Annotated in this window: 55 protein-coding genes, 1 rRNA gene and 1 riboswitch; of the genes, 45 read left to right on the top strand and 11 right to left on the bottom strand. The window is 29.3% G+C overall.

Going from position 1 to position 57,671, the window contains the following annotated elements:
• The first annotated feature begins 168 nt into the window (after positions 1-168).
• From L1S46_RS08685 to L1S46_RS08665, 5 genes are all read left to right on the top strand, one after another.
• Entirely contained in the window at positions 169-1,341 is a 1,173-nt protein-coding gene (locus L1S46_RS08685) for a malic enzyme-like NAD(P)-binding protein (protein WP_065418681.1), read from the top strand.
• 200 nt (positions 1,342-1,541) lie between these two features.
• Positions 1,542-2,516, top strand: a complete 975-nt coding sequence (locus L1S46_RS08680) for a 2-keto-3-deoxygluconate permease (protein WP_012060164.1) — start codon at positions 1,542-1,544, stop codon at positions 2,514-2,516.
• A gap of 185 nt (positions 2,517-2,701) precedes the next feature.
• The gene (buk, locus tag L1S46_RS08675; RefSeq protein ID WP_065418680.1) at positions 2,702-3,772 is read left to right on the top strand and encodes a butyrate kinase; all 1,071 of its coding nucleotides are present in this window, start codon (positions 2,702-2,704) and stop codon (positions 3,770-3,772) included.
• Positions 3,773-4,035: 263 nt separating this feature from the next.
• The gene (locus tag L1S46_RS08670; protein ID WP_023973029.1) at positions 4,036-5,610 is read left to right on the top strand and encodes a sensor histidine kinase; all 1,575 of its coding nucleotides are present in this window, start codon (positions 4,036-4,038) and stop codon (positions 5,608-5,610) included.
• 4 nt (positions 5,611-5,614) lie between these two features.
• A complete protein-coding gene (locus tag L1S46_RS08665) occupies positions 5,615-6,310 on the top strand; it encodes a response regulator (RefSeq protein WP_012060161.1) in 696 nt (231 codons plus the stop codon).
• 92 nt (positions 6,311-6,402) lie between these two features.
• Here L1S46_RS08665 and L1S46_RS08660 read toward each other — a convergent pair whose 3' ends face one another.
• The 3 genes from L1S46_RS08660 to L1S46_RS08650 all read right to left on the bottom strand — a co-directional run bounded on the left by L1S46_RS08660 (position 6,403) and on the right by L1S46_RS08650 (position 8,309).
• Positions 6,403-7,170: a 3'-5' exonuclease gene (locus L1S46_RS08660; protein ID WP_238899767.1), complete on the bottom strand. Its 768-nt coding sequence runs from the start codon at positions 7,168-7,170 to the stop codon at positions 6,403-6,405.
• 140 nt (positions 7,171-7,310) lie between these two features.
• Entirely contained in the window at positions 7,311-7,889 is a 579-nt protein-coding gene (gene clpP / locus L1S46_RS08655; protein WP_077854604.1) for an ATP-dependent Clp endopeptidase proteolytic subunit ClpP, read from the bottom strand.
• Positions 7,890-7,925: 36 nt separating this feature from the next.
• Positions 7,926-8,309 (bottom strand): AraC family transcriptional regulator, encoded by a 384-nt coding sequence (locus L1S46_RS08650; protein ID WP_238861270.1) that lies wholly within the window; start codon positions 8,307-8,309, stop codon positions 7,926-7,928.
• Positions 8,310-8,550: 241 nt separating this feature from the next.
• On the opposite strand from L1S46_RS08650, the gene L1S46_RS08645 reads away from it, so the two are divergent.
• The 10 genes from L1S46_RS08645 to lepB all read left to right on the top strand — a co-directional run bounded on the left by L1S46_RS08645 (position 8,551) and on the right by lepB (position 17,879).
• On the top strand, positions 8,551-10,131 hold the full coding sequence (locus tag L1S46_RS08645) for a [Fe-Fe] hydrogenase large subunit C-terminal domain-containing protein (protein WP_238899766.1): 1,581 nt from the start codon (positions 8,551-8,553) through the stop codon (positions 10,129-10,131).
• A 467-nt stretch (positions 10,132-10,598) separates the two neighbouring features.
• The gene (locus L1S46_RS08640; RefSeq protein ID WP_238899765.1) at positions 10,599-11,384 is read left to right on the top strand and encodes a YdcF family protein; all 786 of its coding nucleotides are present in this window, start codon (positions 10,599-10,601) and stop codon (positions 11,382-11,384) included.
• A gap of 52 nt (positions 11,385-11,436) precedes the next feature.
• Positions 11,437-12,297: a putative RNA methyltransferase gene (locus L1S46_RS08635; protein ID WP_238899764.1), complete on the top strand. Its 861-nt coding sequence runs from the start codon at positions 11,437-11,439 to the stop codon at positions 12,295-12,297.
• A gap of 242 nt (positions 12,298-12,539) precedes the next feature.
• Positions 12,540-13,106 carry a DUF5317 family protein gene (locus L1S46_RS08630; RefSeq protein ID WP_238899763.1) on the top strand — a complete coding sequence of 189 codons (567 nt, stop codon included), beginning with the start codon at positions 12,540-12,542 and terminating at the stop codon, positions 13,104-13,106.
• Entirely contained in the window at positions 13,084-13,542 is a 459-nt protein-coding gene (locus L1S46_RS08625; protein WP_039772024.1) for a hypothetical protein, read from the top strand. Before L1S46_RS08630 ends, L1S46_RS08625 begins: the two co-directional genes overlap by 23 nt.
• A complete protein-coding gene (locus tag L1S46_RS08620; RefSeq protein ID WP_238899762.1) occupies positions 13,535-14,146 on the top strand; it encodes an accessory gene regulator B family protein in 612 nt (203 codons plus the stop codon). Before L1S46_RS08625 ends, L1S46_RS08620 begins: the two co-directional genes overlap by 8 nt.
• Before the next feature lie 48 nt (positions 14,147-14,194).
• Positions 14,195-14,320, top strand: a complete 126-nt coding sequence (locus L1S46_RS08615) for a cyclic lactone autoinducer peptide (RefSeq protein ID WP_039772020.1) — start codon at positions 14,195-14,197, stop codon at positions 14,318-14,320.
• Between the two features lie 58 nt (positions 14,321-14,378).
• Positions 14,379-16,103: a diguanylate cyclase gene (locus L1S46_RS08610; protein ID WP_238861284.1), complete on the top strand. Its 1,725-nt coding sequence runs from the start codon at positions 14,379-14,381 to the stop codon at positions 16,101-16,103.
• A gap of 136 nt (positions 16,104-16,239) precedes the next feature.
• On the top strand, positions 16,240-17,055 hold the full coding sequence (locus L1S46_RS08605) for an alpha/beta hydrolase (RefSeq protein ID WP_077854599.1): 816 nt from the start codon (positions 16,240-16,242) through the stop codon (positions 17,053-17,055).
• Between the two features lie 281 nt (positions 17,056-17,336).
• The gene (lepB, locus tag L1S46_RS08600; protein WP_012060153.1) at positions 17,337-17,879 is read left to right on the top strand and encodes a signal peptidase I; all 543 of its coding nucleotides are present in this window, start codon (positions 17,337-17,339) and stop codon (positions 17,877-17,879) included.
• Between the two features lie 28 nt (positions 17,880-17,907).
• Here the strand turns inward: lepB and L1S46_RS08595 are convergent, their stop codons facing one another.
• Positions 17,908-18,234, bottom strand: a complete 327-nt coding sequence (locus L1S46_RS08595; RefSeq protein WP_012060152.1) for a hypothetical protein — start codon at positions 18,232-18,234, stop codon at positions 17,908-17,910.
• 480 nt (positions 18,235-18,714) lie between these two features.
• On the opposite strand from L1S46_RS08595, the gene L1S46_RS08590 reads away from it, so the two are divergent.
• Positions 18,715-19,176 carry a hypothetical protein gene (locus L1S46_RS08590; RefSeq protein WP_238861288.1) on the top strand — a complete coding sequence of 154 codons (462 nt, stop codon included), beginning with the start codon at positions 18,715-18,717 and terminating at the stop codon, positions 19,174-19,176.
• 82 nt (positions 19,177-19,258) lie between these two features.
• Here L1S46_RS08590 and L1S46_RS08585 read toward each other — a convergent pair whose 3' ends face one another.
• Together L1S46_RS08585 and L1S46_RS08580 are read right to left on the bottom strand one after the other, a co-directional pair.
• Positions 19,259-20,305: a substrate-binding domain-containing protein gene (locus L1S46_RS08585; protein WP_238861289.1), complete on the bottom strand. Its 1,047-nt coding sequence runs from the start codon at positions 20,303-20,305 to the stop codon at positions 19,259-19,261.
• 134 nt (positions 20,306-20,439) lie between these two features.
• Positions 20,440-20,655 (bottom strand): helix-turn-helix transcriptional regulator, encoded by a 216-nt coding sequence (locus tag L1S46_RS08580; protein WP_023973012.1) that lies wholly within the window; start codon positions 20,653-20,655, stop codon positions 20,440-20,442.
• A gap of 135 nt (positions 20,656-20,790) precedes the next feature.
• Here L1S46_RS08580 and L1S46_RS08575 point away from each other — a divergent pair, with 135 nt between their 5' ends.
• From L1S46_RS08575 to L1S46_RS08560, 4 genes are all read left to right on the top strand, one after another.
• Positions 20,791-20,949: an aspartyl-phosphate phosphatase Spo0E family protein gene (locus L1S46_RS08575; protein WP_017208982.1), complete on the top strand. Its 159-nt coding sequence runs from the start codon at positions 20,791-20,793 to the stop codon at positions 20,947-20,949.
• 247 nt (positions 20,950-21,196) lie between these two features.
• Positions 21,197-22,489, top strand: a complete 1,293-nt coding sequence (locus tag L1S46_RS08570; RefSeq protein ID WP_077829378.1) for a hemolysin family protein — start codon at positions 21,197-21,199, stop codon at positions 22,487-22,489.
• A 203-nt stretch (positions 22,490-22,692) separates the two neighbouring features.
• Entirely contained in the window at positions 22,693-22,923 is a 231-nt protein-coding gene (locus L1S46_RS08565; RefSeq protein ID WP_077829377.1) for a hypothetical protein, read from the top strand.
• A gap of 124 nt (positions 22,924-23,047) precedes the next feature.
• Positions 23,048-23,311: a hypothetical protein gene (locus L1S46_RS08560; RefSeq protein ID WP_238899761.1), complete on the top strand. Its 264-nt coding sequence runs from the start codon at positions 23,048-23,050 to the stop codon at positions 23,309-23,311.
• 477 nt (positions 23,312-23,788) lie between these two features.
• Here the strand turns inward: L1S46_RS08560 and L1S46_RS08555 are convergent, their stop codons facing one another.
• Positions 23,789-24,682, bottom strand: a complete 894-nt coding sequence (locus tag L1S46_RS08555; RefSeq protein ID WP_012060147.1) for an AraC family transcriptional regulator — start codon at positions 24,680-24,682, stop codon at positions 23,789-23,791.
• 302 nt (positions 24,683-24,984) lie between these two features.
• Between L1S46_RS08555 and fabF the strand changes: the two genes are divergently transcribed.
• A complete protein-coding gene (fabF, locus tag L1S46_RS08550; protein WP_238899760.1) occupies positions 24,985-26,220 on the top strand; it encodes a beta-ketoacyl-ACP synthase II in 1,236 nt (411 codons plus the stop codon).
• A gap of 386 nt (positions 26,221-26,606) precedes the next feature.
• Here fabF and L1S46_RS08545 read toward each other — a convergent pair whose 3' ends face one another.
• Positions 26,607-27,410, bottom strand: a complete 804-nt coding sequence (locus tag L1S46_RS08545) for a type II CAAX endopeptidase family protein (protein WP_012060145.1) — start codon at positions 27,408-27,410, stop codon at positions 26,607-26,609.
• A gap of 366 nt (positions 27,411-27,776) precedes the next feature.
• On the opposite strand from L1S46_RS08545, the gene L1S46_RS08540 reads away from it, so the two are divergent.
• From L1S46_RS08540 to L1S46_RS08470, 15 genes are all read left to right on the top strand, one after another.
• Positions 27,777-28,277 carry an AAA family ATPase gene (locus L1S46_RS08540; RefSeq protein WP_012060144.1) on the top strand — a complete coding sequence of 167 codons (501 nt, stop codon included), beginning with the start codon at positions 27,777-27,779 and terminating at the stop codon, positions 28,275-28,277.
• A 527-nt stretch (positions 28,278-28,804) separates the two neighbouring features.
• On the top strand, positions 28,805-29,839 hold the full coding sequence (locus L1S46_RS08535; protein ID WP_077829375.1) for a CAP domain-containing protein: 1,035 nt from the start codon (positions 28,805-28,807) through the stop codon (positions 29,837-29,839).
• A gap of 569 nt (positions 29,840-30,408) precedes the next feature.
• On the top strand, positions 30,409-31,842 hold the full coding sequence (locus L1S46_RS08530) for a 6-phospho-beta-glucosidase (protein WP_238899759.1): 1,434 nt from the start codon (positions 30,409-30,411) through the stop codon (positions 31,840-31,842).
• Positions 31,843-32,226: 384 nt separating this feature from the next.
• The gene (locus L1S46_RS08525) at positions 32,227-34,578 is read left to right on the top strand and encodes a PAS domain-containing sensor histidine kinase (protein WP_238899758.1); all 2,352 of its coding nucleotides are present in this window, start codon (positions 32,227-32,229) and stop codon (positions 34,576-34,578) included.
• Positions 34,579-34,618: 40 nt separating this feature from the next.
• Positions 34,619-35,047 carry an EamA family transporter gene (locus L1S46_RS08520; protein WP_012060140.1) on the top strand — a complete coding sequence of 143 codons (429 nt, stop codon included), beginning with the start codon at positions 34,619-34,621 and terminating at the stop codon, positions 35,045-35,047.
• A gap of 324 nt (positions 35,048-35,371) precedes the next feature.
• Positions 35,372-37,048 carry a peptide-binding protein gene (locus tag L1S46_RS08515; RefSeq protein ID WP_238861296.1) on the top strand — a complete coding sequence of 559 codons (1,677 nt, stop codon included), beginning with the start codon at positions 35,372-35,374 and terminating at the stop codon, positions 37,046-37,048.
• 103 nt (positions 37,049-37,151) lie between these two features.
• On the top strand, positions 37,152-38,123 hold the full coding sequence (locus L1S46_RS08510) for an ABC transporter permease (RefSeq protein ID WP_077308815.1): 972 nt from the start codon (positions 37,152-37,154) through the stop codon (positions 38,121-38,123).
• 12 nt (positions 38,124-38,135) lie between these two features.
• Positions 38,136-38,978, top strand: a complete 843-nt coding sequence (opp4C, locus tag L1S46_RS08505; RefSeq protein WP_077308813.1) for an oligopeptide ABC transporter permease — start codon at positions 38,136-38,138, stop codon at positions 38,976-38,978.
• A 13-nt stretch (positions 38,979-38,991) separates the two neighbouring features.
• Positions 38,992-39,981 carry an ABC transporter ATP-binding protein gene (locus tag L1S46_RS08500; protein WP_238899757.1) on the top strand — a complete coding sequence of 330 codons (990 nt, stop codon included), beginning with the start codon at positions 38,992-38,994 and terminating at the stop codon, positions 39,979-39,981.
• Positions 39,974-40,960, top strand: a complete 987-nt coding sequence (locus tag L1S46_RS08495) for an ABC transporter ATP-binding protein (RefSeq protein WP_238899756.1) — start codon at positions 39,974-39,976, stop codon at positions 40,958-40,960. The genes L1S46_RS08500 and L1S46_RS08495 overlap by 8 nt, the downstream gene beginning before the upstream one ends.
• Positions 40,961-41,242: 282 nt before the next feature.
• A complete protein-coding gene (locus L1S46_RS08490) occupies positions 41,243-41,596 on the top strand; it encodes a hypothetical protein (protein WP_012060134.1) in 354 nt (117 codons plus the stop codon).
• A gap of 361 nt (positions 41,597-41,957) precedes the next feature.
• Positions 41,958-42,908: a transglutaminase domain-containing protein gene (locus L1S46_RS08485; RefSeq protein WP_238899755.1), complete on the top strand. Its 951-nt coding sequence runs from the start codon at positions 41,958-41,960 to the stop codon at positions 42,906-42,908.
• Positions 42,909-43,093: 185 nt separating this feature from the next.
• A complete protein-coding gene (gene mgrA, locus L1S46_RS08480) occupies positions 43,094-44,089 on the top strand; it encodes an L-glyceraldehyde 3-phosphate reductase (RefSeq protein ID WP_238899754.1) in 996 nt (331 codons plus the stop codon).
• 113 nt (positions 44,090-44,202) lie between these two features.
• A complete protein-coding gene (locus tag L1S46_RS08475; protein WP_077829368.1) occupies positions 44,203-44,628 on the top strand; it encodes a MerR family transcriptional regulator in 426 nt (141 codons plus the stop codon).
• Between the two features lie 601 nt (positions 44,629-45,229).
• Positions 45,230-45,317, top strand: a riboswitch (glycine riboswitch).
• Between the two features lie 141 nt (positions 45,318-45,458).
• On the top strand, positions 45,459-46,853 hold the full coding sequence (locus L1S46_RS08470; RefSeq protein WP_238899753.1) for an amino acid permease: 1,395 nt from the start codon (positions 45,459-45,461) through the stop codon (positions 46,851-46,853).
• Positions 46,854-47,045: 192 nt separating this feature from the next.
• Here L1S46_RS08470 and L1S46_RS08465 read toward each other — a convergent pair whose 3' ends face one another.
• The gene (locus L1S46_RS08465) at positions 47,046-47,222 is read right to left on the bottom strand and encodes a hypothetical protein (RefSeq protein ID WP_023972996.1); all 177 of its coding nucleotides are present in this window, start codon (positions 47,220-47,222) and stop codon (positions 47,046-47,048) included.
• 330 nt (positions 47,223-47,552) lie between these two features.
• On the opposite strand from L1S46_RS08465, the gene L1S46_RS08460 reads away from it, so the two are divergent.
• Positions 47,553-48,473 (top strand): DUF2167 domain-containing protein, encoded by a 921-nt coding sequence (locus L1S46_RS08460; RefSeq protein ID WP_238899752.1) that lies wholly within the window; start codon positions 47,553-47,555, stop codon positions 48,471-48,473.
• 835 nt (positions 48,474-49,308) lie between these two features.
• Here the strand turns inward: L1S46_RS08460 and L1S46_RS08455 are convergent.
• The gene (locus tag L1S46_RS08455; protein ID WP_238899751.1) at positions 49,309-49,497 is read right to left on the bottom strand and encodes an H-type small acid-soluble spore protein; all 189 of its coding nucleotides are present in this window, start codon (positions 49,495-49,497) and stop codon (positions 49,309-49,311) included.
• A 238-nt stretch (positions 49,498-49,735) separates the two neighbouring features.
• On the opposite strand from L1S46_RS08455, the gene L1S46_RS08450 reads away from it, so the two are divergent.
• The 4 genes from L1S46_RS08450 (at position 49,736) to L1S46_RS08435 (ending at position 54,911) form a co-directional block, all read left to right on the top strand.
• The gene (locus L1S46_RS08450) at positions 49,736-51,109 is read left to right on the top strand and encodes an FAD-binding oxidoreductase (RefSeq protein ID WP_238899820.1); all 1,374 of its coding nucleotides are present in this window, start codon (positions 49,736-49,738) and stop codon (positions 51,107-51,109) included.
• A 327-nt stretch (positions 51,110-51,436) separates the two neighbouring features.
• The gene (locus L1S46_RS08445) at positions 51,437-52,582 is read left to right on the top strand and encodes a tetratricopeptide repeat protein (RefSeq protein WP_238899750.1); all 1,146 of its coding nucleotides are present in this window, start codon (positions 51,437-51,439) and stop codon (positions 52,580-52,582) included.
• 326 nt (positions 52,583-52,908) lie between these two features.
• A complete protein-coding gene (locus tag L1S46_RS08440) occupies positions 52,909-53,676 on the top strand; it encodes a LytTR family DNA-binding domain-containing protein (RefSeq protein ID WP_081300660.1) in 768 nt (255 codons plus the stop codon).
• Positions 53,670-54,911: a GHKL domain-containing protein gene (locus L1S46_RS08435; RefSeq protein WP_238899749.1), complete on the top strand. Its 1,242-nt coding sequence runs from the start codon at positions 53,670-53,672 to the stop codon at positions 54,909-54,911. Before L1S46_RS08440 ends, L1S46_RS08435 begins: the two co-directional genes overlap by 7 nt.
• A gap of 60 nt (positions 54,912-54,971) precedes the next feature.
• On the opposite strand, the gene L1S46_RS08430 is transcribed toward L1S46_RS08435, so the two are convergent.
• Positions 54,972-55,574, bottom strand: coding sequence for an accessory gene regulator B family protein (locus L1S46_RS08430; RefSeq protein ID WP_238899748.1), 603 nt, complete (start codon positions 55,572-55,574; stop codon positions 54,972-54,974).
• Between the two features lie 320 nt (positions 55,575-55,894).
• Between L1S46_RS08430 and L1S46_RS08425 the strand changes: the two genes are divergently transcribed.
• The 4 genes from L1S46_RS08425 to L1S46_RS08410 all read left to right on the top strand — a co-directional run.
• Positions 55,895-56,164, top strand: coding sequence for a hypothetical protein (locus L1S46_RS08425; protein WP_238899747.1), 270 nt, complete (start codon positions 55,895-55,897; stop codon positions 56,162-56,164).
• Entirely contained in the window at positions 56,065-56,805 is a 741-nt protein-coding gene (locus L1S46_RS08420; protein WP_343217246.1) for a CHAP domain-containing protein, read from the top strand. Before L1S46_RS08425 ends, L1S46_RS08420 begins: the two co-directional genes overlap by 100 nt.
• Positions 56,806-57,243: 438 nt before the next feature.
• The gene (locus L1S46_RS08415; RefSeq protein WP_238899745.1) at positions 57,244-57,411 is read left to right on the top strand and encodes a hypothetical protein; all 168 of its coding nucleotides are present in this window, start codon (positions 57,244-57,246) and stop codon (positions 57,409-57,411) included.
• A 100-nt stretch (positions 57,412-57,511) separates the two neighbouring features.
• A 16S ribosomal RNA gene (locus L1S46_RS08410) occupies positions 57,512-57,671 on the top strand; the annotation flags it as partial.

Raw genomic sequence — 57,671 nt, 5'->3', positions numbered from 1 at the left:
AAAATACTCGTTAAAAAAAACACAAAGTATTCTTAATTTACTAAACATAAATTAAACTTACTTAATATTTTAAATTTTCAGACAAAATGATATTATCTAGTTACACCAAACAACAGCAAAATATTAAATATCAAATGTAAATGTTTAAATATAGAGGGGATGTTTTAAATGAATTATTTTGAAGAAAGTTTAAAATTACATGAAGAAAAACAAGGAAAGATTTCAATCACATCTAAGGTTAAGGTTGAAACAAGAGATGATTTAAGTCTTGCATACACACCAGGAGTTGCAGAACCATGCAGAAAAATTCATGAGAATCAGGAAAACGTCTACAAATATACATCGAAAGGAAATCTGGTAGCAGTAGTAACAGATGGAAGTGCAGTGTTAGGACTAGGAGATATAGGGCCAATGGCAGGAATGCCTGTAATGGAAGGAAAGTCAATTTTATTTAAAGAATTTGCAGATGTTGATGCTTTCCCTATATTAGTAGATTCTAACGATGTTGATGAGATAGTTAATACAGTTAGATTGATAGCGCCAACATTTGGTGGAATAAACTTAGAAGATATTGGAGCACCAAGGTGCTTTGAAGTTGAAGAAAAATTAAAGAAAGTAGTTGATATACCTGTATTTCATGACGATCAACACGGAACAGCAATAGTTGTTCTTGCTGGTGTTATAAATGCACTTAAAGTAGTAGATAAGAAGCTTGAAGATATAAAAGTAGTAGTAAATGGGGCAGGGGCTGCAGGAACTGCAATAGCTAAGCTTTTATTATCATCAGGAGTAAAAAACTTAGTTGCTTGCGATAAAGTAGGTATTTTATATAGAGGCATGGAAAAAATTGATGATGCTAAAGATGCTTTAGCAGAAATAACAAATCCAGATAATATAAAAGGAAGCCTTGCAGATGCTTTAATTGGTGCTGACGTATTTGTTGGCGTGTCTGCTCCAGGAATATTGAAGCCTGAAATGGTTAAAGCAATGAATAAAGATGCAATAATTTTTGCAATGGCAAATCCAACACCGGAAATTATGCCAGATGAAGCAAAAGCGGCTGGAGCAAGAGTTATAGGAACAGGACGTTCAGATTTTCCAAATCAAGTGAACAATGTTCTAGCTTTCCCAGGTATTTTTAGAGGTGCCTTGGATGTTAGAGCAAAAGAAATAAATGAGGAAATGAAACTTGCTGCAGCATATGCCATAGCTGGATACATTAAAGATGAAGAGTTAAATGAAAATAATGTAATTCCAAGTGCTTTAGATAAAAATGTTGCTACAAAGGTAGCAGAAGCAATTGCAAATGCTGCAAGAGAAAGTGGGGTTGCGAGAAAATAGCTGGATTCGATTTGTACATGTTATTAGAAAGTAAGAAATTAGAATTACTATATTTGTGACATGTACAAATTCTAAATAAAATACGATTATAACTAATTATATCCAACAAAATTATAAATTAGGATTGTTTAAGTAGAAGTTTATCATGAGACATATGTAAAGGTTTAAAGATAAAAAACAAGATTTTAGGAGGTATATATATGCAAATCCCAATTAAGAAAACACTTGATAAAATACCGGGTGGTATGATGCTTGTTCCACTTTTTTTAGGAGTACTAGTTAACACTTTTTGTCCGCAATTTCTTAAAATTGGTGGATATACAACAGCACTATTTAGTTCGACGGCATCATCAACAATTCTGGCTTGCTTTATGTTTTTAATTGGCTCACAAATTAATTTCAAATTAGCACCTAAAGCACTAAAAAAAGGTGCACTATTAATATCTGGAAAATTCATAGTGGGTGCTGGTATCGGTATAATTGTAGGAAAAGTTTTTGGACCAGCTGGTGTATTAGGTTTATCACCACTAGCGATTCTTTCAGCGCTAACAAATTGCAACGGTGGGTTATATGCATCTTTAGCTTCACAATATGGTGATGAAACAGATGTAGGTGCTTATGCTCTATTATCGTTAAAAGATGGTCCATTTTTCACTTTGGTTGCATTAGGTGCATCAGGGCTTGCTCAAATTCCATTTATGTCACTTGTTGCAGTTTTAATTCCAATAGGGATAGGAATGATTTTAGGAAACGCCGACCCTGATATGAGAAAGTTTCTTGGAAGCAGTAAGTTGTTATTAATTCCATTCTTCTCATTCCCATTAGGTGCAGGAATGAATCTTGATACAATTGTAAAAGCTGGAGGTCCTGGTATATTATTAGGAGTGATAGCTGCCTTTACTGGAATAGGGGCATATATACTTTTAAAATTATTTAGAGAAGAACCTATAATTGGACTTGCAACAGGATCAACAGCAGGAAATGCCGTAGCCACACCAGCAGCTGTTGCAGCGGCAGATCCAACATTGGCTGCAATAGCAACAATAGCAACAGCACAAGTTGCAGCGGCATGCGTAGTATCTGCTATTGTTTGTCCATTCATTGTTTCTTATGTGTTTAAAATGCTTAGAGCAAATAAAGAAAAGAAATTGAGCAGAGAAGCAGTAGTGCAATAAATAATTATTAGTATTGGGTTAAGAGCTATAGTATGAATTAATAAAATTAATTTTAATATTGAAAAATACTTGCTAAAGCTGATACCTACAGAGTATAATTTAAAAACAGGTTTTGTATCTGTGTTGATAATAATAACAATAGATGCAAATACTATAATTAAATATAACGTAGGGGAGGAAAATGTGTGAGTCATAAATTATTAATTATAAATCCAGGTTCCACATCAACTAAAATAGCAGTATATGAAGGTGAAAAGGAAATTTTTGAGGAAACACTTAGACATTCATCAGAAGAGATAGGAAAGTTTAAGTACGTAGTCGATCAACAAAGCTTTAGAACAGATGTTATATTAAAAATACTAGAAGACAATAAAATAAATATAACTGAAATGGATGCAATAGTTGGAAGAGGTGGACTTTTAAAGCCTATAGTTAGTGGTACCTACAGTGTAAACGATAATATGTTAAAAGATTTAAAAGAAAATGTTCAAGGAGAGCATGCATCTAATCTTGGTGCTATAATTGCCAATGAAATTGCGAGGTCTATTAATAAACCTGCTTTTATAGTAGATCCAGTAGTTGTAGATGAAATGGAAGATATAGCAAGATTTTCAGGAGTGCCAGAACTTCCAAGAAAAAGTATATTTCATGCATTAAATCAAAAGGCAGTGGCTAAGAGGTATGCGCAAGAAAATATGAAGAACTATGAAGATATAAATGTTATAGTTGCTCATATGGGAGGCGGTGTTTCGGTAGGCGCACATAAAAATGGGAGAATAATTGATGTAAATAATGCTCTTGATGGAGAAGGCGCATTTTCACCAGAAAGAAGTGGTGGTATACCATCTGGTGATTTAGCTAGAATGTGTTTTAGCGGAAAATATACTTTAGAAGAAATATTGAAGAAGATAACTGGAAAAGGCGGATTTGTAGCATATCTTGATACAAACGATGGGAGAATAGTTAGACAACTTGCATCAGAAGGAGACATGAAGGCAAAGTTAGTTTATGAAGCTATGGGATATCAAGTAGCAAAAGATATAGGTGCAGCAGCTGCGGTTTTATGTGGAAAAGTAGATGCGATAATTTTAACTGGAGGCATTGCCTACGAAAAAATGATGGTAGACATCATAAAAGAAAAAGTGGAATTTATTGCTCCAATAACTGTTTATCCAGGTGAAGATGAAATGCTTGCTTTAGCTCAAGGTGCACTAAGAGTTTTAAACGGGCAAGAAGAAGTTAAAGAATATAAATAGACTTCTGTATATACTAAAGATTAGAAAGTAGTTGAAAAGATAGCATTAGTATTACTATAATTATTGAGTATTAGTTTATTGGCTTTAATAAATCATGAATTAAGAGCGGATTCCTAGGGATACGCTCTTAACTTTTTGTGGGAAATTGCTTTGATAAATAGCAAGTAAACGTATTACTAAGGAAGTTGTACTATTTTGTAATAAGGAATTATTTATATATAATGTAAGTGAACTAAAATTTAGAATTAGATAGAGGAGATAAAATGAAGCTAAAAGGTAAAATAATATCTCTTGTAATAGCTATCCTTGTAATTTCAATTGGAAGTATAACAATACTTTCTTTTATTGAAATGAAAAAGTTATTAAGAGATCAAATAGATAAAAATATGTTGAATATAGCGGATTCATTTGCATCAACCTATGAAGTTAAAGAATATTTGAAAGGAAATAAGGCAATTCCGATTGATCTGTTAAATAGTGAGATAGAGAAGGCCCGTATAAAGACAAATGTAGAGTTTATCGTAATTATGGATATGAATGGCATAAGATATTCTCACCCAGATAAAAGTAAAATAGGGGAAAGATTTGCTGGTGGAGATGAAGATAGGGTATTAAGCACAGGAGAGCAATATATATCAACAGGAAGTGGTACACTTGGTATTTCTGTAAGAGCATTTGCACCTATTTATGATGATAGTAATAAGCAGATAGGTGCAGTTGCTGTTGGTATGTTGTATAATAAATTTGATAACGAAGTCTATACGAAAATGTATAAATTTATTCCTATAATATTAATGGGATTAATATTGGGTATATCGGGAGCTATAGCTCTATCTTATAATATAAAGAAGTCAATATTTGGACTTGAACCAGAAGAAATAGCCTTGGCTTTAAAGCAAAAAGAAACTGTAATTGAAAATATAAAGGAAGGTATAATAGCTTTAGATAATAATGGATGCATAACGCTATTTAACGGGCAAGCTAGTAAAGTTTTACATTTGAAAGAAAATGATATAGGGAAGCCGATTACTGATTTTACCTACGAAAGTATGGCTCTAAAAGTTTTAAACAGTGGGAAATCTATGACTAATATTGAGATAAAAGTTCGTCCTGGAGTAAACGTTATGTGTAAATACAGTATTATAAGAGGATTTAAAAAACAAATTCTTGGATTAGTTGTAACATTTGAAGATTTAAGTGAAGTTAGAAAAATGGCTGAGGAGTTAACTGGTATAAAGAAAATGGCATGGTCACTTAGAGCACAAAATCATGAATTTATGAACAAACTTCACACAATCTCAGGACTTATACAACTCGAAGAATATGATGAAGTAATTAAGTTTGTTAATGTAATAGTGGAAAGTAAAAAGAATATAACTACTATAATATCTGATAAAATAAAAAATGTATCTTTGGCAGCGTTAATACTATCTAAATATAGTAAGTGTGAAGAAGCTAGAATCAATTTGATAATAGATGATGACTCAAGAGTAATTAAATTACCACAATATATGACATCAGAAGAGTTAGGATCTGTTGTAGGAAATCTAATAGAAAATTCTATTGATGCAGTTAAAAATGATGGGACTGGTGAAATATATATGAAAATTTTTGAGGAAGATGATCAAATGAAAATTATGGTAAAGGATAATGGCTGTGGGATACCAGAGAATATCAGAAATTCTATTTACAACATTGGAATCACAAGTAAAGAAGGGGAACGAGGATTTGGGATGTATATAGTGAAAAAGATCATTGATGAAGCTAAAGGAGCTATTAAATTTAAAGTTGATGATGGTACTGAATGGGAGATATCTATACCTATGAGGAGGAGTTAAATATATGATTAAAACTATGATTGTTGAAGATGATCCGATGGTAAGACAAATTAATTCTAAGTTTTTGAAAAAAATAGAGGGATTTTCACTGGAAAAAGCAGTTGCAAACCTTTCTGAAGCAAAAGAATTTTTGATGCAGAAGCAGGTAGATTTAATTTTATTAGATATTTTTCTTCCTAATGAAAATGGCATAGATTTGCTAAAGTGGTTAAGGCAAAATGAAATATTATCTGATGTTATATTAATTACTGCTGATAAGAGTGTAGAGAGAGTAAAGGATGCTTTTAGATATGGAGTTGTAGACTATTTGATAAAACCCTTTACATTTGAAAGGTTTAACGAATCTCTCAATATTTTTAGAGAAAGATTAAATAGCTTTGAAAATAGCCAGACTATGGAACAAAGCGATCTAGATAAGTTTATTTTGAGTAATAAAAATAAGAAAACAAACAATAGTGAAACAAAACCAAATCTAGAAAAGGGCTTGAACAAGTATACTTATAATTCAATTGCTAATGAGCTTAATAATACTAAAGAAGAGTATTTTACTACTGAGGACTTATCAGAAAAGTTAGGCATTGCAAAAGTTACTGTAAGGAAATACCTTGACTATATGAGCAAACAAGGCGAACTGGAGAAAATCATAGAGTATGGAAAAATTGGAAGGCCATTGTATAAATATAAAATAAAAGGTCTATAATGTTACGGTTTATGAATTCACGGATACTCTAAAAATTAGTAATAGAGTATCCTTTTTATATTGAACTAAAAAAAGTTTTCTACTAGCTGCATTTATTTCAGAAATTGTTTCGTTTTTCCCATCATGTATGCAACTTTAATCATTGACTTTTCATCTTTAGTCAGTTCTCTATTATACATTTTTTCAAATTGCTTTAATAAAGCTTCATTATCAATTACTTCTTTGGGTTCTGTAGTTCTTTTTGCTGGTGAAGGAACGTAAGTTTCAGGCTTCATGTATTTGTTATAAATACGCTTAAAAATTTCAGAAGTATAGTAAGCATCATTAAGTGCATCATGAAATTCACTATAAATTGGTATATTTAAAATCTCAACAGCATTTCTTAAACCAATTCTAGAATTTTTGGGTGCTTTAAGGTATTTTGAAGCATACTTCTGAATGTCAATATATTTTGAAATATATGAAGTAGATAGATTATAAAATCCCAAGTTTCTGTAGAGTTCCTTAATATCGCCAACGCCCCATACACACAGTAGTACGTCATCATCTCCAATGAACTCTAAAAAGGCTTTATGTACATTAGTAAAGTTTTTGCAAGAAGAAACTTTATCGTATGTTATTTTAGTTAAATTCTCAACATATGGATGAATGGTTTTATATAGAGTTGGTTTGACTAAGGAATTGAATTTAGACACTTCTTGAAAATTATTATCTAGTTTTATAGCACCAATTTGAATTATTTCAAAAGGAATAAGTGGTATGTTAGTATCATCATTAAATTTTGAAAAATTAATGTTATTGCAATCTTCAGAGGCATTACTTCTTTGGTTAAATTCTAAATCATATATTACATAATACATACTTTCACCTGCTTTTTGGTTAAGAATAAGAATACTATTTATATTATAGCCAATGAAGATGTGAATAATATAAACATAATAAAAAAGATTCAAAAATTTTTGAACCTTTTCAATATATTTATAATAGGAATTTATATTTATCAAAGAATTTTATCTATTATTCCATAAGATAAAGCCTCTTGAGCAGACATAAAATAATCTCGTTCCATATCTCTTTCAATTTCCTCTATTGGCTTTTTGGTTTTTTCACTATATATTTTATTTATTTTATTTTTTGTCTTTAGCAGCCATTCAGTATGAATCCTAATATCTGTAGCTTGACCTTGAAAACCTCCATGTACAGATGGCTGATGGATTAGAATCTCACTATTTGGAAGAGCATATCTTTTTCCAGGTGCGCCTGCTGCAAGTAAAAACGATCCCATACTTGCAGCTAATCCTAAACATATTGTTGATACGTCAGGCTTTATATATTGCATTGTATCATATATTGCCATTCCTGCTGTAATAGAACCACCGGGGCTATTTATATAAAAGTGAATATCACCATCTGGATTTTCTGATTCAAGAAATAGTAATTGTGAAGTAATTATACTTGCGGTAGAATCGCTTACTTGATCGCTTAGCATAATTATTCTTTCTTTTAGCAATCTAGAATAGATATCATAAGAACGTTCTCCTCGACTTGTTTGTTCAATAACCATTGGTACATAGCTCATAAAGATTCACTCCTTAAAAAATATTTTTGATGAATTCTAAACAGCCATAGAAAGGTAAGTTGTAGAATTCTTTCTTGAATGTATTGTTGTTAAATTTATTTTGTTTTTCCTAAATTCCTTAGGGGGGATTCCATAAAGCCTTTTGAAAGCCTTAGTAAATGATTCCTGATTACTAAATTGATATTTTAGCGCTATATCTATAATCTTATTTTCTGTAGTTAATAGTTCATTTGCAGCTTCCTCTAATCTTTTTTTACGAATATATTCAGCAACAGGTTCTCCAACCACTGAATGAAAAACCCTATGAAAGTGGTATTTGGATAAAAAGGCCTTATCTGCAAGTTCCTTTAGTTGTATTTTCTTATTTAGATTATTTTCTATATATTCAATGGACTTTTTTATACAAGCTTCATAATTCATGTAAGGCGCTCACCTCATTTAATCTTTTCCTATATTATATAGCAACATTTTATTTAAATCCTGTCTTTTTTTGCTCATTAAATATTTAAGAAACGATCAGAGTCAAGAGTTTATGTTCATTTTTAAATGATAGTTTTCAGTTGCTATGAAAAATTTAAATAATTAATAAACTAGATATAGTAATAATAAAAGAAGATAAAAAGTAATTATAACTATAGAAATGAATAACATGGAGAAATTTATGGGAAAGTCAAAGAAAGCCAATAGAATTGAAGAGGATAATATAATACAAATAAACAAGAAAAAATGTATTGGATGTACTGCATGCGCTTTTACGTGTGCTCAAGAAACTAAGATGGCGATATTAAAGGAAGTAGATTCAGGAAGGAAAACTGTGGATACTAAAAGTGGAGGATTTGGGGCTTCTGGATGTCTATATTGTGGACAATGTACACTTGCCTGTCCAACAGAAGCGATTGATGTAAGAAATGACGTAGATTTAGTTAAAGAAGCCTTAAGTAGTGGGAAATATTTAGTTTTAACGGCCTCTCCAGCAGTCAAAGCAACACTAGGAGAAGAATTTAATCTTCCAATAGGTACTTATGTTGGAGGAAAAATAGCTCCATCCGCGAAGAAATTAGGTTTTCAAAAAGTATTTAATACTGAATTTGGGAATGATATGACAGTTGTAGAGGAAAGTAGTGAATTCATTAAAAGAATTGCTAATAAAGAAAAACTTCCTATGTTTACGTCTTTCTGTCCTTCTTTCATACGTTACGCTGAAATATATCATCCAGAAATACTGGATAATATATCTACAGCGAAATCTCCTCAGCAGATGATGGGAGCAGGAATAAAAACATATTTTGCAGATGTTTATAATATTTTGCCTACCAATATAGTTGTTGTATCTGTACAACCATGTAGTGCTAAAAAATATGAGGCTGATAAAGAGGATATGGGGAGAGATAGTTACAAAGATATCGATATTGTTCTAACTGTAAAAGAATATGCAAATCTCTTAAAAGAGAAAGGCATAGATATAACTGCTATACCAGACGAAAAACCAGATGATTTTATGGGGGAATATACTGGGGCAGCAGCTCTTTTTGGTATGAGTCAAGGAGCAATGCAAGCAATTTTTAGAACCGTGATGAGTTATTTAAAGAACGATATATCTGAGGCTGAAAATATGATATTAAAACCAGTAGAAGGATATAAGGAAATAGAAGAAGTATCGGTTATTTTAGGTAATAAGAATTGTAAAGTAGCAGTGGTAAATGGTCTAAAAGAAATCGAAAAATTTTTAGTCAGTAACAAATGGAAGGAATATTATTTCATTGAAGTAGTGGCATGTAACGGAGGGTGCATAAATGGAGGAGGGACTCCTAGAATAGGTGCAAAGTCTCAAATTAATGAAAATCTATGCATATCGTGTGGTACTTGTATACAAAATTGCCCTGTTAATGCGATACAATATAATGTTAGAGGAAGGGCAGAGGTTAAAGAAGAAGAGTGTGTTGGCTGTAAATTATGTAATAACGTCTGCAGAGCTAAAGCTGTACAGGTAAAATGTTATAATAAATCCTCAAATGAGTTGTTAGGAAAAGATTATAAAATATTGAGAGCAGATATTCTAAGGAATATTGATAAAAAATCAATAAAAAGAGTGTCAGACGAAAATGAAAATCTTGAAAATATGTATAAGAGCTATATAGGAGATCCTAATAGCACAAGGGCAGAATCTTTGTTTCATACCAGCTATATTGATAAATCCAATGAATTTAGAAATAATAATACAAAAAAGAGACGAAGGCATTAACTGGATAAAGGAGAATGGATGACGAAAAACAAATAAGAAATATATTAAAATATATGGCATTTATTGTTGAAATATGTTAATATATAGTTATACAAAAGATATAAACCCTCTCCCATTTATACCCACAGATAAGATAGACTATTCATAAAAGGCTAGTCTATCTTATTTTTTTTGATATTTTACTTTATAGCTAAATTTTTATTATAGAATTCTTAATGAATTTATAAGTGTGCTTTTTTATTAAAATTTAATTTAATAATATATATTTATGTTGTTATAGCGTTTATCAAATCAATGATTATTATATTAGGGTTTACTAACGATGATATAAATAACATAAAGATAATATTATGGTAAAATAAATATGCAAAGTTAGTGAAAAAATATATTATAGTTTATGTTATAATTTATTAATTCATATCAGTAGTGATTTTGTTATTATATGCTTTTAGTGGAAGGAAATAACAATGAGTAGTGAAGAAATCCAATATTGTATTAATAAAATATCTGAATTTTTAGCAGTTAGAGATATTAGCACGTTAAATCCTAAGGAACTAGAAAGAAAATTTGGATTAAAAAAAGTTGATGTATTAGTCTTATTAGGGAATTCTATACCTTATACAGTACAGTGTGCTGTGAATGCATGGAAGAATAATATATGTGATAAGATTTTGATTAGTGGGGGGATTGGACATTCTACCCAAATACTAAGAGATGAAATAAGGAGAAGTTCAGAGTTTAATTCGATTGAAGTAGATGGTAGGCCGGAAGCTGATATATTTTTTGATATAATGACTAAAATTTATGGTGTTAACTCAGATAAAATTATTATAGAAAATAAATCTACGAATTGTGGAGATAATGCTAAAAAGACAATAGAATTATTATGGAAATTAAATATAGAATATGAATCTTTAATTTTGATTCAAGATCCTACTATGCAGCTTAGAACTTTTGCTTCATTTTCTAAGTATACATATAATAATGTTAAGTTAATAAACTATGCTCCATTTATTCCTAAGATTGATATAAATCTAAAATTAAGTAATATTGGAATTAATGGAATCTGGGAAGATAAAAGGTATTTGGAACTTTTGATGGGAGAGATACCAAGATTAAGAGATAATGAAAATGGATATGGACCTAATGGAAAGGGATTTATAGTCCGTGTTGATATACCAAGAGAAATAGAAGAAGCATACAATAGTCTAAAGACACCGATTAATAATGAAGATTTTTACCGTAGATGTTGATTTTAGCAATTAAAATAAAATACATAATATATGGAAAGAGAGTTGTAAGTTTATGAATGATATTTTAAATGAGACCATGCTGCTTTGCCCAGTTTGTAAGGAAAAATTAGTTAAGGATATTTCAAATAAGATGTACAGGTGCAGTAACAAACATACATATGATATAGCAAAAGAAGGGTATGTAAATTTGTTAATAAGCAATCAGAAAAGAAGTAAGAATCCTGGTGATTCAAAAGAAATGGTTTTATCAAGAATAGATTTTTTATCTAGAGGATATTATAAAGCACTGTCTGATAAAATAAATGAAATAATAGTTGATGGGATGTCAGATAAAATTATCAACAAATTGAATATTGTAGATCTAGGATGTGGCGAAGGGTATTACTTAACAAACCTAAAAGATTATATGAATAAGAAAAATATTGAAGCTAATTATTATGGCTTGGATGTTTCTAAAGAAGCTGTAAAATACGCAAGTAAACTAAACAAAGATTGTGTTTGGGCGGTTGGAAACAATTTTAACATACCACTTGGGGATAAAACAGTGGATTGTATTATTTCAGTATTTAGTCCTATAGATATTGATGAGTGTAATAGAGTTTTAAAGGATGATGGAATATTTGTTAGAGTTTTACCTAGAACTAATCATTTAATACAACTTAGGAATATTATTTACTCTGAGGTTCATTTAAATGATAAAGTTTATAAAGCAAATGCAGAAGAAAATGATTATATAGAAGAAGCTAATGTAACATTTGATATAACATTGAATAAAGAAGAATTATTGAGCTTATTAAAGATGACACCTCATTATTGGAAGTCTACACCAGAGAATAAAGAAAAGTTAGAAGATTATGAATCCTTAGTTATAACTATAGATATGAGAATAGGTATATTTAAAAAGAAAATTTAATTGAGTAAAACTTAATCTAAATTTAATGTAAGCTTATATAGGCAGTGTTTGTCTTAGGAGTTTTATAACTAATATATTAAATTGATCCTTTTGTAGGCAAAGATATAGAAACTGTACAAAATAGGTATTATAATATATATTAATATGCATAATAATTTACTTATAATTCATAATTATTAGTTTTATTATGATGCAAATTATTATTTGAAAATTAAAAAAGTAAATTTGATCACGGAGGAAACATGCCAGAAACAGTATTACTTACATTTTTTTTAGCAAAAATTAGAGGATACAAAATATGTCCGTTATTTAGATCATGGGCTATTTATCCCCTAATTGTATTTGAAATATTCACGTTTGTTGGACAAGTTGCTACTTTTTCTGGCAATTATGTGATTATAAGAACCATAGGGAGATTGACACCTATTTATTTAATTACATATTTGTTTTTAATATTAAAATATGAATTATACATAAGTTCGATAATTGGATCGCTTTTTATGATTTTAGGCGGCGCATTAAACGATATTGCAATAAAAACTAATTGTGGATTTATGCCAGTTTACCAATCATTATCACGCCTTACAGGACGTTCATTAGAGAATTTTCAAGGAATGAATGATATTCATATATTAGGAGATTCACAAACTAAATTAAAGATATTAACTGACTTTATAGACTTAGGATACACTATTCTTAGCGTAGGTGATATATTTATAAGAGTATTTGTGTTTTTAGTAATTTATAGTGCTTTAAAGAAAATTAATAATCAAGGGAGAAAAGAAGATGTTGAGATTAACAGTATTTGAATTTATATTTAGGTTAGTTCCAGAAGCATTTGTATTAATACTAGCAATGATAGCGTTATCTAATGTAAAACTTAATTCAAAAAGATATATAATTTCGAGTTTATTATTAGCAGTATGCGAATATGGAATACGACTTCTGCCTATAAATTATGGAGTGCCAACCATACTTGATATATTTGTAATGATTATTATTATGTGGAGTATAAATAAAGCAGATGTGGTTTTGTCTATAAAGTCATCATTAATAACAACTATAGTTTTATTTATGTGTGAAGGATTAAATATGCTACTATTAAACATTGCGTTTAGAAATAGTTTGGATGTTATAATGCTAAATCCAGTATTAAAAGAAATATATGGGTTACCATCTCTAGTATGTTTTGCAATTATAACATTAATTTATTATTTAAAAAAAGGAATGCTTAGAGATGTTTAAAATTGAGAATATATGCAAAAAATTTTCTGGTTATATTGCACGTGAATTAAATCTTAATGATGATAGAAGATCAGTAATAAACTATGGAATATTTGCTTTTGCCCAAATTATGATTTGCATAGCATTAGTTATGATATTTGGAATTGTTTTCAATGCAATGATTGAAGCACTTATCGTATCATTTACAACAAGTATGCTAAGGAAAAGCTCAGGGGGAGCTCATGCAAGTTCACCTGAAAAATGTGCGATTATAGGAACTGTTGTTAGTGTAGGAATGGGAATAATAGCGAAATATGCACATTTTGATTTGATTTTGATTATAGTGGTAGGAAGCATAATATTTGCATGGTCGTATTATATTATATATAAATTAGCTCCTGTTGATAGTGTGGCAAAACCAATTAAAAGTTATAAAATGAAAAAAAGGCTAAAAAAAGTGTCTATCATAACGTTGAGCGTTTACTTAACTATTGTATTAATTTTAATTTTGTCATATTTGCTAACAAAGAATCTTACTTTATTAACATATTCTTTGTGTATTTATATAGGCTTGTCGTGGCAGATTTTTTCTTTAACTAAAACTGGACATTTAGCATTGAGGTAGTTCGGACATTAAAAAACTAGGTTACTTAATTTAAAGGAGGTGAAGTTAATGAAACGAAAAATTTTAATGGTAGTAGCAACAGCAGCAACACTTATCGCATCAATTGTTTCTACTTCTGCATGTATATGGGGACATTATCAGCCAGAAGAGCCTAAGTGCTTAAGAGAAGAATAATTTACAAAGTGAGACCAGCATATTGGGTCTCACTGTAACTATTTATGAGGGATATGATATGAAGCGTGTAAAAGATGACAAAAAAAAACAAGTTAATGATATAATATCTGTAGTAAAATTATCTTCACTTTTATTCGTGGGTATAATTTTATGTAGAGAGTTTATTAAAAATACTAACTCGCAAGTATGGGAAATTAGTTACTATTATCAATATGTATTTCTTTGTGCTCCATTAATGATAATAACTTTAGTTTACTGCGCATGGACATTTTCAATAAAAAATAAGATTAGATGGAGGCATGGAACTATATTCAATAAAATCGAAATAGCAGTATTTATAATAGTGTTTTCGATAATTATATTTATATGTGGAGTAAATGAAAGCCAATATAAATTTTTGTATTTGTTTATAATAATAACAACAACAATTCAATATGGAATGAAACAAGGTATTATAGTTTCCTGTATTTCATCTCTAATTATTTTAGCTATGGATATATTTATGGAACCTAATGTAATAGTAAATACATATTTTGAAAATGATTTAATCTTAGCAGGAGTATTTATTTTGACTGCATGGCCCTTGGGATTCTATGTAAAGATAGAAGCAGAACATATTAAAAAGTTAGAGGAGTTAATAAATATTGATGGACTTACTGAACTTTATAATCATAGATACTTCTGTGACTCGTTAGCAGAGAAAGTTAAGAATGGAGATAGGAATAGCAAACCTGTATCCATGATTTTTATAGATATAGATTATTTTAAGCAATATAACGATACTCATGGCCATCAAAAAGGTGATTACGTTCTTAGAAGAATTGGTGAAATTATTAAAAGTAACATAGGAGAGGAAGATATTGCAGCAAGATATGGGGGGGAAGAATTCTCAATAATACTGCCTGATGCAAATGAGGAAGAAGCAATTCAGGTGGCAGAAAATTTAAGAAAAAAAATAGAGTGTACACGTTTTTATGGTGAAGAAAGTCAGCCTAAAGGGAAAGTTACAGTTTCAATAGGTGTATCAGTTTATCCATATAAAGCGAGAAATGATATAGAATTAATAAAAAGCGCAGATGATGCACTATACAGAGCAAAATTTTTCAATAAGAATAGGGTCGAAGCATATACATCAATTCTAGATGAAATCAAAAAAAATATAGATGAAAAAGATATTGAACTTGTCGCTTCGATAAAAACCTTGATTAGTGTTATTAATGCTAAAGATAGATATACTTATGGTCATGTAGAAAGAGTTGTAGTGTATAGTAGAATGATTGCTGATAAACTCAAATTAAGCAAAAGAGAAAAAGAAATTTTAATTTATGGCGCTTACATGCATGATATTGGCAAGATTAACATCAATAAAGAAGTGTTAATGAAAAAAATGAGATTAACAGATGAAGAATGGGAATTATTAAAGCAACATCCTGCTAATGGAGTTGAAATTATAAAATCTGTAGATTCACTTAAAGATATCATACCTTTAATCATAAGCCATCATGAAAGGTATGATGGAAACGGATATCCTAATAAACTAAAGGGCAAAGAAATACCTTATCTAGCAAGAATTCTGACAGTTGTGGATAGTTTTGATGCAATGACATCAAATAGACCATATAATACTAGAAAAACTTATGAGGAAGCTGCAGAGGAACTTGAAAAATGCAGCGGGACACAATTTGATCCTGAAATTTCGGCAGCTTTCATTGAAATAGTTAGAAAGAATGAGGGAGAGGCTTTTATAGAAGGCGTAAGCGATATAGGAGAAATACACATATAAATAAATCATAAATATCTATTTTAATCAAATTGCATGTTAATATTAGTTTTAGAAACTTAATAGTAGTAATTCACCTATTTGCTGTAAAAGAATAAGCTGTTTTTAGAAAGAAAGTTTATTAATGGAGGCAATTTGCATGGGTTACTATATTAAAGTAGAACCAGACGTTAAAGTTTATGTAGAAGATCTTAATGAAGAAGGAAGAAATACAATTGTATTTTTACATGGTTGGCCAGGAAGTCATAAATTATTTGAATACCAGTTTAATATCCTTCCTAAAATGGGATATAGGTGTATTGGGATAGATCAAAGAGGGTTTGGCGAATCAGATAAACCATACAGGGGGTATGACTACGATAGATTAGCAGATGATGTTAGAAGAGTTGTGGAAGTGCTTAATTTAAAAAACTTTACATTGTTAGGTCATTCTACAGGTGGAGCAATCGCTATTAGATATATGTCAAGATATGATAATGACAAAGTTTCTAAGTTAGTTCTTTGTGCAGCAGCAGCACCAAGCCTTGTTCAAAGATCTTATTTTCCTCATGGGTTACAGAAACAAGCCGTTATTGATATAATCAAAGGAACATATAATGATCGGCCTAAAATGCTTCAAGATTTTGGAGATATTTTTTTCTATAAGCATATTACAGAGAGTTTTTCAAATTGGTTCTTTCAGCTTGGATTGCAGGCAGCAGGTTGGGCTACAGCAGAAGTTGCTAATACTTGGTTAGGTGAAGAAAGTTTGTTTTCGGATCTTGGAAAAATTAATGTTCCGACATTGATTCTTCATGGTATTCATGACCAAGTTTGTTTATTTGCTTTGGCTAAAGCTCAAAAGCAAATCATTAAGAATTCCAGAATTATACCATTCACTGATAGTGGACATGGATTATTCTACGATGAAAAAGAAAAATTCAATGAAGAGCTAACAAAATTCATTGAACAGTAATATTCATGAGAGGTAAGTGACTGTAATTAAGTGATATTTTGATTTTAAGTTGAAGATAGGAATATGATATAGAAATTATATTTTTTATAAGGTTACAAATTCTAAAGAATATATATTGTTTAGAATAGTACCTTATATTTTCTTTTATGATGATTAATATAATGTAAGTAAACTTGACTAATTCTTATTTTATTGGTAAGTTAAATAAATGGTTACTAAATTAATCTGTATATATAGTAAAAGCAGAAATATTAATTATAATCTGGGAAGGATGATATGCTTTGGAAGAAAGTACTAAAATAGAAGAAAAAGGTAAGAAGAAAAGTAATTTTATTAAAGATTGGATAATACCAATATTTTGTGCTTTAGTAATAGCGTTTTTACTAAGACAGTTTGTATTTTTTAATGTATATGTGCCAACAGGATCAATGATTCCAACTATAAATTTAAATGATAAAATTTTAGTAACAAGAATACATAACTTTGATAATCTAAAAAGAGGAAACGTAATTGTATTTTATTCAGATGAACTTAAAGAAACTTTAGTAAAGAGATTAATAGGTTTGCCAGGAGATAAGATAGATATAAAAAATGGGGTAGTATTTGTAAATGGAGAAAAGTTGGAAGAAGATTATGTGAAAAATAAGGATGATTATAATGGATCATTCGAAGTACCACAAGGAAAGTATTTTTTCTTAGGAGATAACAGACCTGTATCATTAGATGCAAGGTATTGGAAAGAACACTATATAGATAGCTCTAAAATAGAAGGAAAGGCTCAGTTTATATTTTATCCTTTTAAAGATTTTGGAATGCTAAAATAATTTAAGAAAACCACTCGAGAGAGTGGTTTTAACTTATACTTATAAAATTAGCAGCTATTTCTCCATTACCGATTATTGATACTATATCACCTTTAACCATAGGACCTAAGTTAATCGTTTCGTTGACTGTATCGAATCTCTTAAAAAATTTTATATCTCCATCAGGGTCTATAACAATTAAACTTGTAATGTTATTAGGAGTTATAAGTTTTGCAGTATAATTTTCTTTGCTGCTTTCAGAAATTTTATATATACCTTGCTTGTAAGTATTTGCTATTGGAATCGTTGCATTAGCATTGCTTATAGTAAAGATAAAAAATATTAAGAGAGTTGCTAAGAAGTTTTTTATTTTCATTATTTATACCTCGCTTTAATGCAGTTATAATTTTTTAAACGCAGCCAATAAAATACTGGCTGCGTCTTTACTTAAGTTAATTAGAGGAATAGAGATTAATGCATTAAATATATTCTGCAAAAACGTTATCTATTATACTTAAATATTAAATTTATAAAAATATAATAAAAACAATAGAATATTTTGTCGGATTATGTTAATATATAAGTGTACAAAAGAGTATGTCTCAAATTATATAAAACCTTAATAATCTCATAATCTCTTATAAATATGGATGCGGCTAAGTTGGGCCGCATCTTTTTTTTGTACCTTCTTAATAAATACTAATGTCAAGGTATAGTTTATAAGAAATTTTAATTTAACACTCATTAAAAATTATTTATAGGCAAATTATTTATATTATATTATCACAAGAAAAGTGGATTTTAAGGTCGGTATTTCATAATATGTGTTATAAAATAATATTGAAGGAAGTATATAATGTTAAAAGCAATTTTAAAGCCAGTGGAGAAGATTCTTACTAACAGATTTAATAAACCTGGATTGAAGGAGGAATTATCAAAACATCCAGATTATATTTCAAAAGCACGAGAAATTTGGGATATGATTGATGAGGATTTTGGAATTTCAAGTACAATTGAGAATGTACTAAAATTAAAAATAGACAAGTTTGATAATACTTTAATATCTAAATTTCCAGAATTAAAAAAAGAGGATATTGAGGAATTAAAACAAAATATACTTGAGAATTTAAATCTAGGCAAAGATTTTACATTTGGTAATGCAAAAGTAATTAAGGAATTGAATGATATTAATTCTAAGTTGCAAGAGGAAAATGAGAAACTAAAAAGTCAATTAAGGAAATTTGAATCACTACTTACTTCGAGTAGTAATTCGAATTTAAATGAAGCAGAAACAGTTGCTAATAAAGATGAAAAATAATAAGTTTATAACTTAATTAAGAGTAGCCATTTGGCTACTCTTAATATCATATGAATGAGTGTATTAATAATTTCAAATTTATTCATTCTTTATATTCTCTGTAAGGCATTTCTACTACAAAGCCGGTTTCGTTGAACTTATAGTTCGTATTACTAAGAGGTGGTCTATTATAAATTAAATTCATTCCAACTTTATAAAGAGCTTCTGCCATCTCAGATGGATCTTGGATAACAGTACCGAGCATAGAACCTTTTTTAATTAATTCTCTAGCCTCTGGTATTGCATCAGCGCCAACAACTGGTATTGATTTATTACCTATATTATAACCATATTTTTGCAAGGCATTAATGGCTCCTATAGCTAAAGTATCATTATTTGCAATTATAGCTTCAATTTTATCACCATACTTTAGAAACGTAGACTCCATAATCATTTGAGCAGCTTCTTTAGTTCCTTCCGAAGATATTCTGGAAAGTTCCTCTGTTTTTATTCCAGCTTTATTAATTGTTGATATAGAATACCTTGTTCTTGCAGTAGTTAGTGTGTTATTGTTTTTATCTGTTAACATAATATATTGAAGAATATTATCTTTATTTTTATCCATAGCTGCTTTGTTAGTGTTCCATGCATTAACAATTAAATTTCCTTGTAAAATTCCAGATTGTTCAGCTGATGTAGCTATTACAAGAGCTTTGGGATAGGATTTTATTGAAGTTGTTACAAATGGAACTATATTAAATAAAAGTACAGGAATATTTTTTGACTTTACTTTGTTAATAAATGAGTCTATATTATTTGCATCTAAATTAACTAAGTTAGCTAATAAAAGATCAAAATCTGTTGAAAGTGTTGAAGTTATAAGTTCGTTTTGTATGTCTGTATTATTCTTCCCATCAAGAAATATAAATTCTAGATTGTTAGCGTTTTCTTTTTGGATTCTTTCTAAGTTATCTTTAATCAAAGAAATATAAGCATCATTAAATGAAGAGAGAAGTACTACTATTTTTATAGTTTTTTCTGATTTAATTTGTGCGTTTGCATATATATTATTTTTTACTATATTTAATGATGTAACGATAAATAATGTTAATATAGTAGTAAAAATTATTATTTTTTTTAATACCTTCATTTGAAGCCTCCGGGTTCTTAATATAATTAATAGTTTTAGGTTGTGTTTTAGTAAAAAAAATATACTCTATTTTGTTAATGCAATTTATTAGATATGATCTGTAAGAAATGTATATGATAATAGTTATATAATTTTTATTTAATAAAAGAATTTTTGCTTTCTATAAAATATAAAAAAATTTCTGTAGGATCTAGGTTTAATTCTTTCGATAATTTTAAAATAAAATTAATATTAGGATTGCAAAGGGAGGGATGTTTTTCTAACTTAGATAAATAACTTTTGCTGATTCCTAATTTTTTTGCCAATTTCGACTGAGTTAAATTTAATTCTCTTCTTTTTCTCTTTAACATACTTATCACCTCATTTTATAGCTTTCGAAAAAAGTCGAAAGTTTCCTGGTAGTAAACAATATTTGTTATATAATGTAATTACTAATGGCTTTAAATACAATATATAGCTAAAAAGTATTTTATTGGAGGTACAGTATGGACAAAAAGAAAGAAATTGAAGAATTAAGGGATGAATTAAATAAAATAATTAGTGAAAGGCTGGACTATAATAAAATTTTAAAGTTGAGTCAGAAGTTGGATATTTATATAGTTGAAGCTATGAAAACAGATGTTGAAGGTATAGATAAAGAGTAGATAAAAATGAACTTAAATGGACAAACTCGATAAAAAGTCATTCCTCATAAGTGTATACAGATTTTGTTTTAGTAAGAAAAATAGTAGGGTTTAATTAATTGGAGAATGGAGAATATAAAATAAAATGAATTATTAATTGTTTATACTCTAACTTATTAAACAATATATGTTATAATGTTAATTAGTATTTAAAATAGTATTATATAGTAGTATACATACAATAACTTGGGAGGGAAACTATCAATATATGATTATAATATTAAACGTTATTATTGTAATTTTGCTTGTATTTATGAATGGTTTTTTTGTAGCAACAGAATTTGCAATGGTAAAGGTAAGAAAATCAAGGATAGAAACATTAGCAATGGAAGGAAACAGAAATGCAAAGCATACATTAAAAGTTGTTACGGATCTGAATTCGTATTTATCTGCATGTCAATTAGGAATAACCTTAGCGTCATTAGGACTTGGTTGGGTTGGAGAGCCTGCATTTGCAGAGATGTTAAGACCTTTAATAAATCTATTTAATTTGCCGGAAATAACATTGCATTCAATTTCAGTGGTTTTAGGATTTTCAATTATAACTGGTCTTCATATTGTACTTGGCGAATTGGCGCCTAAATCATTGGCAATTATAAACACGGAAAACATAGCAATGTATACAGCTTTGCCACTTATAGCTTTTTATAGATTGACTTATCCCATAATGTGGACTTTTAACCATAGTACTAATTTAGTTTTAAAGATATTTGGAATTTCACAAATTAATGAGCAAGAAGCAGCTCATACGGATGAGGAAATAAAGCTTTTAGTTGAAGATAGCTATAAACATGGATTAATAGACCAAACGGAATTAACTTTTGTAGATAACATATTTGACTTTTCGGAAAAAACAGTAAGGGATATTATGATACCGCGTACTGATATGGCATGTATTTTTATTGAAGATACTTTTGATGAAATTATAAATTATGCTTTAGAGGAACAACTGACTAGATATCCTGTATGTAGAGATAGTAAAGATAATGTAATTGGATTCATACATATTAAGGACTTATATAAACTTAAATTTGAAGGCAGTGATAACATAGAAGGAATTATTAGAGAAATTAAATTTGTTCCCGAATCATTATCAATTAGTGAATTGTTTAAAACTTTCAAAAAGGAAAAAGCTCAAATGGCAATAATTATAGATGAGTTTGGTGGTACAGCAGGGCTTGTGACTACCGAAGATATCTTAGAAGAAATTGTTGGCGAAATTCAAGATGAATTTGATGATGACGGAGAAGAGGAAATAAGAGAGACTGATAATGGTAGCTATGTAGTTGATGGTAAAGTTTTAATCGGAGATATCAACGAACTTTTAGATACTAATATTGAAGCTGAAAATATTGATACTATTGGTGGATGGATTTACTCTCAATTGAAGTCATATCCAAAACCTAAAGAAAAGATAAATTATGACAAGTATGAATTTATAATTTTAAAATGCGATAGAAAAAGAATAAATCAAGTATTAATTAAAAATTTAAGTGAATAATTTAAAACAGTGCTTTTAGATATTTCTGCATATCTGAGTGCTGTTTTTTTATTTGTTTGCTAAATTTTTCTTACATACGTTCAATAAGGCATAAGTATAAAAATATTCGTAACCAGAGCTGCATATCATCTTGTTTTCAAAGAATTAAAGCCATAAATTTATTTAAGGTTAAATTAAGAATTCAAGATGATTTTTATTCAGCAGTGAATAGGAAATGGTTAAATAATGAAAAAAATCACGCAGAGAATAGTGATGAAAAGAAGATAATTAATTTATACAAAAATACTTTAAATATTGATGCAAGGAATAAGCAAGGAATTGGACCGATAAAAGGAATGTTGGAAGAATTGAGAAATATTAAAACAATAGATGATCTTTCCGAGTTGACGCTTGAATCAAAAGTTGAAAGTCCTTTAATAGAATTTTCTTTGTGAAAGAGTTTCAAGAAATAAATTGAATAAATTGAATAAATATAATGTGTTCGAATCGTTTGGATATATTGAATGAAAGATAAAGACACCGCTAATGGTGCTTTATCTTTTATTGAATTATATTTTTGTGGATGATTTAAGAAAATCGGAATGCAATCGTTTTATATGGCTTAAAAAGTATATATATGCAGTATCAAATATAAAACAGAAAATTCCTAAAGTAATGATTAATCCACTATGCAAAATAATGCTAGATGAGATTGTAGCTGCTAAGGTACCAATACATTTATTAATAGCTATAGTTAAACTTTGTCCCTTTATATCGGGTCTACCGACAAGCATTATTATGAATGATATGGACATTATGAGGTTTTGGATAAAAGCGGAATAGAATTTAGCTAAATCACCAAATTCTATGATAAAGAAATATTGGATAACAAAAGACATTATAAATATAATCAAAGTCCATGGCCAGAAGTATTCTTTATTTGTATGTTTTGGGAAATAGCGCTTCCCATATAATAGGTAAGTTAAGATGACTAAAATGTCTAAGCATAGCCAAATTAAAGTGATATAAGTTGTAATATTTAATATATTATCTTTTAAATCGAAATAAGAATTGACACTTTCCCAAGCAAAATTAAGAGCTAATGCAATAAATGGAATTCCGCAAGCTTTATATCTAAAACCTAAATGAATTAATTTTACATAAACAATCGACCAACAAAATCCACAAACTAATAACAAAAATAATACCATAAAATTGCTCCCTTATAATTATAAAAGTTAATTACATTGTTAATATATGATATTCAGAAGCTAAGAAAACTAGACTCGTATTTATTAATTTAAATTAGTAAATACGAGTCTAGTTTTCTCTTTTTAGATCTTCTATTGGCTGATATACATATAGCTCACAGTAATTGTCTTTGGACCTTGAATTGTCTATATATTCAAACCTGAAGGTGGCAGCAAATTTATAGCCAGACTTAAAAATCCATTTTCTATATAACTGGACTAATAAACGGCCTAAATGTCTTCCGTTAAGATCGTCAGGGCGAAAGAAACCAACAAAACGGAACACTACATATTTATGAGCTGGTATAGAAATACTAATCATTCCTTCAGGTATAGTATTTATATCAGAAACTTGGACACTTGGAATGTAATATATGAAGTCATCACTACCCCAATCTGTAAAACCAAAGTATTCATGTGGGTTTATCAAATTATTAATTTTATGCTTATGATTATAGAAGAAATCTCGACCATATGAATTTGCGCTTTTATCACCAGATTTACTTAATATCTTATGCTTTATCCCAATCAAATTGAATTTTTGTTTAAAGACAAATTGAGGATTATATGTAATAGAATTACCTATGGATAAGATATCGTTGCAATTAATCTTTTCTTTAAGTATTAAACTTAAAGAAATCTTATCGGATCTAATTTTAAGAGGCGTATGTCCAAAACATTTTTTAAATGCTCTAATATATGATTGTTCATAATCAAAACCGTACTCAAGAGCAATATCTATAATTCGCATAGTTGTATTAATTAATTCGTTAAGGCTAGATGTTAATTTTCGACCTTGAACATATTCCATAATAGATTCGCCGGTTAAAGATTTAAAGATTCTGTGTAGATAATATTTTGATATTCCTGTATGTAGTGAGATGTCAGCCAAAGAAATCTTATTATAGAGGTTATCTTCAATATAAGCTACAGTTTCAATAATAGTTTCTTTTAAGTCTTTCATATTTTAAACACCTTTTCTAAAAATAGTTATTGAGATAAATGAAAAATAATAAGGCAATAATTTTATGTAATATATTTGATGCTGAACAAAATTAAATATATTAATTTATTCATTTTGGAAATATATCGGACATTAAAAAAGCAATATCTGTTCATTTTAATTAACAATTTACATATAAAATCATATTGAAAGATGATTTTAAATTGTTTAGATTTATTATATCGATTAAAAGTTATAAAGTAAATACTTTGTAAATTAGAAAGAATTATACTGTATTGGTTACGGAAAGTAGGAGGTTTAGTATGAGTAGAAGAGTAGTTATTACAGGGATTGGAGCAGTTACATCACTTGGAATTGGAGCAGATAAGCTTTGGGAGTCAATAAAGGATGGAAGGTCTGGAATTAGTATGATTGAGGGAATAGATGTTTCTGATTTATCTACCAAAGTTGCATCTCAGGTAAAAGATTTTGATCCAAGTAGCTTTATTGATAAAAAAGAAGTTAAAAGAATGGATAGATTTGCACAATTTGCTCTAGCATCAGCTCAAATGGCTATGGAAGATTCGGCACTTAATTTGGAAAAAATAAATAAAGAACGTATGGGAGTAATAATTGGTAGCGGCATAGGAGGAATTGGGACTTTAGAAAGTCAGTATGATGAATTGAAAGAAAGAGGTCCTAGAAGAGTAAGTCCGTTTTTAGTACCAATGATGATAGCTAATATGGCTTCAGGGCTTGTTGCTATAAAATTTGGAGCTAAAGGTTATAATGAATGTACTGTTACAGCGTGTGCAACTTCAACAAATGCAGTTGGGAACGCATTTAAAGTAATTCAAAGAAATGATGCAGATATAATGATTGCTGGTGGAGCAGAGGCTTGTGTAACGAAACTAACTTTAGCGGGTTTTTGTGCAATTAAAGCTATGACAACAAATCATGATCCGGCTACTGCATCTAGGCCGTTTGATTCAGAAAGAAATGGATTTGTACTTGGAGAAGGTTCGGGTGTTCTTATACTTGAAGAATATGAGCATGCTTTAAATAGAGGAGCTAATATAATTGCCGAAATAGTTGGATATGGGTGCACTAATGATGCGTTCCATATAACTGCTCCGGCTGAAGAAGGGGAGGGGGCTGCAAGATGTATGAAAATTGCGCTTGAAGACGCAAAGATTACACCTTCCGATATAGGATATATAAACGCTCATGGAACATCAACAAAAGCAAATGACAAAAATGAAACTATGGCTGTAAAATCTGTTTTTGGGAAACATGCGTATGAACTTGCTATAAGCTCAACAAAATCAATGACGGGTCATCTGTTAGGAGCTTCAGGTGCTATAGAGGCGATTATAACGGCATGTGCTCTAAGAGAAGGATTTATCCCTCCAACAATAAATTACAAAAATCAAGATCCTGATTGTGATTTAAACTATGTACCTAATGAAGGAAAGAATCTGGAATTTACTTATGCTTTGAGTAATTCCTTCGGTTTTGGGGGACACAATGCAACTTTAGTTTTAAAGGCATTTAATTAGTTTAAGTGATATAACGGGTTAAGTTAGCTTGTCTTGTTTAAAGAATCTCTAGTAGCGACTTTTACATTAAAATTGTTGATAGTTCATTATTTTTGTGAGATTTTACAAATGCATAAGAAAATATGGATTATTTTGTTATAATATGATAATGTAGACATAAGCAAAACAATTCAAACATAATAATCTGAAAAACAGAATTAAAGATAGGTAGAGCGTTGCTCGGCCTATCTTTAATTCTTTAAGAAAACTAGATTTAAGACTAGAGATATTAGGTCAGAGTTTTAAAAAACACAACCATATATGCTATAGTCTATAATGATATTATAGACTATGGAGTTATACTGCTTTTTTGAGTGACATGCTATGATTAAGCTAATTTTAGATAGCTATATATTTAAACTCGGATGATTGGAAAATTTTCTGTGAGCGTAAATTGCAAATATGCTTAAAAAAATTAACCCTAATAATCCTTCCCCATTAATAATTTTTACATTACCAATAATAAATCCATAAGAAACATTATTATAAGAGTAGCCAAGTGTGGCTATGTTTATATTATTCCATAATATGTGCATTATACTTGGTAAAATTACATTTGGCGACATTGTATAAAGATAAGTAAAGCAATAGTTCAACGCAAAAATAGCTGCACATTGCAAAACTACATATGTAACTGCTTTAGGTAAACCAAAATGCATATTTAGAATAAAGAATGCTGGAACATAGTATAATGACCAAATGATACCCATTATAAAATTTGTTCTTTTAATACTATATCTTTTTAAAAGACGAGGTAAAAGGTAACCTCTCCAACCATACTCTTCAAATAATCCAGCTATAAAAAGTGTTAAAGAGATCAAAGTAATCTTTATAGAATCGAGAAATATGTACGATATATTTTCTGATAATACACCTTGTTTAGTTAAATATGCAGATGACCCGCATAGAAAGATCACAATTAATGGAAATGCAATAGCGAAAATTAAGCCCTTCAATGTGATTTTGTAAGTAAAGGGATTTAGTAATACTTTTAATGACCTTGATTCCATCAATATCGAAATTATAGCAGCGAAAGCTGGAATAACCATTATAATAGTTAAGGCTCCAATAAAACCTTTCGGTAAAAGTATTATACTTATAAAATAAGTTAATAAAAAAGTGATTGATAGGAATATTTTTTCGTATTTCATTTTTAAGCTCCTTTTAAAAACATAATTGTTTTAGTTCTTCGATATAATTATATTTTGTTTCGTAAAATAAATAACTTTGATTAATTATTATATCATATAGTTTAGAATATTATGTGGCAATGTTGGAATATTATATGAAAAACATGAAATGTTGCATTAGAAACTATATTTTTTGAGTTCTATTATTAAGAAGCAAAAATTTTTTATAGTCAATGCACTAATCGTTATTGAATATATATAATAAAAAGGGTATATTTAACAATTAAGTGGATAGTGTTATTATAAATATGGGATTATAAAAGAAGTCATTCTAAAGATGTACCATATTAGTTCGTGTGAATTGGACATTATAAAAAGGAGAGAGCTATGAAGAAAAAAGTGATAATAATAAATGGAACTATGGGGGTTGGAAAAAGTGCAACCTGTAGAGAGTTAAATAAAAAGTTGAAAAATTCAGTATGGCTTGATGGGGATTGGTGCTGGATGATAAATCCTTTCGTAGTTAATGAGGAAAATAAGAAAATGGTTATAAATAATATAAATTATTTACTGAGAAGCTTTCTTACTAATTCATCATTAGAATATATTATTTTTAATTGGGTTATACATATGGAAGAAATTTTTGATGATATATTAGAACCGTTAAATGATTTGAATTTTGAGATTATCAAGATAACTTTAATTTGTGATGAAGATGCTCTAAAGAAGAGAATTTTAGGAGATGTAAAGTTAAAGTTAAGGGATGAAGAGTGCGTAAGTAGAAGTGTTGAACGTCTTGATTTATATAAAGAAATGTCAACTAAAAAGATTGATACAAGCAACATTTCTGTATTGGAAACTGTAGATAAAATAATGAAAATTATTTAAAAATAAATCTTATTTATTTTTAATGACATGGAATATATTTAGGGAAAAAAATGTATACTGTGTAGATACCCCATTAACTAATACTTAACTTTCTTATATTAATATTTTATAGGTGGATTATCCACCTATATTTTTTTGTAAAACTATAAAATTTAAATATAGATAAATAATGTTAAAATTATTATAACAATTATGAATAAAATGTAAAAAACAAGGTTTTTGATTAGAGATATTTTTAATAATACTATGGTATTTCGAAAAAATATATAGGGGGTAGTCCTTTGCAGAGTCAAGGTTTAGAGCATATAAGGGCGGACGATAGAGTAAAAATAAGTAAAACAGAGGAAGCTACAGCTATTTTCTTTTTAAAGAGAATCTCTAAGGAAAAACATGTTGAATAATGTCGAAAAGATGATAGTATTAAGGCATGGACTTCGTTGAAAGAGTAAACAAGTAAAGCAATTAATAAAGAAAATGTTTACTTTAAAAATTCAGAAGACAAATAAAAAAACAAAGGAGAAAAACTAATGAAGAAAGCTTTTTTAAGAAAGATAGTGACGGCTGTTATTGCTGCTACAACAATGACTAGTATTGCACCATTAGGAGTATCTGCAGCGACTACTAATTCAATGTTTAACAATTATTACAATGTATTCTCTAATGGAGGATTACAAACTGGTTGGGTTAATAACAATGGTCAATGGTCATACTTTGATAATAGTGGAGCAATGCAAACTGGTGTTATTAAAGTTAATGGTGAGACTTATTGCCTAAATCAGAATGGTATAATGGAGATTGGAAAGGTTTTAGTAAACAATAGAATATATACAACTTCTCAAAGTGGACAAGTTATAGGGACTAAAGCTCCATCAAGTGATAAGGTATTCGATTCTGGAAATAACGTAGTACAAGATAATAATAAAACATCTACAGTAAAACCTTCAAATACGACAAGTACAACAGGAGGTACAACTGGAACTGTAACAACAACTAAACCCGCAACAGGAAGTACGACTGGTACTGTAACTACAAAACCTACAACAGGAAATACAAATAGTACTGGCACAACAACAACTGGAAATACAACAAATTCAGGAAGTACAACAAATACTTCTACAAGTACAAGCTCGCTAGATGTTCAGGGGTTACCTAAGTTACCAGCTAATTATTCTGTAACTGTACAAGCTGCTGCTGAACAAAAGATTCTTGAATTAATGAATGCAAAAAGAACAGAAGCGGGTTTAAAACCGTTAACATTAGATAATACTTTATTACAAGTGGCTAGATATAAGAGTAATGATATGATCCAAAATAATTTCTTCGACCATACAAATCCAGATGGAACAAAGTGGACAAATTGGTTGCAAGCAGTAGGCTATAGATACACTACAACAGGTGAAAATATAGCATACAACACATATGATGCTGTTGAATTATTTACTCAATGGTGGAACTCACCAGGTCATAGAGCAAACATGATGAATTCTTCATATACTAAAGTTGGTGTAGGAGTTCTTTATGGAAATGGTAAATACATGGGAACACAAGAATTCTCAAACTAGTAAGCCGTAATAATTACATGTGGCTTATCGAAATAAAGGACAATTATTTTTATGAAAGTCCTTTATTTCTAGTTTTTGATATTTGGTTTAATCATAGAACTTAATTTAATTATACATAATCAATGGAATTGAAATGAGGAGAATATACCCTAAAAGGTAATGTCTAAAAGACTGTGCCGTTTAGGGTATATTTTTTATCTTAATTAGTACATATGTATATAATTTTAGGTTATCCTTATTATAGGATGTGATTATAATATCTAGTAAAAAGTGCGATGTTTATAGCTAATTTCGAAAGAATTTTAGCATAATATTTTAATGAATTTTTGTAATTAAATATGGAATTTATTTGGGATTTTTCGAGAAATTAAAATATGTATTATATAAGAAGTATTGTTAAGCTTTTTATAATCATTAATTTTATTTCTCGTATAGGTATTGTAATAATAAATCTATATTTAGAATTGAAGTAAACTAAATATTAAAATAAAATTAGAGTGTAGAAATTTGATTACGCTATGGTTATATAAAAAAATATTTTTATATTGTAAATGTAAGGAGGAAGTTTTATGGCTTTTAGTAAAGATTTTTTATGGGGCGGTGCTGTTGCAGCTCATCAAGTTGAAGGTGGTTGGAATAGGGGGGGGAAAGGTCCCAGTGTTGCAGATGTAATGACCGCAGGAGCTCATGGAGTACCAAGAAGGATAACAGATGGAGTGATTAAGGGAGAAAATTATCCTAACCATGAAGCTATTGATTTTTATGGACATTATAAAGAAGATATTGCACTCTTTGCAGAAATCGGTTTTAAATGCTTTAGAACAAGTATTGCGTGGACGAGGATTTTCCCTAAAGGTGATGAATTTGAGCCTAATGAAGAAGGTTTGAAATTTTATGACAATATGTTTGATGAATTATTGAAGTATGGAATCCAACCAGTTATTACGTTAAGTCACTTTGAAATGCCTTATCATTTGGTCAAGAAATATGGAGGGTGGAGTAATCGAGAAGTTATTGGATTTTTTGTACGTTATGCAACTACTGTAATGGAGCGCTATAAGAACAAAGTTAAGTATTGGATGACTTTTAATGAAATTAATAATCAGAAAAATACTATAAATTCTATATTTGCATGGACTTGTTCAGGGATCCAGTTTAAAGAAGGTGAAAATAGAGAAGAGGTAATGTATCAGGCTGTTCATCATGAATTAGTTGCTAGTGCATTAGTAGTTAAGAAAGGGCACGAAATAAATCCTGACTTTCAAATTGGATGTATGTGTTCATTTGTTCCTATATATCCTTTCTCCTGCAATCCAGATGATATGATGCTTCAAGTTGAATCGATGCATGATCGTTATTTGTTTGCTGATGTACATTGCAGAGGTCATTATCCTTCTTATGCATTAAAAGAATGGAGCAGAAAAGGGTATGATATCAAGATGGAACTAGAAGATGCTAAAATTTTAGCTGAGGGGACTGTAGATTATTTAGGGTTTAGTTATTATATGTCTGATGTAGTTAAATCAGGAGTTAATGAAGTTGATAAGGATTCGGTAAATGGAGGGTCAAGTGCAAGTGTTAGGAATCCACACGTAAAAGCTTCGGATTGGGGATGGCAAATTGATCCTGTTGGGTTGAGATATTCTTTAAATTTATTATATGAAAGATATGAACTTCCATTATTTATAGTAGAAAATGGATTTGGTGCTATTGATGTTAAGGGTGCAGATGGTTCATGTAATGATAATTATAGAATAGATTATTTAAGGGCGCATATAAAAGAAATGAAAAAAGCAATTGAATTAGATGGTGTTGATTTGCTGGGATATACTCCGTGGGGATGTATTGATTGTATTTCATTCACTACAGGAGAAATGAAAAAACGTTATGGATTTATATATGTGGATAAAGATAATGAAGGAAATGGAACGTTAGAGAGATCTAAGAAGAAATCATTTGATTGGTATAAGAAAGTAATTTCATCTAATGGCGAAGAAGTTTAAATAATAGGCATAATTAGGAATGATGAAGTTTAAAATTCTGAGTATATATTAATAGGTGGAATTAGAGTGGTAGTTGTAACTACATCTATTATTTAACAGAAGCAAAATATTTTTATTGTATATATTAATAATTCATATAGAATATCCTTTATAAATTTCCTATATTAAGACGCTCACAAAATATAAATCAATTAGGAAGATTTTATTTGTTGTGAATGCAAACTTATTCCTAGAATGAAATAGAACTAAAGAATGAAGCCTAAAAATTCAAAATAATTTAAGTTAAGTAAATTTAGGAGTAGAAATACACAAAATACTGTGGTAAAATATTACTTATTTTGTTGCATATGCTAATGATAACGGATAACTTAGGAGGATACTATTATGGAAGATAGAAGGCACCTTGAGTGCATAGAAGAGACTTCTTATATATTATTAAAAAATCATAAAGTTTTTAAGGTGAGTCAACAGTTTGCAGAAATTACGGAATATACAACTGCTGACTTGCTTGGAAAAAGTATCAAAGAGATATTTAAAATTCTAAGAGTCGGCCCAAGCGTTGATGTAAAAAACATCGCTAAAAAGGCCGACTATTTTTTATTTACTAAATCTCTTGAATTTAGATCAATTTCAATGGAAATAATTAATGGAAAAGATACTCAATTATTTATTATAAGAGAAAATCCAAATTCAAGACTTGAAGTTAAACATGCATACTTATCAGAATTATGTAAATCAAACTTTGTGGGAGTAGCAGTTTATAGTGTTCCTGACATGATACTTATTAAAGCAAATCAGGAATATTTAGATTTCTTAGAACCTCCATTTGACCAATCATATTATAGTATAGGGCAAAGCATAGAGAAGATTATATTAGGATGGAGCGGAAGCAAAGTAGAAAAATTTTGGAAGGAAGCTATATTTACAAGAAAAGCAGTTCAAGTAAAAGAATATGAACATATTGGATATGAAAGGGGAATTACATATTGGGATTCCATAATTATTCCAGTTACAGAAGGTGGAAGTATCAAATATGTGGTAAGTAATACATCTGAAGTTACAGAAAAGGTACTTAATAGAAAGAAAGTTGAAGAACAAATGGATGCCATTAACATTCAAAACAAAGAAATGGAGGCTATATTTGAAAGTATTCCAAATGGAGTATTCGTTAGATCAAAAGAAGGAGATATACTTCAGCAAAATGAGATATCGAGAAAATTGATTGAATACCCTAATGAGGAAAAGACTTCACATGGAAAAAATAGTGAAGCTAAATACTTTAATGAATCAGGAAAAGAAATTGACATTGAAGATATGCCATCATTTCGCGCTTTGAAAGGTGAGAAAATTAAAAATCAACGTATTACAGTTATAGATAAATGTAAAGAAAGTGTTTTAGATATGAGTTCTTCACCTATTTATGATAAAGAAAATACTGTGTTAATGTCAGTTACTGCATTTGATGATATTACAGAACTTGTAAGTAATGAGAAAAAAATTAGAAATAATAGAGAGCAATTAAAAGCGATTATAGATAACATGTCTGATGGAGTTGTAGCTATAGGAAAATGTGGCAATCTGGTTATGCTTAATAAAGCAGCAGAGAAACATTTTAATGTTATAAAAATAATTGAAGGAAGAAATAAAAACGATGGTGAAATAAAATATTTTGATATTAATATGAAGGAATTGAAGGAGGGGAGCCTTCCGTCAGATAGAATTTTAAGAGGAGAAATAATTACTGAATATAGAATAATTATAAAGAGATATAGCGAAAATATATATATGTGTATAAGTGGTAATCCTGTATATGATGATAGTGGTAATTTCTTATTTGGAATGATGTGTATGAAAGATATAACGGAAAAAGTTAAACAGGAAAGAATCATAAAATCTCAACATGATTCAGTTTTGCAGGCGGAATTTGAAAGGAATGAAGCATTAGAAAAAACAATAGCTATGAAGGATGAATTTCTTTCTATAATATCGCATGAATTCAGAACACCACTAAATGTAATTAATTCAGCAGTACAAGCTATGGAGTATATTTGCTTTAATGAGTTATCAAATAATACTAAAAAATATTTGGGGATGATAAAACTTAATGCATTTAGGCAATTAAGGCTAGTAAACAATATTCTTGATATAACCAGTTCAAATTTGAAGAGTACCAAAATAAATAGAAAGAACATAGATATTGTGTTTTTTATAGACGTGATTGTTGAAGCTGTAAGATCATATGCTAGTAAAAAAGAAATTGGTTTAATATTAGAAACATCATATAAAGAATTTATGGTCGCTATTGATAATGAAAAATTCGAAAGGATACTTTTAAATCTGCTATCTAATGCTATTAAATTTACTTCTGATAATAAGAAAATAACTGTACGATTTAATGCTTTAAAAGAAAATATATTTATAGAAGTAAGTGATGAAGGTATAGGTATTTCAAGTGCTAAAATAGATACAATTTTTGAGCAGTTTGGGCAGGTAGATAGTTCTTTATCTCGTCAAGTGGAGGGGACAGGATTAGGATTATCATTAGTTAAGAAATTTGTTGAGGAACTAGGTGGGAGAATTTTTGTAAATAGTAAAGTTGGTAAAGGAAGTGCTTTTATAGTAATGCTGCCAAATGAAAAGGTTACCGAAACGTATGATTACAGATCATCAAAAGAGTTTTTTTACAATCACATTTTAGAATCAACTAAGGTGGAATTTTCTGATATTTATCTATGATCATAAAAGAATTGCAGTAAAATTAATGGAGGAGATTTTTATGTTTATGTATGCATTTTCTATTATAATTGTTGTTGTATCAAATATGATTTATCATATTTGCTCAAAATCAGTTCCGGAGAAGGCTAACCCTTTCTCTTCTTTATTCATTACTTATTTAACTGGAGTAATTGTAGCCGCTATAGCATTTAAATTTTATAAATCAGATAAAGGATTTTTTGAATCCTTTGATGATCTGAATTGGGCGAGTATATTACTAGGGTTTGCTATTGTTGGTCTTGAGTTTGGATATATAATGGTATATAGATCAGGCTGGGATATAAGTATAGGATCTCTAGTATCTAATATTCTTCTTGCACTTATACTTATTCCAGTAGGTATAATTTTTTATAAGGAAGGCTTTAATATAAATAAATTAATAGGAATAATATTATGCATTCTTGGACTAATATTTATAAATAAAAAGTAAGAATCAATCACTACAATTTCGTAGTGATTGATTTTTTGTTTAAAAGTTAAAAAATTCTCACAATATTAACTGTTTAATATTCGTATAATTTAAGAAGATTTAATTGTAGTGCTTAGTTATTTTAAGATTAATAAATATATTTTATATATTTGATTAAAATTTTAATATGCTAAGGTTATAATTTTAAAAAAGTAATCATATTAAAATACTATGAATTGAAATTTGAAAAATATATTCCTAGAATTTATGTTGGAAAGTATTTTAATAAAATCAATAACTTAATTTATATGAATTAAAATCAAGTTATGAAAGAGAGGAATATTTATGTTTCGGAGAAAAAATAAAATATTGGCTGGTATGCTTTCAATGCTATTATCTATATTGCTATTAAACGGTTGTGGAAGTACATCTGCAGAAATACCAACTAATTCATCAGCCGATAATCAATCATCAAGCGGTGAATCTGTATTAAGATATGCTGTAGAATCTTCACCTAAAGGTTTGTTTAGCCCATTATTATCAAATACAACGTATGATAATAATGTAAATAGCTTGGTATATTCACCATTGATTTTATTGGATGAGAATAATGATTTTAAGCCTGGACTTGCAGATAAATATGAATTTTCAGGTGATAATCTTACTGTGACATTCAATTTAAGAAAAGATGTCAAATGGCATGATGGAGAAGATTTTACAGCAGATGATGTTGCATTTACATTTACTAGCATGGCTGATCAAAAGTACACAGGATCAAGATTCAATGAAATTTCCAAAATAGTTGGTGCGCAGGATTATCATGATGGTAAAGCAGATTCTATAAGTGGAATTAAGGTTATTGATAAATATACCATAAGCTTTACATATTCTAAAGTTTATGCGCCAGCATTATCAAATTTTTCACAACGTGGAATTATTCCGAAGCATATTTGGAGTAAAGTAAATGTTGCTGATTGGGATAAGCAAAGTGATTTGCTTAATAAGCCTGTAGGAACCGGACCATATAAGCTTATAGATTTTAAACCAGACCAATATGTTGAATTAGCTAAAAACGATAGCTATTTTGGAGGAGCTCCCAAAATAGATAAATTTATTTTTAAGGTTGCTAATACAGAAACAGAGCTTTCGGAGTTAGCAAAAGGGGATCTTGATATTGTTGAACTTTCAAGCACAAAAGAAGAAGATTTAAAGATGTTAAAAGATGCAGGTATAAAAATAGAGGAGAAACCAAGTGCGAATTATCAATTTATGACTATGAATAGCAATAGAGATTTCTTTAAAGATAAAAGAGTACGTCAAGCAATCACTTATGCGATAAACAGAAAAGGCATAGTTGATAGTTTACTAGGTGAACATGGACAAGTAATAAATGCACCTATATCTCTAGCTGGATGGGCTTATCCTAAGTCAGGACTTAATACCTATGATTATAATGCAGATAAGGCTAAAGAATTACTAAAAGAAGCTGGATGGATTGAAAATAATGGAGTTCTTGAAAAGGATGGTAAGAAATTTGAAGTGGATTTAATGGTTCCGACAGGAAATAAGGTTCGTGAACAAAGTGCTCCAATTATTCAGCAAAATTTAAAGGATGTAGGTATTATAGTAAATATCAGTACTATGGATGTTGCTTCTGCTATGGCAAAAACTAAAGGACAAGGAGATTATGACATGGGATTATTAGGATTCACCTTAGAAGTTGATCCAGGTGATGCCGATCGTTATTGGTCTTCAAGCATTGCAAATAATTCTCAATTTAATTTTTCGAATTTTATAAATGCTAAAAGTGATGAATTTATAGAAAAGGCTGCAACTACTATTGATCGTAATGAACGTAAAGAAGTTTATGCAAAATGGGGACAATTATTGAATGATGAAGCACCATATGTATTTTTATATTCACAAAATGCTATTCGTGCTCATAATCCCAAATTGCAAGGATATAAGTACTCAGCATATTCTGTATTTCCAGACATACAAAACTGGACGATTTCAAAATAGTAAGTTACTGCGCAAGAGTGATATGGAAGTAAACTATAAAAATTAAAAATTTGATGTATTGGTTAGGGTAAAAGCCCTAACCGATATGATTTTATAGGAGGAGGTGATTGTTCTGCAAAAATATGTATTTAGACGTTTAATACAAACAATACCTGTATTAATTGGAATTTCTATAATTGTTTTTATACTTGTAAAGCTACAACCAGGAGATCCATTTTCATCTATGATGGATCCTAATCTTTCACAAGAAATGAAAGAAAAAATGTTGGAACAATTGGGATACAATGATCCCATATTAATTCAGTATTTTAAGTGGCTAATGCAAGCTTTACAGGGGAATCTTGGATATTCTATTCAATTTAAACAGCCGGTTCTAAATGTTATAGGCAGCCGGCTGGGCAATACAGTTATCTTATCTATATGCTCAATGATTCTTAGTATTTTAATAGCGATTCCATGTGGAGTTATAAGTGCCACAAAACAGTTTACTAAAACTGACTACATTGTCACAGTATTTGCATTTATAGGATTATCTATTCCATCCTTTTTCTTTGGTATGATTTTGATTAAAGTGTTTTCTGTAAATCTAGGATGGCTTCCTATATCGGGTATGGTGACTACAGGCGTTAATTTAACTGGCTTATCATTTGTAATAGATGTTGCAAAGCACATGTTATTGCCGATGATAGTTCTTGCGCTAATGAATACGGCTAGTTTAATGCGTTATACACGTTCTGATATGATTGAAATTTTAAAAACAGATTATATACGTACAGCACGTTCAAAAGGAGTTAGGAAGAGGAATGTTATATACCAGCATGCCTTAAAAAATGAATTACTGACTTTAATTACAGTAGTAACTATGCAGATACCATCATTATTATCAGGCGCTCTTCTTACAGAGACAATTTTTGTTTGGCCAGGGATTGGAAGGCTGAACTACAATGCTGTTATTAGCAGGGATTATCCACTTATTATGGGCATAGTTATGATGGTTGCGATAATAAGTTTATTTACGAATTTATTGGCAGATATACTTTATGCAGCCGTAGATAAACGTATAGAATTTGATTAAGGGAGGAAAGGTGTGTTAAAACATGTGATTTTAACTAGGTTTCTAAAGAATAAGCTGGCCGCAATTGGTTTTTGTCTTTTAATTATATTTGTATTAGCAGCGATTTTTGCACCATTTTTGTCAGGTTATGGGAGAGACACGATAGATTTAATGAATATAGAAAGTCAACCAAGTTTAAGGCATTTATTTGGAACAGATGAACTTGGAAGAGATGTATTTACTAGATTATTATATGGTGGACGCATTTCATTGGGGATTGCAGTAAGTGCAACTGTTTTGCAGTTGTTAATAGGAGTTACGTTAGGCTGCATCAGCGGATTTTATGGAGGCTGGATTGATAATGCAATCATGCGTATAGTCGATACAATTATGTGTTTTCCTTTCTTTGTGATAGCAATTACAGTTGCTGCGCTAGCTGGACCTAGTGTTTGGAACGTAATTTTGATTATAGGTCTTTTACAATGGACGGGAGTTGCTAGAATTGTAAGAGCTGAAATTCTTTCTATTAAACAAAGTGAATTTATTGAAGCTGCACGAGCTATGGGGCTTAACAGTTTTGAGATTATTATTAATCATTTGCTACCCAATACATTATCACCGGTTATAGTGAATGCTACGTTAGCTGTTGCACAAGGGATTTTAATGGAAGCTGGTTTAAGCTTCTTAGGATTAGGAGTAAAACAGCCCGAGCCAAGCTGGGGGAATATATTATCAGCAGCTCAAAGTATGCGTGTATTGCAATATGAATGGTGGCTTTGGATTCCTGCAGGAGTATTGGTATTCTTATCAGTTCTATCAATTAATTTTGTAGGGGATGGACTTAGGGATGCTCTTGATCCCAAAATGAATATATAGGAGGGGGGCAAATATGGATAAACAAATTCTCTGTATTAATAATCTATCTGTTAGTTTCGGGGAAGGAAAAGATAAAGTAATAGCTGTAGATGATGTAAGCTTTGCTTTTGAAAAGGGCAGAATACTAGGAATTATCGGGGAATCTGGTTGTGGTAAGAGTACTTTAGCTTTATCTATCATGGGATTGTTACCAGATAAGATAAGTAATATTGAAAATGGAGAAATATTATTTAATGGAAATGATTTAAGTAAGTTTACAGAAAAACAATTTGAATATATTCGTGGAAATGAAATTTCTATGATATTTCAGGAACCAATGACTTCACTAAATCCAGTATTTAAAATAGGAAGGCAAATAGCAGAGCCGCTAAAGATACATAAAAGTTTGTATGGGAGAGCGCTTAAGGAGAAGGTAATTGATATTCTTAGAGCAGTCCATATTCCAAATCCAGAAAAAGTTTATAATTCTTATCCACACAACTTGAGTGGAGGGATGCGTCAGAGAGTAATGATTGCAATGGCTCTAAGCTGTGAACCAGAAATATTAATCGCAGATGAACCTACAACAGCGCTAGATGTAACTATTCAGGCTCAAATTCTATTTCTATTAAAAGAATTAAATAATAAAGTTAAAACATCTATTTTGTTTATTACCCATGATTTATCGGTAGTTGCTGAAGTCTGTGATGAAGTTATGGTATTGTACGGAGGAAAGGTGGTTGAGCAATGTAATGTATATGAGTTATTCGATAATGCTAGACATCCTTATACTCTTGGATTATTGGAGTCACAACCGCATAGGTGTGAAAGTGGAAAACCTCTAAAAAGTATTGAAGGAATAGTGCCATCTTTATCAGATATGCCATCAGGGTGCCGATTTAGTAATAGATGTTCTAAAAAGTTTTGTGTAAAATGCGAAAGCGAGATTCCGCCATTATTTAATATTAGAGATAATCATAAAGTAGCATGTTGGTTATATGAGGAGGGAAAGGATTTTGATTGACACTATTTTAGAAGTAGATCGGATTAGAAAGAAATATGTAATTGAAAAAAGCTTTTTGGGAAGAGAAAAGATTGTTTTAGATGCGGTAAATGATATTTCATTCTCAATAAAAAAGGGAGAATGTTTTGCGTTGGTAGGAGAATCAGGATGTGGAAAGTCTACAACAGCCAGAACTATATTGAAATTAATAGATGCTGATGGTGGAAAAGTAATATTTGAAGATAAGACTTTATTTGATGTCGAAAATAAGAAATCAATTAGTAACAAAGAAATGTGCAGATTAAGAAAAGATATGCAGATTATTTTTCAAGATCCATTTGCTAGTTTAGATAAAAGAATGAAAGTTGGACAAATTATAGCAGAAGGAATTAAGAAACATAGATTGATACATGGGAAAGATGCATTTAATATAGCAGAAGAATACTTAAGGATTTGTGGTATGGATAAAGAAGCTATAAATCGATATCCTCATGAATTTAGTGGTGGTCAACGTCAACGAATAGGAATTGCTAGAGCTTTGGCTGTTCAGCCTAAATTTGTGGTCGCAGACGAACCAGTAGCTGCATTAGATGTTTCTATTCAAGCACAGATTATAAATTTACTGAATGAATTAAAAACACGATATCTACTAACTTTTCTGTTTATATCTCATGACTTAGGCGTTGTAAAATATTTCTGTGATAGAATTGCAGTTATGTATTTAGGGAACATTGTTGAGCTGGCTGAAAAAAAAGATTTATTTGATAATCCGATGCATCCATATACAAAAATGTTACTTGAATCTATGCCGGTTAGTCATCCAAAATTGAGGAAGCAGAGGCTTAGTGTAAAAGAATCAGAGATAACATTGAAAGATAGAGAAAATGGGTGTAAATTTTGTAATCGCTGCGTATATGCATATGAGCGATGCAAAAATGAAATTCCTGTCTTTAAAGAAATTGAAGGTGAGCATTTTCTTGCATGTCATTTATATGATTGATTGGTAATTTTAGTACATTGTTCCACCTGTTTCATATATCGTTACATTGCTTAAATATAGAGGAATTTAAATATTTTTGTGGAAATATAGAATTTATGAAATATATTAAATTTAAAGTAAAAGTTTTTTTAAACTGATATGCTGAATTTTCTTGGTTTACAGAATGAAAACGCTGCTTAAACATAAAAATTAGCAATAATATATTTAGATTATTATACAAGAGAGTGAGGTGTAAAATAGGAAGATATAAGTTAAATCATGAGTATCTATCCTATTAAGTGAATGAGTGAAACAGGTATATGTGGTTGGTTATCAAGAGATGGAAAATTTTATGAATGTGGTGAATCTAAACATAATCTTTTAGCATCCAGGTTAGAAAAAGAATTGGGATTAGAAATGTTTGATCAGGAGAAATCAATTTATCTTCATGATACAGCATTGCTAGAGACTCTTGGGTTTATTAAATTTACTCAATCTACCTATGGATTAGTAGGAGATAATTATGACAATCAATTTATGTTATTCTTTGGAAAAAGATTTTCTTATGAACAGCGAAAATGGATGGAAGAAAATATATTAAAGATGTCATCATATCAAAGATCAGAGTGCAGGCAAAGATTAATTTTGGGGTACTAAAATAATCATATAACTATGTACATATTCTTAATGTGCATATGAATGTTATAGAAATTATATATTGGGAATTTGAAATGCATAATTTTTAACTACGCGTGGTTTATTTAAATATTCGGGACATATCTAAAAATAAATAAACATAAAAATAGAGCTAGTATCATAGATGTTAGAATACTAGCTCTATTTTCTAATTAACATTATTTAATTGCAATTTATAATATTGAAAAATAAACATTTAAACCTGTATAGTAAAATATAAATACAATGACTAGATTTTTTGTGTAAAACTGTTTTGTAACATATTTGAAAAAAAGATGAAGTAATATACAATTATGTTATAAGTATTGAAGGGAGGAATAAAATGAAAAGTCTAAGATTAAGAAATATCATTATTTGTACATTGGTTGCAGCTTCGATCACAGCGCTAACCCCAATAGGAGTTTCGGCAGAGTGGAAGTCTAATTATAAAGGCTGGTGGTATACAGAAGGTAATTCGTATGCCATTGGATGGAGAAAGATAGATGGCTTTTGGTATTATTTCTACCAAAATGGATATATGGCACAGAACACTACTATTGATGGATATTACTTGAATTCCAGAGGAGTGTGGATTGACTCTGTAAATACATTAATAGGACAAGAAATATTAAAGAATGTCAGTATTCAAAATCCATCATTCTATATAGAGTGTCCAAGTAGTGGAGTGGATATTAACAACCTAGAAAATATTATTAAAGATGATATAAGCAAGCTAAAAATCACTAACTCTTATGAAATGTTTAATGTATCTGATTATGATGTAACCATGACAAGTTATGGATCAGGTAATATTGGAATACAGGTTAAATGCAATTATAAAATGACAGCAGGAATGGAAGCAGATTTAGATTCAAGAGTGAGATCTATAGTCGCACAGATTGCTCCAGATAGCATGAGTCAGCTAGAGAAAGAACGTGCGATACATGATTGGATAATAAATAATACAAAATATGATCAATCCTTAACTATATATGATCCTTATAATACTTTAATTAAACATACTGGAGTCTGCGAGGGGTATTCTCTTTTAGCCCAAAAAATGTTTACTGTTGCAGGAATTAAATCAATGGTTGTAGAGGGTACTGCTGATGGACAGGCTCATGCATGGAACTTGGTTTATATAAATAACAAATGGCGTCATGTGGACTGTACGTGGGATGATCCTGTATCTAATTACGGTGATGTTATACAATACGACTATTATAACTTAACAGACCAAGAAATAAGTGCAGATCATTCATGGGATACTTCAGTTTATCCAAATGCTAATTAGGTATACAATTCAATTTAAATGAAAATATATATTATGCAATATAAAATACTAAATGTTTATGGTAGTGCTGGTTTAGGTAGTTTATTTTTGCATAATATATTTTAAACAATCTAAAAATGTAATATTGACTTAAAGTTAACTTTAAGTGATAAAGTAAAGTTATAAAAAACAAAGGAGTTGAGAGAATGAAATATCAAGCATCAAAAAATAGATATAATGAGATGAAGTATAGTAAATGTGGGGAAAGTGGTTTAAGGCTTCCTATGATATCCTTTGGCCTTTGGCATAATTTTGGAAGTAATGCAGATTATAATAACATGAAAGAATTATGTTTTACTGCTTTTGATAATGGAATAACTCATTTTGATTTAGCAAATAACTATGGGCCAGTTCCAGGAAGTGCAGAAGAAAATTTTGGACGTATTTTAAGAGACGATTTAGCGACATATCGTGATGAATTATTAATTAGTACAAAAGCAGGTTATAAGATGTGGGAAGGACCTTATGGAGACTTTGGAAGCCGTAAATATATATTAGCGAGTTTGGACCAGAGCTTAAAGCGTATGGGATTGGAATATGTAGATATATTCTATCACCATCGAATGGATCCCGATACTCCATTAGAAGAATCTATGATGGCTCTTGATACAGCTGTAAAAAGTGGAAAAGCACTTTACGCAGGAATTTCAAATTATAATGGAGAGACAATGGAAAAGGCAGCTGCGATTTTAAATGAATTAAAATGTCCATTTGTAATTAATCAAAATAGATATTCTATATTTGATAGAACTATTGAAAATAATGGACTTAAAAGAGCAGCAAAAGAAAACGGAAAAGGAATTATAGCGTTTAGTCCATTAGCCCAAGGGACATTAACAGATAAGTATTTAAGTGGAATTCCAGACGATAGCCGGATAAAGGTGGATGGAAGATTTTTAAAGCAAGATATATTGACAGAGAAGAAGTTAGAGCAAATTAGGAGATTAAACAATATTGCTTTAAATAGAGGGCAAACTCTTGCTCAAATGGCGCTTAGCTGGGTACTAAAAGATTCAGAAGTAACAAGTGTACTTATTGGAGCATCAAAGCCGTCTCAAATTATTGAAAATGTGGGAATAGTTCATAAGATTGGATTCACGGATGAAGAGTTAATGATGATTGATGAAATAAGTGCTAACTAGGCTAGGGATAAAAAATAAGTTTTATGTATACATTTTCTTTTTCTTTCTATTCTAAAAATAGTAATTTTGGCGTATAATGTATCTTAGAAATTTCTAGTATAAGGAGAGAAACTATGAAATATTCTATACAAGAAGCAGCTAGGATTACAGGACTAACAGCATCTACCTTAAGATATTATGAATCTGAAGGATTATTGCCTAATATTAAAAGGGCCGAAAATAGACATAGATATTATGATGAGTCAAATCTAGAGTGGATAGCAGTAATTAATTGTCTAAAGAACACGAATATGCCTATTGAGCAGATAAAAGAATTTGTTATTTTAAATAGCCAAGGTGATGGTACATTATATAAAAGGTTGGAGTTAATATTAAAGCACAGGGAAAATGTTCAAAAAAAGATAGATGAATTAAATAAATATATGGAACATATTAATTACAAGGTTGACTATTTCACCATGGCGTGTGAATTAGGGACTGAAAAGGAACTTAAAAAAGAGCGATATCCAAATCATTTTTATATAAAAGAAGATGAATAATGAGAGTTAAGGAAAAAATATTTAGTGATACATAAAATATCAAATTAGCGTTTATATAAGTGAAAATATTTAAAAAGTTTAGTATTTTTTTATACTAGACTTTTTGTTATATAATTTCTAAATTCAATGGAAGATGAAAATTGATTTTGTGTAGTTAGTTATATAAAAATAGTAGAATTTAAGGTGATCATCAATATGAAATATTAACTAAATGTATGCAAATAGATTGATAAGAAACAGAGAGTAAGGGTAGTGAAATCTTATTAAGAAACAAGAAACTCTTAGGTATTGAAAATAAAAAATCGTATTTTAGAAAGAAGCAGCAACAGAGGAATTGATGGATAAAACAAAAAAGCAAATGGGTAAATAATTAGGAACTCTAGAAATAGGGTTCTTTTTGTGGTTGTTTTAAAATTATGATAAAAATACTTAAGAATTCTGATTAAAATGAAAAAAATGTTGCAACTTTATTAAAAATGTATTACTATATAACAGTAAAATCTAAAAGTTCAGATGAAGATAGCGGGAGAGTAATGGCTATGGTCATTCACCGAAGAAGTAAATCTTTCAGGTACCTATTTAATTAGAGATGACCGCTATTGGATGAAACCTTGGAGAGACTCGAAACGAGCACCGAAGGAGAAAGCTGTAAAGGCGAAACTCTCAGGTAAAAGGACAGGGGACAGATAACATATCTTATCAAAGTAATATATTATAAATTACTTCATTTAGATCTTATCTATTCCCATTTATATCTCAAATTACAAAACATTTATATTAGTAAAAGGCTTTTTAGTACATGCTTTTTTAACTAAGATGGAGGGATAAAAATGGATCAATTAAAATCAGGAAATCAAAATTTATCAAGAGGACTAAAAAATCGTCATGTTCAATTACTTGCAATTGGAGGAGCAATCGGTACTGGATTATTCCTTGGTTCAGGAAGGTCCATTCACTTGGCAGGACCATCTATATTGTTTGCGTACATGATAACAGGAATAATTTGTTTTTTTATTATGCGTGCCCTTGGGGAATTATTACTTTCTAATTTAAACTATCATTCATTTGTAGATTTTGTATATGATTATTTAGGAGAAAGAGCAGCATTTATAACTGGATGGACTTATTGGTTCTGCTGGATTTCACTTGCGATGGCGGATGTGACTGCTGCAGGCCTTTATATACAATACTGGTTCCCGAATATAGCTCAATGGGTTCCAAGTCTTATAATCCTTATAGTTTTATTGATTATGAACCTTACAGCAGTAAAGTTATTCGGTGAAATGGAGTTCTGGTTTGCCTTAATTAAAGTTGTTGCAATTTTAGCTCTAATTATAATCGGTATATTTATGGTTATTAAAGGATTTTCTACAGATGCTGGCGCAGCTAGCTTCACAAATCTTTGGAGTCATGGAGGATTGTTCCCGAAGGGTGCAACTGGATTTATTCTTTCGTTCCAAATGGTTGTATTTGCTTTTACCGGAATCGAGTTAGTAGGACTTACGGCTGGTGAAACAGAAGATCCAGAACGAGTTATTCCAAAGGCTATTAATAATATTCCAATTAGAATTATTATTTTCTATGTTGGAGCGCTATTTATTATTATGAGCATATATCCATGGACTTCAATTAATCCAGATAAAAGTCCATTTGTACAAGTGTTTTCAGCAGTAGGAATTGCAGCGGCAGCGAGTATTGTAAATTTCGTTGTATTAACATCAGCTGCTTCTGCATGTAACAGCGGTATTTTTAGCACAAGCCGTATGGTTTACTCTCTTGCAAAAGAAGGTAATGCACCAGAGTCAATGAATAAATTAACTTCTAATCAAGTACCTGCTAATGCTACAATCTTCTCAGCAATTATTATCTTGATTTCAGTTATTTTAAATTATATTATGCCAGAAGGAGTATTTGTTCTAATTACAAGTATATCAACATTTTGTTTTATCTTTATTTGGGCAATTATTGTTGTTTGCCATTTGAAATATCGTAAAACTAATCCAGAACTTGCAGCTTCGAACAAATTCAAGATGCCACTTTACCCAATCATGAATTATATAATTCTAGCGTTTTTAGCTTTTGTTATAATTACATTAGCATTTAATAATGAAACTCGTGTGGCTCTATTTGTAACGCCAGTATGGTTTATTATGCTTTGGTTGATCCATAAAGGGATTAAATCAAAAGCAGAAACAAAAGAAGCTGTTAAGAGGAATTTAGCATAAGATTTTAATATTCAAATAACTCTGTTAAATGATTGTAGATTTTGATGTGATGAATGTTTTTAATACGTATGCTCACATTTTTAAAGTATGAATTTAAGAAATATTTAAGATAAAAGATAATAAACCACTTTATTCTAAATTAATCAGAATAAAGTGGTTTATTATATTGTTAACAATATATCTAAGTATGAATTAGTCTTGATACTGAGATAATTGTTGGCATGCAGAATTAAGAGAATTTATTGCTTGTTGAATTTTATTTTTATTATCTTGTTTTTCTGCAGAGCTAAGAGCTTGTTGTAGTGAGCTTATAGTATCTTTGCATGAAGATACGCTTTGATCAACATATTGTTTAGCTTTTCCTGGCATATTTAGCACCTCCTATATAAATCATTCAAAGTTAGTATGAGCATAACTTAATTAAATATACGAAATTAAGAGAAGGAATTTGTATTGTAAATATTGGATATTTTGATTATGTAATACAAAAGGGAATAGTTTTTTATTAATCTTAAGCTGATTCTAAAATATAAACCTTAGTTATTAAAAGTAATCTGAATTATCTTAGCGTATTCAGTTATATAATTTTTATATTATTTAGAACTGAAAAAGTGTAAAAAAGTATACAAAAGTATAATATACAACACATGAAAATAACTTTAGAATAATAAATGTAACTTAATACATAGGGGGATAAAAATGTTAAAAAGTATATTAAGAACATTAGCCGCTTTAACTATATTTACTATTATTCCAGTTATTTCATATGCTAATGATTCAACAAATGCATCGGAAATAAATTGGATTGAAGGGCCAAAGACTGTTGATGTAGGAACTGACTTAGCAAAGTTAGATTTGCCTAGTGAATACGTTTTTGCGAATGGAAAAGATGCAAAGGAATTAATGAAAGAAATGGATAATTCAGTTACCGGCATGGAACAGGGAATAGTTTTATCAAAAGATAATAATGAAAATTGGTATGTTTTATTTGAATTTGATAATATGGGATATGTCAAAGACAATGATGCAGGAAAAATAAATGCTGATCAGTTATTGTCAGATATAAAAAATGGAACTGAAGAGGATAATAAGGAAAGAATGAAGAATGGAAAATCTACATTAGATATAATTGGATGGGATGAAAAACCACATTATGATCCAAACACCAATAATTTAGTATGGTCAGTATTATGTAATAGTAGTGGCGAACAGATAGTTAATTATAATGTAAGAGTTTTAGGGCGTGGTGGAGTGACTGAAGTCACACTGGTTGCAAGCAAGGACGAAATGTTGGCGGTTAAACCTAAACTGGAAAATATTATTAAGAATTATGCTTATAAAGAAGGAAAAAGATACTCAGATTACATAAAAGGCGATAAGGTAGCAGAAGCAGGATTAGCAGCACTAATTGTTGGAGGAACAGCATCTAAGATAGGTTTGTTTGCTAAAATACTAATAATATTTAAGAAGGTATGGATATTTGTTTTGGCTGTGATAGGAGGTCTATTTGGTAAAGTAATAAAGGTATTTAAGAAAAAGTCATATAGATATGATGAAACTGAATTGAATTCAAATAAAATTGTATTTAAAGAAAATTCTGAGGCAGATATAAAAAGCTGATATATTTTTTAAAATAATTTGTATGAGCTTTATTAGTCGCAAATATTCCAATATAAACTAAAGGTACATGTGAAAGTTTACTAAAAGCAACTTCCTCACATGTACATTTTTGTTGTATATGGAAAAATTTTATTGTAGTTATTCAGAATATAAATAAGGATTTGTTATAGGAAATGAGTAGAAATAAAAGCCATAAGTAAATTTATGTAAATTTACTTATGGCCATTAAATAAAGAATATAGCAGTATAACTCACACTAATATAGATAACTTAGTATCTAATTATAATCTTTCGACCATAATTAAACAGTGCAATACCTATATTAATATTTTGTTCGACTAAATAAGATACTTACACGACCATATATAATCTTTTGACTATATATGATTATTACACTACCAAATATAATCTTAGCTTGACTTTATAAGATAAGTTGGAATCCTATTATAATAAAATTAATCTACTATAATAAGACTTTTCCTAACCATATAAAATCTCATCTAATGTTAATACAAGTCTTTTGACTTGTATTAAATTCTGATAAACAAATATATTGTTTTTTGAACATATTTGTTTGCTTAACTGTTATATCCTTTATGATATTAGCATATCCTAAAGGAAGTATTTGATACTATGAAATTCATGGTAGTTGCTATATAAATTTTCATTGATAAAATAATTAACTAGTAATTTTAAAAAAATTTCTAGTGATATAGTGATTAGTTAAAAGTTTTTGCGTGCAATATGTAGACTTAATGACTACAAAATTGTAGTCGTTAAGAATTGAAATTTAAATGTAAAATCATAAGGCGTTTTTATAATTTTATATTTAATACTATTTTTTATTATGTTCTTGTAAACTAGTTAAAGGCACTTCGCGTGAATTTTTTTGATTTTTAAAAAAATGGATATTAGCAGTTTCTGTATTAGTATTTACGCTTTCGATGTAAATTGGAGTTCCATTAAGTGTTACATTTGCCATTACTGATGATGAAACAATTTCCTGTGCTCTTTCTTTATCCATAATAAATCTCTCCTTTATGATTTTATGATTAGCTATATATTTGACATGGGAAAATTATAATATTCAATAAAAAATAAAAGTTCACAGTTTCTTAACAAGTTTTAATAAATTTTATTTTTACATCAAAAGATTGTGTGAAAAAATATTTTATTAGATAAAATACGCTTATTATAAAAAATATAATATGGTATTATGGGAGTAGATGAAATAATTAGTAGAAAAGTAGAAGGTGATAGACTTGATAGATTTTGATTATAGAGGATTAACGGGAGATATCATTACAAAAGAGGAATTTAGTTATGAAGAAGAACGAAAGGCTTGGAATAGGGCTATAGAAAAATATCCATTAGCAATTGTATATTGCCATACTAATGATGATATCATCAATGCAATAACTTGGGCCAAATTGCATTCAGTAGAAATTAGAATAAGGTCAGGCAGACATCACTATGAGGGATATTCAACAGGAAATGATGTTTTGGTTATTGATATTAGCAAAATGAATGCAATTAGTGTAGATGAAGAAATAGGAATAGTAAAGATACAAGGCGGAGTTAGGAATAGGGAACTTTACGAGGTTTTGGGAGAACTGGGCTATCCATTTCCAGGAGGAGGATGTCCAACGGTTGGAGTTTCGGGACTAACTTTAGGTGGCGGATGGGGTTATTCAAATAGATTGCTTGGATTAGCATCTGATAACTTACTTGAAATTGAATTGATAGACTATAAGGGGGAAAGAATAGTTGCTACAGATAAATCTAATACAGACTTGTTTTGGGCTTTAAGAGGTGCTGGTGGAGGAAATTTTGGAGTAGTTACTAGCATGATATTTAAACTTCCTGAAAAAATTAAGATGGCGACTTTAATAGATATCGATTATATAGGTGCTGATGATCATGAGATATTAGATATATTTGAGATTTGGACACATTTATATATGAGTTTAGATAAAAGAGTTAATTTAAAGATGGGGATATATAATTCAGAAATAAAAGGAAGAGGAGTCAGAATTACAGGAATATTATATGGTTCCAGAGAAGAGGCAGATGTAATTTTAGGCGACTTTAAGAATATTTCTAAAAAGGGAGTATTTGATTTTAACTATATTTCAGTTTTAGACGTAAATAGAAGGATTCAAGATGGTCATCCTCCATATGAAAAATATAAATCGGCAGGAAGATTCATATATAAGGATTATAGTAGAAGTGAAATGAAAAAAATCATAGAACTTGTTGAAGAGAGGGCTAAAGGTGCAGTATATGCAGCTGTTTCCCTATATGGATTAGGTGGAGCAATTATGGAAAAAGATAAAAATGATACAGCTTTTTACTATAGAGATGCGAAATTTATAATGGGATTTCAATCTGTTTGGGAAGAAGCTGAGTATGCGCCTATGAATATAGAATGGGTTAAAGAAAAGCTTAAATACATAAATAGTATCACAACAGGTTCATATATTAATTTTCCATGCGCAGATATTGAGGATTATGAAAAAGAGTATTATGGAGAAAATTTAGAAAAATTAAGAGAAGTTAAATTGAAATATGATCCGTATGAGGTGTTTAAATTTCCTCAAGGAATACGAATTGGAAACGGGCAAAATTTAAATTAAGGAAATTATTTATAATAAAATATTATTTGGAAGCGAAAAAAGGCTATGTATAAGAGATAATTGTTTTAAACTTATACATAGTCTTAAGTTTTTTATACTACTTTTAAAATGAAGATATTCAATAATTTTGTGTACGTTTAAAAATATCTTAGAAAATATTTTACCAGTAAGAGTTTATATTGAATTATATTACATAATTTGCTAAGATTTATACATAGAAATAAATCAAATTTTAAATACAAATGTAAAGTTATTCTGGTTTTAATGGGAAGATATTACTGTTTGAACATTAGTGTATTATTGTGTAATATTTTAGGAGGTAATTATTTGGTTAATTTTGAGATGGAGATTAAAAAAATAAATCCAATCAATATAAAGGAAATGGAATTGAATAGATATAAGATCGATGATGACATTAAGAAATCCATTATTCTATATAATTCAGCAATAGGAGAAATAAAAAAGAGCAACTTTGAGTTGGCTGTAAATGATTTGAAAAAAGCTTTATCCTATAATAAGGGGTTTTCAGATGCAATTAAGCTTATTGGATTGTGCTATGTTAGTATGAAGCAATATAGAAATGCAGAAAAGATCTTTAAGAAACTTAAAAAATACTCTATATATGATAGTTTAGCAAATGATTATATACAAAGTCTAAAAAAAAAATCATCCAGAGGAAGAAATGTAAATAATATGGATGTTATAAATCATATTAATAGTGATATATGGAATGAGTACTCTAAAAAAACAAAGCGCTCGACAGGGAAAATAATTATGGTTATATTAAGTACAGTAATCATTATGGGTGGTATTGTAATGAATTATTTTTATCCAAAGTTTATTCAGGTGGCAATAGCGAAGGTTCCTATCGAAACTCAAGAATTTTTACATAAGCTTAGTATAAATAATAAACTAATAGTAAAGCAAGAGGAAGTCGATAACGATCAGAACAAAGTAGATGATTCGTTAGAAGAGAACATGGTAAATCTTGAAAATAGTGAGAAAGCTAAAATAGATTCAGAAGATCAGAAAGTAAAAAGCGATAGCTATAAAAATAATATCTTTGGCATGTTAGATGAGGCTGAGAAATCAATTGGAGACGGAAAATATGAAATTGCTGCTGAGGATTTAATAAATGTGAAGAACGAAAATCTTGATAATGATATGAAAGCGAAGTTTGATAAATTATGGCAAGATTTAAAAATAAGTGGACTCTGGCCTATATACAATGATGGAAATAAGCTATATAAACAAAAAAAATATGCGGAAGCACTTCCTAAATTAAAAATGGCTTCACAAATCGATTCTGATATAGATATTATTCCTTGGTTGATGTATCAAATAGGGACATGCTATAAAGAGACAAATGATTATTCAAATGCTCTTATATATTTTAGGCAAGTTAAAGATAAATATCCTAAAACTGAGTATTCTTCATATGCAGATTATAGTATGAAGGAAATGGGGAATTAGAAATGTTTCTTTCCCCCAAAATAGCTATGCTTATGTAATTAATTTAAAAAAAATTTAATAATAATAATTATAATTAAAACGTGCCGCATTAGATTAAATAGTCTATACAGCACGTTTTATCACTATCCTTAAATAATAATAAATAAAAATTACACAAAAGTGGGATAATTGTATATAATTATATAATATTGTATTATATAGGTAGAGGCGTTTTAATGATCTAATATAAAATAAGATTAAAGGAAATTAGCCTTTAACTCATGCTTATATGAGACAGTATTATTGACATATTTTTTAGATTGTATATGGATTGGAGCGTGGTACTTTTGTATTCTATTATTATAGTAGAGGATGATTCTATACAAAGAGACATTTTAAAGAGAATGATATTATCTGTATGTGACTTTGTAAAAATTTATGAGGCTGATAGCGAAATGTCAGCATTAGAAATAATTTTAAATAATGATATTAATATGTTTTTAATAGACATTAGTTTAAAACAATCTTCAGGATTGGATCTTGCTATGAAGATTAGAAGTATATCTAAATACGAATTTAGGCAAATTATTTTTTTGACAACACACATGGAATATATAACCCAAGCATTTAAACAAACTCATTGCTATGATTACATTGTAAAACCATATGATAAAAATGATGTACAAGCTATGTTGAATAAGATTATTCTTAATGAAACAAGTGATTTAAATAACAAAGTTGATAATTATAACGAGGAAAAAGATAAAGAGATTGTAATCACATTAAAAAATGGCGTGTACGTTGGAATAAAGGTAAATGATATTATATTTATAGAAGTTGATGGTAAAAACTGTGATATTAATACTTACAATGGCGTTTATACTGCATATAACATAAGTTTAAAAAAAATATTGCAGTTAATTGACTGCAATTATATAGTTCAAAGCCATAGAGCTTTTGCAATAAACACGAATTATATATACAAAATAGAAAAACTCGACGTTAAACTTAGTGAAGTATATTTTAATGAATGCAGCAAGACAGCATTTTTAGGATACAAATTTAAAAATAGCATTATGTCTGAATTTAAAAAAGGAAAAGTGATAATATGTTAGAGAGACTTATTACAAATGGTTTAGATATGGTTAATATAATTTATTTGTGGACAGTTTTAATGAAGAAAAATCATGAGATATCTAAATTTTTATCTAGTGTGGTTATTACTTCTATTCTAATTACAATTATTGAAAGACTAGATTTAAATGCGGCTATTACATATGCAATGATTATAATAGTAATTAAAATAATATATAAAGTATATCTAAAAGAAATTATACTTGGATTCTTTCTGATAATACTTATAGAGATGAGTTTACAGTTAATATTATTTTTAATCATTGGTAAATTTGTTTATGATGAAACCACTATGACAATTATTACAGAATTGATTATATTAATTAGTATAATAATATTTTCAAAAATTAATTTTAGTGGAAATATTACTTTTAAAAATATGGATAATAATATCTTAATTTATTTCATATCAACATGCAGTATTTATGCGATAATATCTAAGATTATTTGGAATTATGATGAAAAAATCATATTGAATAATTTACTTATTACGGCAGTAATATTGAGCATATTAGTAGTTTCTCAAATATTAACATATGTATATATTGTAAAAGTAACTAAAGAAAAAGAAACATTAAAAGTTTCTAATGAATATAATTCTGTTATTAGTGAAATAGTTCAAGAAATTAAAAGAAGACAGCACGATTTTGTTAATTATAAAAATACAATAAGAGGAATAGTAGAAGTTGTAGCTGAAAAAGATGTAAAATCAGCAATTAATAGTTATATGAAAGATGACGATATATATGATAATGAGATAAATGAACTTATATATATCAATAATATAGTTGTTATATCTATATTGTATAGATGTATTGGGAAAGCAAAAAAGTATAATATTAATTTTAAATATGATATACAAAATAATGTTTTGGATGATAAGTTAAGTTATCATGAAATATCTAATGTACTAAATAATCTGTTAAACAATGCTTTTGAAGAGGTAATGAAAGAGCAGTGTATTAATAAAAACATTGAAATTAAGATATTTACTGAAAAAAACACATCTCATTTAATAGTTAAGAATCAAATAGCAAATGCAAATGATTTTAATTTAAATGAGATGTTTAAAAGAGGCTATTCTACTAAGAATACTGATAATAGAGGTTATGGATTGTATAATGTACAACAAATAATTAATTCACATAAAGGATATATAAAATTGAAAGTAGAATATGGAGAAATTATTTTTGATATCTATTTTAATAATTCTTGAGGATAATCTGGCTCGCCACAAAATGTGGCACAACTTGATTTTGATATTAAATTAAATATATCAAGTAGTACGGCTGAAAAAAGATTTATAGATTTTTGCATTAGAAACAACTCCTTTCATATTAATAATGATTAATTGAGCAATTTGAAAAACTAAACTTATAAATATACAGTTACATACGCGAATATTTGTAATTTTAAAAAATAGTATACACCAAAAAATTAATGATACTAAACAAATTTTTTTTAATGTTGCTTTGTTAGTTATAGGTCTTTTTTCATTACGACAAGGAGCATAAGCTAAAATTATAATGAAGGAAATTATAAAGAAAACTATATAAAAAGTGATATTTAGTTTTAATGGTAGTTTGCTAAAGAATAACAGTATTAAGAAATATATTATACTTAATATCAAACATCCACTAAAAGTTTTACAATGAATACCTCCGCTTAAAGGTCTTGTTGAAATTAAAATAGAAAAAGATAATAAGAAGAAAGGTATTTCATTTAAATTAAAAAAAATTATTAGTAATATTATCAATTTAGCTAAGTCACCTAAAATGACTTCTAAAGTATACTGAATTTTCAGCAAATCTGTTTTGATTAAAGAAGAGTTGTTTTTTTCTAAGTATCTTGTTATAAAAGTAGATGTTAATTTTATCATTCTAATCTCTCCATATTAATTAATGTGAATAATATCTTTATAAAGTATATTGGATAAAATTTCAATATTATTGGAATAAAACGTACAAATTTTGGAATGAAAAGAATAATTGCCTAATAATTAAGCAAATAATTTATTGCGTTGCTTTTAACACTTCATATTGTATGTTTAGAGGAAACGCTATTTATTTAGGTTTAGCAATATGAGAATATATAAATGTGGTAAAGAGTGTTATTAACAATTGTATTAAGCTTGGTGTTATTAATAATACTAGTAATTAAGAGGGGAGAGGTGAGAGGAAAAAACAACTTAGAAAAGTAATGATTTTAGCCGCGTCATTATTAATACTTTTGGGACAAACTCCTAACATTGTTTTCGCTGCAACTTCACCAAATATATCAAGCAGTGCTTATAACAGTGAAAACATATTTACTCAGAGTGGTTACAAAGGACAATGTACATGGTTTGTATGGGGACGTGCATATGAGAAATTAGGAATAAAGTTAAACTCTCAGTTTTATGCAATGCAAAACAATGGTGGAATGAAACTACTTATCCGAAAGGGCAAACACCAGCCGCTAATTCTATAGCTGTATTCGGGAATGGTAGCGCGGGGCATGTTGTATTTATTGAAAGTGTTTCTGGTGACACAATATACTTTAACGAAGCTAACTATCATGTGAGTAAGGCATATGATGGCGCAGAGGAAAATCAGACAGTATCAGCATTTAAGAGCAGATCTGCGAATTTTCTTGGATTCATATATCTACAGGGTAATCCATCTGAGCCGAGTGATCCAACACAAAGTGGCTTTACTTATCCCAATAATGCTCAAGTATCAGGAGATTTTCTTTACGTAAGAGATTCGAGTGGGAATATTATTTCTGGTCGTAGAGTTGATGATGGGGATAAAATAACAGTATTGGATGTTAGTTATTCAACTCAATTGGCTTTGATAGAATATCCAACACCTAATGGAGTAAGGACAGGATATGTTACAAATGCTACAAATATAATTAAATATTTTAATGCTGGAGCTTGGAAAAATGGTTCTACATCGGAAAATGTTTATGATTCTAATGGAAATGTAATAGGATCACTATCTCCTGGTGAGACCGCGACACCACTGTATCGTAAAAATGGTAAGCTGAGTGTAGTTTATAATACGTCTAAAGGCGCAAATACTAAATCAGGATTTGTAGTATATAATGGAGGTTTCAATAAGTATTAACAAGTGAGTTTTAAAAATGTGGGTATGACTTTATTTCAAAGAGGAAAGTCTAAATGAGATTGTGGGTTAGAGAATAGGTTTTATATATACATTTATAAATAATAAATATAGTTTAATAAAAATTGATGATATAAAATGTTTGATATCATCAATTTTTTTATTATTTTATTTTAGATATAACCTTATATGCAAATGTTTCTGAATAGTATATAAAGTGAATTGAAAGAATTTATAAATTAAGGTTTCATATTTTTAAAATATCAAAAGTATATAGGTTGGATTTTTAAATATTTACTTCAGAATATTCAATCTATACAACGGTTTCTAGTGTATCAATATATGTATTAGTTAGCATAATAGCGAATAATAGCGAAAAAACAGAATAACTTCACAAAAAGGTGAGAAGATAGGAAATTAATATATGCAAGAGGTGTTAAGATGAAACACGTCACTAAGAGATGTGAAATTAATAACTTAAAGCTAATAGAACTAATGAAAATGAAGTTCAAAAGGTTTTTTAAAAAGTTGTTGACAAGCTTTGAAAGTGGTGATATACTGAGTAAGCTGTCAGAAACGACAGATAACAACAAAACATTACAACAGTAGTTGTGAGAAAGAAAAATTGGTCTTTGAAAATTGAACAGAATGATATAAATACATTTAAGTAAACCAGCAATTTTTATTTGAGTAAGCTAAGATTAAACTTTTTATTGAGAGTTTGATCCTGGCTCAGGACGAACGCTGGCGGCGTGCTTAACACATGCAAGTCGAGCGATGAAGCTCCTTCGGGAGCGGATTAGCGGCGGACGGGTGAGTAACACGTGGGTAACCTGCCTCATAGAGGGGAATAGCCTTTCGAAAGGAAG

Origin of the sequence: Clostridium sp. YIM B02500 (genome assembly GCF_022324665.1) — a bacterium.
Taxonomy (GTDB): Bacteria; Bacillota; Clostridia; order Clostridiales; family Clostridiaceae; genus Clostridium; species Clostridium beijerinckii.
This window is presented reverse-complemented; position numbering and strand designations above follow the sequence as displayed.

What these genes read in the sequence shown, in the direction of transcription:
- L1S46_RS08685 (WP_065418681.1), top strand. Translation starts at nt 169, where the DNA reads ATGAATTATTTTGAAGAAAGTTTAAAATTACATGAAGAAAAACAAGGA.
- L1S46_RS08680 (WP_012060164.1), top strand. Translation starts at nt 1,542, where the DNA reads ATGCAAATCCCAATTAAGAAAACACTTGATAAAATACCGGGTGGTATG.
- L1S46_RS08670 (WP_023973029.1), top strand. Translation starts at nt 4,036, where the DNA reads ATGAAGCTAAAAGGTAAAATAATATCTCTTGTAATAGCTATCCTTGTA.
- L1S46_RS08665 (WP_012060161.1), top strand. Translation starts at nt 5,615, where the DNA reads ATGATTAAAACTATGATTGTTGAAGATGATCCGATGGTAAGACAAATT.
- L1S46_RS08660 (WP_238899767.1), bottom strand. Translation starts at nt 7,170, where the DNA reads ATGTATTATGTAATATATGATTTAGAATTTAACCAAAGAAGTAATGCC.
- clpP (WP_077854604.1), bottom strand. Translation starts at nt 7,889, where the DNA reads ATGAGCTATGTACCAATGGTTATTGAACAAACAAGTCGAGGAGAACGT.
- L1S46_RS08650 (WP_238861270.1), bottom strand. Translation starts at nt 8,309, where the DNA reads ATGAATTATGAAGCTTGTATAAAAAAGTCCATTGAATATATAGAAAAT.
- L1S46_RS08645 (WP_238899766.1), top strand. Translation starts at nt 8,551, where the DNA reads ATGGGAAAGTCAAAGAAAGCCAATAGAATTGAAGAGGATAATATAATA.
- L1S46_RS08640 (WP_238899765.1), top strand. Translation starts at nt 10,599, where the DNA reads ATGAGTAGTGAAGAAATCCAATATTGTATTAATAAAATATCTGAATTT.
- L1S46_RS08635 (WP_238899764.1), top strand. Translation starts at nt 11,437, where the DNA reads ATGAATGATATTTTAAATGAGACCATGCTGCTTTGCCCAGTTTGTAAG.
- L1S46_RS08630 (WP_238899763.1), top strand. Translation starts at nt 12,540, where the DNA reads ATGCCAGAAACAGTATTACTTACATTTTTTTTAGCAAAAATTAGAGGA.
- L1S46_RS08625 (WP_039772024.1), top strand. Translation starts at nt 13,084, where the DNA reads ATGTTGAGATTAACAGTATTTGAATTTATATTTAGGTTAGTTCCAGAA.
- L1S46_RS08620 (WP_238899762.1), top strand. Translation starts at nt 13,535, where the DNA reads ATGTTTAAAATTGAGAATATATGCAAAAAATTTTCTGGTTATATTGCA.
- L1S46_RS08615 (WP_039772020.1), top strand. Translation starts at nt 14,195, where the DNA reads ATGAAACGAAAAATTTTAATGGTAGTAGCAACAGCAGCAACACTTATC.
- L1S46_RS08610 (WP_238861284.1), top strand. Translation starts at nt 14,379, where the DNA reads ATGAAGCGTGTAAAAGATGACAAAAAAAAACAAGTTAATGATATAATA.
- L1S46_RS08605 (WP_077854599.1), top strand. Translation starts at nt 16,240, where the DNA reads ATGGGTTACTATATTAAAGTAGAACCAGACGTTAAAGTTTATGTAGAA.
- L1S46_RS08595 (WP_012060152.1), bottom strand. Translation starts at nt 18,234, where the DNA reads ATGAAAATAAAAAACTTCTTAGCAACTCTCTTAATATTTTTTATCTTT.
- L1S46_RS08590 (WP_238861288.1), top strand. Translation starts at nt 18,715, where the DNA reads ATGTTAAAAGCAATTTTAAAGCCAGTGGAGAAGATTCTTACTAACAGA.
- L1S46_RS08585 (WP_238861289.1), bottom strand. Translation starts at nt 20,305, where the DNA reads ATGAAGGTATTAAAAAAAATAATAATTTTTACTACTATATTAACATTA.
- L1S46_RS08580 (WP_023973012.1), bottom strand. Translation starts at nt 20,655, where the DNA reads ATGTTAAAGAGAAAAAGAAGAGAATTAAATTTAACTCAGTCGAAATTG.
- L1S46_RS08575 (WP_017208982.1), top strand. Translation starts at nt 20,791, where the DNA reads ATGGACAAAAAGAAAGAAATTGAAGAATTAAGGGATGAATTAAATAAA.
- L1S46_RS08570 (WP_077829378.1), top strand. Translation starts at nt 21,197, where the DNA reads ATGATTATAATATTAAACGTTATTATTGTAATTTTGCTTGTATTTATG.
- L1S46_RS08555 (WP_012060147.1), bottom strand. Translation starts at nt 24,682, where the DNA reads ATGAAAGACTTAAAAGAAACTATTATTGAAACTGTAGCTTATATTGAA.
- fabF (WP_238899760.1), top strand. Translation starts at nt 24,985, where the DNA reads ATGAGTAGAAGAGTAGTTATTACAGGGATTGGAGCAGTTACATCACTT.
- L1S46_RS08545 (WP_012060145.1), bottom strand. Translation starts at nt 27,410, where the DNA reads ATGAAATACGAAAAAATATTCCTATCAATCACTTTTTTATTAACTTAT.
- L1S46_RS08540 (WP_012060144.1), top strand. Translation starts at nt 27,777, where the DNA reads ATGAAGAAAAAAGTGATAATAATAAATGGAACTATGGGGGTTGGAAAA.
- L1S46_RS08535 (WP_077829375.1), top strand. Translation starts at nt 28,805, where the DNA reads ATGAAGAAAGCTTTTTTAAGAAAGATAGTGACGGCTGTTATTGCTGCT.
- L1S46_RS08530 (WP_238899759.1), top strand. Translation starts at nt 30,409, where the DNA reads ATGGCTTTTAGTAAAGATTTTTTATGGGGCGGTGCTGTTGCAGCTCAT.
- L1S46_RS08525 (WP_238899758.1), top strand. Translation starts at nt 32,227, where the DNA reads ATGGAAGATAGAAGGCACCTTGAGTGCATAGAAGAGACTTCTTATATA.
- L1S46_RS08520 (WP_012060140.1), top strand. Translation starts at nt 34,619, where the DNA reads ATGTTTATGTATGCATTTTCTATTATAATTGTTGTTGTATCAAATATG.
- L1S46_RS08515 (WP_238861296.1), top strand. Translation starts at nt 35,372, where the DNA reads ATGTTTCGGAGAAAAAATAAAATATTGGCTGGTATGCTTTCAATGCTA.
- L1S46_RS08500 (WP_238899757.1), top strand. Translation starts at nt 38,992, where the DNA reads ATGGATAAACAAATTCTCTGTATTAATAATCTATCTGTTAGTTTCGGG.
- L1S46_RS08490 (WP_012060134.1), top strand. Translation starts at nt 41,243, where the DNA reads ATGAGTGAAACAGGTATATGTGGTTGGTTATCAAGAGATGGAAAATTT.
- L1S46_RS08485 (WP_238899755.1), top strand. Translation starts at nt 41,958, where the DNA reads ATGAAAAGTCTAAGATTAAGAAATATCATTATTTGTACATTGGTTGCA.
- mgrA (WP_238899754.1), top strand. Translation starts at nt 43,094, where the DNA reads ATGAAATATCAAGCATCAAAAAATAGATATAATGAGATGAAGTATAGT.
- L1S46_RS08475 (WP_077829368.1), top strand. Translation starts at nt 44,203, where the DNA reads ATGAAATATTCTATACAAGAAGCAGCTAGGATTACAGGACTAACAGCA.
- L1S46_RS08470 (WP_238899753.1), top strand. Translation starts at nt 45,459, where the DNA reads ATGGATCAATTAAAATCAGGAAATCAAAATTTATCAAGAGGACTAAAA.
- L1S46_RS08465 (WP_023972996.1), bottom strand. Translation starts at nt 47,222, where the DNA reads ATGCCAGGAAAAGCTAAACAATATGTTGATCAAAGCGTATCTTCATGC.
- L1S46_RS08460 (WP_238899752.1), top strand. Translation starts at nt 47,553, where the DNA reads ATGTTAAAAAGTATATTAAGAACATTAGCCGCTTTAACTATATTTACT.
- L1S46_RS08455 (WP_238899751.1), bottom strand. Translation starts at nt 49,497, where the DNA reads ATGGATAAAGAAAGAGCACAGGAAATTGTTTCATCATCAGTAATGGCA.
- L1S46_RS08435 (WP_238899749.1), top strand. Translation starts at nt 53,670, where the DNA reads ATGTTAGAGAGACTTATTACAAATGGTTTAGATATGGTTAATATAATT.
- L1S46_RS08430 (WP_238899748.1), bottom strand. Translation starts at nt 55,574, where the DNA reads ATGATAAAATTAACATCTACTTTTATAACAAGATACTTAGAAAAAAAC.
- L1S46_RS08425 (WP_238899747.1), top strand. Translation starts at nt 55,895, where the DNA reads ATGATTTTAGCCGCGTCATTATTAATACTTTTGGGACAAACTCCTAAC.
- L1S46_RS08415 (WP_238899745.1), top strand. Translation starts at nt 57,244, where the DNA reads ATGAAACACGTCACTAAGAGATGTGAAATTAATAACTTAAAGCTAATA.